54 protein-coding genes and 1 pseudogene (2 of these 55 running past the window's edge) are annotated in these 57,671 nt (G+C 51.9%); 47 read left to right on the forward strand and 8 right to left on the reverse strand.

Going from position 1 to position 57,671, the window contains the following annotated elements:
• From mutL to ACL02P_RS05915, 13 genes and pseudogenes are all read left to right on the forward strand, one after another.
• A protein-coding gene (mutL, locus tag ACL02P_RS05855; RefSeq protein WP_412836943.1) for a DNA mismatch repair endonuclease MutL crosses the window boundary here: on the forward strand, positions 1-1,242 show its 3' portion. Its footprint begins 861 nt before the window's first position; only the last 1,242 of its 2,103 coding nucleotides appear in the window; its start codon lies beyond the left edge, outside the window; its stop codon occupies positions 1,240-1,242.
• 24 nt (positions 1,243-1,266) lie between these two features.
• A complete protein-coding gene (locus tag ACL02P_RS05860; protein WP_260071897.1) occupies positions 1,267-2,052 on the forward strand; it encodes a class I SAM-dependent methyltransferase in 786 nt (261 codons plus the stop codon).
• On the forward strand, positions 2,036-3,010 hold the full coding sequence (gene miaA / locus ACL02P_RS05865; protein ID WP_412836944.1) for a tRNA (adenosine(37)-N6)-dimethylallyltransferase MiaA: 975 nt from the start codon (positions 2,036-2,038) through the stop codon (positions 3,008-3,010). Before ACL02P_RS05860 ends, miaA begins: the two co-directional genes overlap by 17 nt.
• A 24-nt stretch (positions 3,011-3,034) precedes the next feature.
• Entirely contained in the window at positions 3,035-3,274 is a 240-nt protein-coding gene (gene hfq / locus ACL02P_RS05870) for an RNA chaperone Hfq (protein WP_260071896.1), read from the forward strand.
• Between the two features lie 359 nt (positions 3,275-3,633).
• Positions 3,634-6,243: a PBP1A family penicillin-binding protein gene (locus ACL02P_RS05875; RefSeq protein WP_412836945.1), complete on the forward strand. Its 2,610-nt coding sequence runs from the start codon at positions 3,634-3,636 to the stop codon at positions 6,241-6,243.
• A 265-nt stretch (positions 6,244-6,508) separates the two neighbouring features.
• Entirely contained in the window at positions 6,509-7,069 is a 561-nt protein-coding gene (locus ACL02P_RS05880) for a DUF402 domain-containing protein (protein ID WP_260071894.1), read from the forward strand.
• Between the two features lie 3 nt (positions 7,070-7,072).
• Positions 7,073-7,759, forward strand: coding sequence for a YdcF family protein (locus tag ACL02P_RS05885; protein ID WP_412836946.1), 687 nt, complete (start codon positions 7,073-7,075; stop codon positions 7,757-7,759).
• Between the two features lie 108 nt (positions 7,760-7,867).
• Positions 7,868-8,851 (forward strand): AAA family ATPase, encoded by a 984-nt coding sequence (locus ACL02P_RS05890; RefSeq protein WP_412836947.1) that lies wholly within the window; start codon positions 7,868-7,870, stop codon positions 8,849-8,851.
• A gap of 40 nt (positions 8,852-8,891) precedes the next feature.
• Positions 8,892-9,285, forward strand: a pseudogene (locus ACL02P_RS05895) (GTPase HflX); the annotation flags it as partial.
• Between the two features lie 64 nt (positions 9,286-9,349).
• Positions 9,350-10,603 (forward strand): aminotransferase class I/II-fold pyridoxal phosphate-dependent enzyme, encoded by a 1,254-nt coding sequence (locus ACL02P_RS05900; RefSeq protein ID WP_412836948.1) that lies wholly within the window; start codon positions 9,350-9,352, stop codon positions 10,601-10,603.
• Positions 10,604-10,685: 82 nt separating this feature from the next.
• Complete coding sequence (locus tag ACL02P_RS05905) at positions 10,686-11,096, forward strand: MerR family transcriptional regulator (protein ID WP_009226599.1); 411 nt, start codon at positions 10,686-10,688, stop codon at positions 11,094-11,096.
• Positions 11,097-11,119: 23 nt separating this feature from the next.
• Entirely contained in the window at positions 11,120-12,457 is a 1,338-nt protein-coding gene (gene glnA / locus ACL02P_RS05910; protein WP_009226600.1) for a type I glutamate--ammonia ligase, read from the forward strand.
• Positions 12,458-12,623: 166 nt separating this feature from the next.
• A complete protein-coding gene (locus tag ACL02P_RS05915; protein WP_009226601.1) occupies positions 12,624-12,779 on the forward strand; it encodes a hypothetical protein in 156 nt (51 codons plus the stop codon).
• A gap of 119 nt (positions 12,780-12,898) precedes the next feature.
• Here ACL02P_RS05915 and lexA read toward each other — a convergent pair whose 3' ends face one another.
• Positions 12,899-13,525 carry a transcriptional repressor LexA gene (gene lexA, locus ACL02P_RS05920; protein WP_009226602.1) on the reverse strand — a complete coding sequence of 209 codons (627 nt, stop codon included), beginning with the start codon at positions 13,523-13,525 and terminating at the stop codon, positions 12,899-12,901.
• Between the two features lie 316 nt (positions 13,526-13,841).
• Between lexA and ACL02P_RS05925 the strand changes: the two genes are divergently transcribed.
• From ACL02P_RS05925 to ACL02P_RS06035, 23 genes are all read left to right on the forward strand, one after another.
• Positions 13,842-14,102 (forward strand): LysM peptidoglycan-binding domain-containing protein, encoded by a 261-nt coding sequence (locus ACL02P_RS05925; protein ID WP_232282361.1) that lies wholly within the window; start codon positions 13,842-13,844, stop codon positions 14,100-14,102.
• Positions 14,103-14,280: 178 nt separating this feature from the next.
• The gene (locus ACL02P_RS05930; protein WP_083791524.1) at positions 14,281-14,454 is read left to right on the forward strand and encodes a DUF896 domain-containing protein; all 174 of its coding nucleotides are present in this window, start codon (positions 14,281-14,283) and stop codon (positions 14,452-14,454) included.
• A 12-nt stretch (positions 14,455-14,466) separates the two neighbouring features.
• The gene (locus ACL02P_RS05935; RefSeq protein WP_009226211.1) at positions 14,467-14,997 is read left to right on the forward strand and encodes a hypothetical protein; all 531 of its coding nucleotides are present in this window, start codon (positions 14,467-14,469) and stop codon (positions 14,995-14,997) included.
• Between the two features lie 46 nt (positions 14,998-15,043).
• A complete protein-coding gene (locus ACL02P_RS05940) occupies positions 15,044-15,841 on the forward strand; it encodes an HAD family hydrolase (RefSeq protein WP_009226210.1) in 798 nt (265 codons plus the stop codon).
• A gap of 65 nt (positions 15,842-15,906) precedes the next feature.
• Entirely contained in the window at positions 15,907-16,323 is a 417-nt protein-coding gene (locus ACL02P_RS05945) for a FixH family protein (RefSeq protein WP_009226209.1), read from the forward strand.
• A 275-nt stretch (positions 16,324-16,598) separates the two neighbouring features.
• Positions 16,599-20,042 (forward strand): methionine synthase, encoded by a 3,444-nt coding sequence (metH, locus tag ACL02P_RS05950; protein ID WP_412836949.1) that lies wholly within the window; start codon positions 16,599-16,601, stop codon positions 20,040-20,042.
• Between the two features lie 99 nt (positions 20,043-20,141).
• Entirely contained in the window at positions 20,142-21,080 is a 939-nt protein-coding gene (gene rnz, locus ACL02P_RS05955; RefSeq protein WP_009226207.1) for a ribonuclease Z, read from the forward strand.
• 209 nt (positions 21,081-21,289) lie between these two features.
• Positions 21,290-22,099 carry a TIGR01457 family HAD-type hydrolase gene (locus ACL02P_RS05960; RefSeq protein ID WP_412836950.1) on the forward strand — a complete coding sequence of 270 codons (810 nt, stop codon included), beginning with the start codon at positions 21,290-21,292 and terminating at the stop codon, positions 22,097-22,099.
• A gap of 64 nt (positions 22,100-22,163) precedes the next feature.
• Positions 22,164-22,982 carry an Fpg/Nei family DNA glycosylase gene (locus tag ACL02P_RS05965; protein WP_260070322.1) on the forward strand — a complete coding sequence of 273 codons (819 nt, stop codon included), beginning with the start codon at positions 22,164-22,166 and terminating at the stop codon, positions 22,980-22,982.
• Positions 22,972-23,826: a deoxyribonuclease IV gene (locus tag ACL02P_RS05970; RefSeq protein WP_412836951.1), complete on the forward strand. Its 855-nt coding sequence runs from the start codon at positions 22,972-22,974 to the stop codon at positions 23,824-23,826. Before ACL02P_RS05965 ends, ACL02P_RS05970 begins: the two co-directional genes overlap by 11 nt.
• Before the next feature lie 52 nt (positions 23,827-23,878).
• Entirely contained in the window at positions 23,879-25,258 is a 1,380-nt protein-coding gene (locus ACL02P_RS05975; protein WP_009226203.1) for a cyclic-phosphate processing receiver domain-containing protein, read from the forward strand.
• A gap of 182 nt (positions 25,259-25,440) precedes the next feature.
• The gene (locus tag ACL02P_RS05980) at positions 25,441-26,964 is read left to right on the forward strand and encodes a serine/threonine-protein kinase (RefSeq protein ID WP_009226202.1); all 1,524 of its coding nucleotides are present in this window, start codon (positions 25,441-25,443) and stop codon (positions 26,962-26,964) included.
• Between the two features lie 20 nt (positions 26,965-26,984).
• Positions 26,985-27,941, forward strand: coding sequence for an SAF domain-containing protein (locus tag ACL02P_RS05985; protein WP_009226201.1), 957 nt, complete (start codon positions 26,985-26,987; stop codon positions 27,939-27,941).
• Between the two features lie 19 nt (positions 27,942-27,960).
• A complete protein-coding gene (locus ACL02P_RS05990; RefSeq protein WP_009226200.1) occupies positions 27,961-28,674 on the forward strand; it encodes a hypothetical protein in 714 nt (237 codons plus the stop codon).
• Positions 28,671-29,516, forward strand: coding sequence for a hypothetical protein (locus tag ACL02P_RS05995; RefSeq protein WP_009226199.1), 846 nt, complete (start codon positions 28,671-28,673; stop codon positions 29,514-29,516). The genes ACL02P_RS05990 and ACL02P_RS05995 overlap by 4 nt, the downstream gene beginning before the upstream one ends.
• Positions 29,517-29,529: 13 nt before the next feature.
• Positions 29,530-31,407, forward strand: coding sequence for an ATPase, T2SS/T4P/T4SS family (locus tag ACL02P_RS06000; protein WP_036646067.1), 1,878 nt, complete (start codon positions 29,530-29,532; stop codon positions 31,405-31,407).
• On the forward strand, positions 31,397-33,487 hold the full coding sequence (locus ACL02P_RS06005; RefSeq protein WP_323076585.1) for a hypothetical protein: 2,091 nt from the start codon (positions 31,397-31,399) through the stop codon (positions 33,485-33,487). Before ACL02P_RS06000 ends, ACL02P_RS06005 begins: the two co-directional genes overlap by 11 nt.
• Positions 33,488-33,511: 24 nt before the next feature.
• Positions 33,512-34,003, forward strand: coding sequence for a hypothetical protein (locus ACL02P_RS06010; protein WP_009226196.1), 492 nt, complete (start codon positions 33,512-33,514; stop codon positions 34,001-34,003).
• A 27-nt stretch (positions 34,004-34,030) separates the two neighbouring features.
• Positions 34,031-34,495: a hypothetical protein gene (locus ACL02P_RS06015; protein WP_009226195.1), complete on the forward strand. Its 465-nt coding sequence runs from the start codon at positions 34,031-34,033 to the stop codon at positions 34,493-34,495.
• 10 nt (positions 34,496-34,505) lie between these two features.
• Entirely contained in the window at positions 34,506-35,048 is a 543-nt protein-coding gene (locus ACL02P_RS06020) for a hypothetical protein (protein ID WP_009226194.1), read from the forward strand.
• Positions 35,035-36,033, forward strand: coding sequence for a hypothetical protein (locus ACL02P_RS06025; protein ID WP_009226193.1), 999 nt, complete (start codon positions 35,035-35,037; stop codon positions 36,031-36,033). The genes ACL02P_RS06020 and ACL02P_RS06025 overlap by 14 nt, the downstream gene beginning before the upstream one ends.
• Before the next feature lie 114 nt (positions 36,034-36,147).
• A complete protein-coding gene (locus tag ACL02P_RS06030) occupies positions 36,148-37,215 on the forward strand; it encodes a thiazole biosynthesis adenylyltransferase ThiF (protein ID WP_009226192.1) in 1,068 nt (355 codons plus the stop codon).
• A gap of 95 nt (positions 37,216-37,310) precedes the next feature.
• Positions 37,311-37,988 (forward strand): response regulator transcription factor, encoded by a 678-nt coding sequence (locus ACL02P_RS06035; protein WP_009226191.1) that lies wholly within the window; start codon positions 37,311-37,313, stop codon positions 37,986-37,988.
• A gap of 97 nt (positions 37,989-38,085) precedes the next feature.
• Here the strand turns inward: ACL02P_RS06035 and ACL02P_RS06040 are convergent, their stop codons facing one another.
• Both ACL02P_RS06040 and ACL02P_RS06045 read right to left on the reverse strand, forming a co-directional pair.
• A complete protein-coding gene (locus ACL02P_RS06040) occupies positions 38,086-38,595 on the reverse strand; it encodes a C40 family peptidase (RefSeq protein ID WP_009226190.1) in 510 nt (169 codons plus the stop codon).
• A gap of 303 nt (positions 38,596-38,898) precedes the next feature.
• Complete coding sequence (locus ACL02P_RS06045; protein ID WP_412836952.1) at positions 38,899-39,540, reverse strand: thiamine diphosphokinase; 642 nt, start codon at positions 39,538-39,540, stop codon at positions 38,899-38,901.
• A gap of 146 nt (positions 39,541-39,686) precedes the next feature.
• Between ACL02P_RS06045 and ACL02P_RS06050 the strand changes: the two genes are divergently transcribed.
• The gene (locus tag ACL02P_RS06050; RefSeq protein ID WP_009226188.1) at positions 39,687-40,373 is read left to right on the forward strand and encodes a trimeric intracellular cation channel family protein; all 687 of its coding nucleotides are present in this window, start codon (positions 39,687-39,689) and stop codon (positions 40,371-40,373) included.
• Positions 40,374-40,474: 101 nt separating this feature from the next.
• Here ACL02P_RS06050 and ACL02P_RS06055 read toward each other — a convergent pair whose 3' ends face one another.
• On the reverse strand, positions 40,475-41,203 hold the full coding sequence (locus ACL02P_RS06055; protein ID WP_009226187.1) for an alpha/beta hydrolase: 729 nt from the start codon (positions 41,201-41,203) through the stop codon (positions 40,475-40,477).
• A 254-nt stretch (positions 41,204-41,457) separates the two neighbouring features.
• On the opposite strand from ACL02P_RS06055, the gene pdhA reads away from it, so the two are divergent.
• The 4 genes from pdhA to lpdA are packed head-to-tail and all read left to right on the forward strand — an operon-like array spanning position 41,458 to position 46,624.
• On the forward strand, positions 41,458-42,525 hold the full coding sequence (gene pdhA, locus ACL02P_RS06060) for a pyruvate dehydrogenase (acetyl-transferring) E1 component subunit alpha (RefSeq protein ID WP_016312064.1): 1,068 nt from the start codon (positions 41,458-41,460) through the stop codon (positions 42,523-42,525).
• 48 nt (positions 42,526-42,573) lie between these two features.
• Positions 42,574-43,554 (forward strand): alpha-ketoacid dehydrogenase subunit beta, encoded by a 981-nt coding sequence (locus ACL02P_RS06065; RefSeq protein WP_009226185.1) that lies wholly within the window; start codon positions 42,574-42,576, stop codon positions 43,552-43,554.
• A gap of 28 nt (positions 43,555-43,582) precedes the next feature.
• Positions 43,583-45,202, forward strand: a complete 1,620-nt coding sequence (locus ACL02P_RS06070) for a 2-oxo acid dehydrogenase subunit E2 (RefSeq protein ID WP_009226184.1) — start codon at positions 43,583-43,585, stop codon at positions 45,200-45,202.
• Positions 45,203-45,208: 6 nt separating this feature from the next.
• Positions 45,209-46,624, forward strand: coding sequence for a dihydrolipoyl dehydrogenase (lpdA, locus tag ACL02P_RS06075; protein WP_260070308.1), 1,416 nt, complete (start codon positions 45,209-45,211; stop codon positions 46,622-46,624).
• A 106-nt stretch (positions 46,625-46,730) separates the two neighbouring features.
• On the opposite strand, the gene ACL02P_RS06080 is transcribed toward lpdA, so the two are convergent.
• From ACL02P_RS06080 to ACL02P_RS06090, 3 genes are all read right to left on the reverse strand, one after another.
• Positions 46,731-47,549 carry a class I SAM-dependent methyltransferase gene (locus tag ACL02P_RS06080; RefSeq protein WP_412836953.1) on the reverse strand — a complete coding sequence of 273 codons (819 nt, stop codon included), beginning with the start codon at positions 47,547-47,549 and terminating at the stop codon, positions 46,731-46,733.
• 94 nt (positions 47,550-47,643) lie between these two features.
• Positions 47,644-50,166 (reverse strand): FAD-dependent oxidoreductase, encoded by a 2,523-nt coding sequence (locus tag ACL02P_RS06085; protein ID WP_009226181.1) that lies wholly within the window; start codon positions 50,164-50,166, stop codon positions 47,644-47,646.
• A 4-nt stretch (positions 50,167-50,170) separates the two neighbouring features.
• Entirely contained in the window at positions 50,171-50,458 is a 288-nt protein-coding gene (locus ACL02P_RS06090) for an ArsR/SmtB family transcription factor (protein WP_009226180.1), read from the reverse strand.
• 252 nt (positions 50,459-50,710) lie between these two features.
• Here ACL02P_RS06090 and ACL02P_RS06095 point away from each other — a divergent pair, with 252 nt between their 5' ends.
• Positions 50,711-51,526: a hypothetical protein gene (locus tag ACL02P_RS06095; protein WP_232282342.1), complete on the forward strand. Its 816-nt coding sequence runs from the start codon at positions 50,711-50,713 to the stop codon at positions 51,524-51,526.
• Positions 51,527-51,646: 120 nt separating this feature from the next.
• The gene (locus tag ACL02P_RS06100) at positions 51,647-52,111 is read left to right on the forward strand and encodes a hypothetical protein (RefSeq protein ID WP_036646035.1); all 465 of its coding nucleotides are present in this window, start codon (positions 51,647-51,649) and stop codon (positions 52,109-52,111) included.
• 7 nt (positions 52,112-52,118) lie between these two features.
• Here the strand turns inward: ACL02P_RS06100 and ACL02P_RS06105 are convergent, their stop codons facing one another.
• Positions 52,119-52,892 (reverse strand): hypothetical protein, encoded by a 774-nt coding sequence (locus tag ACL02P_RS06105; protein ID WP_260070304.1) that lies wholly within the window; start codon positions 52,890-52,892, stop codon positions 52,119-52,121.
• Positions 52,893-53,337: 445 nt separating this feature from the next.
• On the opposite strand from ACL02P_RS06105, the gene ACL02P_RS06110 reads away from it, so the two are divergent.
• The 4 genes from ACL02P_RS06110 to ACL02P_RS06125 all read left to right on the forward strand — a co-directional run.
• Complete coding sequence (locus tag ACL02P_RS06110; RefSeq protein WP_412836954.1) at positions 53,338-54,792, forward strand: alkaline phosphatase family protein; 1,455 nt, start codon at positions 53,338-53,340, stop codon at positions 54,790-54,792.
• A gap of 103 nt (positions 54,793-54,895) precedes the next feature.
• A complete protein-coding gene (thyA, locus tag ACL02P_RS06115) occupies positions 54,896-55,690 on the forward strand; it encodes a thymidylate synthase (RefSeq protein ID WP_009226175.1) in 795 nt (264 codons plus the stop codon).
• A 30-nt stretch (positions 55,691-55,720) separates the two neighbouring features.
• Positions 55,721-56,206: a dihydrofolate reductase gene (locus tag ACL02P_RS06120; RefSeq protein WP_009226174.1), complete on the forward strand. Its 486-nt coding sequence runs from the start codon at positions 55,721-55,723 to the stop codon at positions 56,204-56,206.
• A gap of 171 nt (positions 56,207-56,377) precedes the next feature.
• Positions 56,378-57,671 carry the 5' portion of a glutamate synthase subunit beta gene (locus ACL02P_RS06125; RefSeq protein WP_412836955.1) on the forward strand. 194 nt of this gene lie beyond the right edge of the window, so the window shows 1,294 of its 1,488 coding nt (coding positions 1-1,294); the start codon lies at positions 56,378-56,380; the stop codon falls past the right edge of the window.

Genomic DNA, 57,671 nt, shown 5'->3' on the forward strand with positions numbered 1-57,671 from the left:
CTGGAGATGCACCCATCCTTGGTTGACGTGAACGTGCATCCGTCCAAGCTGGAGGTGCGCTTCAGCAAGGAGCCGGAGCTGAACAGTTTTGTGGAGAACAGCGTGCGCGCTGTGCTGTCCGGGCAGGTGCTGATCCCGCAAGTCGTGCGTCAGACGATCGGGAAAGGCCCGAACCGCTCCGTGATCCAGGAGCAGTTCCACTTCCTCGCGCCGCCTCTAGGCACGGAGGAGGGCGCTTCCGCCGCCGGCCAGACGGCTGCGGCGGCGGAAAGCACGCTCCGGCCGCCGGGCAGCGGCGGCGTGGAGCGTGGCGCAGCCCCGCGGTCCGCGGGCGCGGACCGCGGCTGGACCGGGGCGCCTGCGCTCGGCGCCCCGATGGGCGGCGCACCGGCTGCGCCCGGTGCGGGCGGCGCGCTGCCGCGCAGCGCCGCCTATGACGCTCCCGCAGCGGCCGAAGGCCTGACGCTGCGGGAGCGGGGCGCAGCCGGCGCCGGCACGTACGGCGCCGCGCCAAGCCAGGCCAAGCCGCAAGGCGGGCTTGGCCAACCAAGCGCCGCCGCCTACGGGGGCGGCGGCGAGCGGCAGCCGCTGCCACCCGAGCGGCTGCAGGAGATGCCGGAAGCGTTGTACGGCTCGCCTGCGGCGGCGCCGGAGCTTCCGGCGTTTCCCGAGCTGTCCTTGATCGGACAGCATCACGGGACCTACCTGATCGCCCAAAACGATCAGGGGCTCTATATCATTGACCAGCATGCCGCCCATGAACGCGTAAATTACGAGTACTATTACGAGAAGTTTGGGCGGCCGGCCGATGCTTCACAAGAGCTGCTTATTCCGATTACGTTGGAATTTACCCCATCGGACAGCGCGAAGCTGCAGGAGCGGCTGCACTGGTTCGAACAGGTGGGGGTTGTACTTGAGCATTTCGGAGGCGGTACCTTCCGCGTGGTGGCGCATCCGTACTGGTTCCCGCAAGGAGAAGAAGCAAGCATTATTGAAGAAATGGCCGAATGGGTGCTGAACGAACGGGCCATCGACCTGGCCAAGCTGCGAGAGGCTTCATCCACGATGGTCTCGTGTAAGGCGTCGATCAAGGCGAACCAAAAGCTGACGCCGGAAGAGGCGAACACGCTGATTCGCCGGCTGGCTGCCTGCAAACAGCCGTACACCTGCCCGCACGGGCGGCCGATCATCGTTTCGTTCTCCACGTATGATTTGGAGAAGCTGTTTAAGCGGGTCATGTAACCAACGCAAACGGAGGAATTCATCATGTTAATTACCACGGGAGACCATGAATCGCCCGCCGTCGTGCTCAGGGCGCGGGAACTAGCCCAGTTGGCCCGCGTTCCGTATGTCCCGCGCGGCCGGACATCGCTCGCCCGGTTGGCCGAACGTCATGGCGACAGCGACATTCTGGTGGTCCTGGAGCAAGGAGCCCGTCTGCATCGGACCGGCCGGGAAACGATGACGTTTCACCCCAGCATGGCGTTTGTCCGGGCGAAACGGCTGTTTAAAGGGGAAAGCGACGCGATGCTGGACGCTGCCGGAGTGGTTCCCGGCGACGTCATCATCGATGGTACGGCAGGACTCGGGGCCGATGCGATGATCTTTTCGATTGCCGCAGGGGCTGAGGGGAAGGTATTGGCCTTGGAGGATTCCTTGCCGCTTTGGGCCTTGCTGTACGAAGGGCTGAAGCACTACGAGTCCGGTCTGCCGGCTTTTGACGAAGCGCTGCGGCGGATCGAACCAGTACATACGAACCACTTGGACGCGCTCCGGGCGATGCCCGACAAGAGCGCAGATATCGTTTACTTCGACCCGATGTTCCGCGATCCCATCACGGAATCGTCGTCCATTTCACCGCTGCGGGCGTTTGCTAATCCGAACCAACTCGATCCGGAGGCGGTGAAGGAGGCTTGCCGGGTTGCTCGGAAAGCGGTTGTCCTGAAAGAGAAGCGCGGGAGCAGTGAATTTGATCGACTTGGGTTTCAGGCGATCAACCGCTCCCATACTAAAATTGCTTATGGAGTGATTTCGCTTGACCCGAAACGATAAACCGAAACTGCTTGTGCTGCTCGGCCCAACAGCGGTCGGCAAAACGAAGCTCAGCATCGAGCTGGCGCGGGACCTGTCTTGCGAAATCATTTCCGGCGATTCCATGCAGGTCTACCGGGGGATGGACATCGGCACCGCCAAAATCACCAAGGAAGAAATGGGCGGCATTCCGCATCATCTCATCGATGTGCTGGATCCTGACGAACCGTTTTCCGTCGCGTTATTTCAGGAGTGGTGCCGTAAGCTGATCCCGGAGATTACCGAGCGCGGGCATCTGCCTTTTATCGTTGGCGGGACGGGGTTGTACATCGAATCGGTCTGTTATGAGTTTCAGTTTACGGAAGCGGGGGCGGACGAAGAATTCCGCGCCCGGCAGCAAGCGTTCGCTGAAACCTATGGCGTCCAAGCGCTGCATGCCAAATTGGCGGAGGTCGATCCCAAATCGGCCGAACGTCTGCATCCAAACGATGTGCGTCGGGTGATACGGGCGTTGGAGATTTTTCATATAACAGGAGAGACGTTATCGTCCCAGCTTGAGAAACAGCAGAAGCAATCCCCTTATGAGCTTTGCCTCATCGGTTTGACAATGGACCGTCAAATGCTTTATAAACGTATTGAGCGGCGAATTGACGAGATGCTGCGGCTAGGCCTTGTGGATGAAGTTCGCGGACTCCTGCGGAAAGGATATAGCCGCGATGCCGTTTCGATGCAAGGTCTGGGGTATAAGGAAATCGTCGAACACCTGGTGGACGGCGTTCCGTTGGAAGCTGCGGTGGAGAAGCTGAAACGGGATACACGCCGATTTGCCAAGAGACAGCTTTCCTGGTTCCGCCACATGAAGGATATCAACTGGATTGACGTCGGCGACGGCGAAAATTTTTCCGGGATTTTGGAGGCGGCCCATGCTATAATAGCAGGAAAGTTTCCCGCTGATCTTGAATATAATTCTAAACACTAATTGATTCCTATTGGGGGTACGGCTATGAATAAGACCATTAACATCCAGGATACATTTTTGAACCAATTACGGAAAGAGAGCATCCCGGTCACCGTATTTTTGACGAACGGCTTCCAGATCAGAGGGACGATTAAAGCGTTTGACAACTTCACGATCGTCATTGACAGCGATGGCCGCCAGCAAATGGTGTACAAGCACGCGATCTCGACGTTCCAGCCGCTGCGGAATGTATCGCTCATGCAGGAATCGCAAAACGAGGATTAAATCAGGCTGAAACTTTTTGAACTTCAATACGTTAAGAGTATAGGATGAAGATGGAGCAACCTGAACCAAGGTTGTTCTTTTCTTTCCAGGCACTTTTAAGCCAGGAGCTTAGGACCTGCCGAAGTCGTTCGGTCAGGTGATGTTCAAAAATCACTCTGCTGTCATCGATTCCATCATCGAACGAACGCTTGTGCGGTGATATGATAGGTTCAAAGCGGAAGGCCCTGCGCCTTACGCCGCTGAACTCTGGGCGTGGTTGGTAACTTCCATTCACGCACATGATAGAGAGAACAACCGCATGTGGCCGATTTTTGAACATCGACTTAAGCGAAATGGCAGGAAGGGAGTCAGAACAAACCATGTCTAGCCAAAGGCCATCAAGACTGCAACGAAGCGGGAAGCCGGACAAGAAGAACAAAGCGCCGAAAGCTCATAAAAAGAAAAGGCTGACGGCCAAACGCGTGTTGTGGACTTCATTTTTTACGATTGCTTTTGCGGTCTTCTGCGCAATTGCAGGCTATATGTACATTACGGTCAGCGGCGAGAAGATCCTGATGCAAAATGAGGACAAGCTGATGGTTTACGAAACGACGAAGGTCTATGACCGCAACGGGGTACTGATGGGCGAATTGTCCATCGACAAAAGCGAACCCGTGGAATCAGACCAGATTCCGGAGCTGCTGAAGCAAGCGTTCGTGGCAACGGAAGACCGTCGTTTCTTCGATCATAAGGGTGTGGATTTATGGTCGATCGGCCGGGCGGCTGTGAAAGATATCGTGGCCCGCTCCCTGGTTGAAGGCGGCAGTACGATCACCCAGCAGCTGGCCAAGAACATTTTCTTGAGCGCGGACAAAACGTTCTTCCGGAAGGCGACGGAAATGTCGATTGCCTTGGCCTTGGAACGCCACAGAACGAAGGATGAAATCCTGACCTTATATTTGAACCGGATCAATTTCGGTGGTACGGTATATGGAATCAAGGCAGCATCGATTCGTTATTTCGGCAAAAGCGATTTGAATAAACTCGACTTGTGGGAAATGGCTACGTTAGCGGCGATGCCGAAGGGACCGTCCCGATACAATCCGCTCAAAAACCCTGAACTGTCCAAGGAACGTCGCGCAGTGGTACTCGAGCTGATGTATCAGGAAGGATATATTACGGCAGAGCAACGGGACGAAGCTAAGGCGGTGGATTACAACTACGAGCCGCCGGCCACCAATCAAAGCTATCTCGCCTTTAAAGACTATGTCGTGGAAGAAGCCGAGGAGAAATTTGGGTTAACCGAAGACGAATTGAACCGCGGCGGCTACAAGATCTACACGACGATGGATGCGAAAGCGCAGAAAGCGTTGGAGAAAGCCTTCGCCAATGACGATTATTTTGAGAAGAGCAAGGATGACCAACAAGTCCAAGCTTCTATGGTTATCATGAACCACCAAAATGGCAGTCTCGTCGCATTGCTGGGCGGCCGGGATTACCAGCGTAAAGGGTTCAGCCGGCTGGACAGCCGCCGTCAACCGGGCTCGGCGTTTAAGCCGATCGTATCGTATGCGCCGGCTCTGGAATCCGGCAAATTTACGCCAAACTCGCAGATCAGCAACGAGAAGCAGTGCTTTGGCGACTATTGCCCAACGAACCTGCATGGATATTCCAAGACGATCAACATGACTGACGCTTTGACGAAGTCCGAGAATATCCCAGCCGTCTGGTTGCTGAACGAAATTGGCGTAAGCACCGGGGTCAAATATGCCGAGGCGATGGGGATTAAAATGGACAAAAATGACCGCAACTTGGCCATCGCACTGGGCGGTTTAACCTACGGTACGAACACGCTCGAAATGGCCGGTGCCTACAGCGTATTCGCCAATGGCGGTCTGTACAATCAGCCATACTCGATCAAATCGATTGTTGACCACAACGGCGTGGAGAAATATAAATACAATGCGCCTAAGCCAAAACGGGTCATCAGTGAACAAACGGCTTATTACATGACCACGATGTTGCAAAACGTCGTTAACGACGGTACCGGGAAACGAGCTAAATTGGATCGCCCGGTTGCCGGTAAGACAGGGACAACGCAACACGGGATCCCGGGGCTGAAGAGCAGCAAAAACCGTGATGTCTGGTTTGTCGGTTATACACCGGAGTGGACCGGGGCTGTCTGGATGGGGTACGATAAGCCGGACAAAGATCATTTGCTGAACGGAAGCAGCGGCCAGACCGCGGCCTTGTTTGCCGCCGTCATGAAGGAAGCGCTGAAGGGTGAGCCTGTGAAGCCGTTCCCGGTTCCGAAGAACCTGCAGCCGGAAGAGCCGGAGGAGCCAGAAATCGCAGCGCCAACAGGTTTAAATGCCTCCTATAATCTGGATACGGGAGCGGTATCCCTCAGCTGGACCGGCGTTGAAACCGCGGATGCGGTATATCGTATTTACCGCCGGGAAGCATCCGAATCCAGCTTCACTCATATTATGGATTCCGTGACGACCGAGGCTGAAGATATCAGCGTCACGCCGGGTACCGGCTATGTGTATTACGTCACGGCGTATGATCCGGTAAATGCGGTGGAGAGCGAACCTTCGAACAATGCTCAAGTGCTGATCGACAGCGTGGAGCCGCCAACCGACGAAACGCCTGTTGGACCGGATCCAGGTACTCCTCTTGATCCTAATCTGCCCGACGGCGGAGGCGGAGATCAAGGCTTCCCGCCAGGAAATGGCCAAGGGAATGGGAATGGCCAGAACAATGGAGGAAATGGCAATGGGAATGGAAACGGTAATGACGGTTCGAATGGGAACAACGGTAACGGACAAGGCAACGGGGGAGGCAACACCGGGAACCCAACGGATGATCTCCCCATGGATGATGATGACGGAGGTGTGATCGTTCCGCCGGCCGATGGCGGGGACGGAACCGGCAACACGGATATTCCAGCAGGAACTACGGACGGAGCCGTAGGAACCGGAGGATAACGGCTGTTCATCTGCTGTCTTTGTTCAAGCGAATCAACCCTCAGTCCTCGCGTAGGCGTGACTGGGGGTTGTTTTTTAAGATATCAGAAAGTATAAACTTCGGGGCAATGGCATCCTGATATCGCAAGAAAAACTTCCGCTAAACGCGGTCTGTCTACTTTGAATGTACGTCGACAGACGTTTTTCTTAGTGGGAAAATGGTTTTTGTGACTCTCTTTCAAATATGGTAAGCTGTTATTACATTGTGTTGAAAGGGATCTTATTTATGAAGCGAAAATTCGGAGACCGCGCGAATTGGCGCCGTGTGACCCATCGTCAATTCAAATCCAAGTATGTGGAGAGCGATGAGTTTACGGGATATGTCACGCTGTACAGTATTTTCGCCTTGCGTGATCCGTTATGGAAAACCTACGGGGGACATACTTTTCGGATCGCTGACAAGGGTTATACCTGGCTGCAGTATTATCCCAAAGGTGCCCATTTCGTAGTGACGGCGATGTTTGATGATCAAGGCGAGATCGTGGAGTGGTACATCGATATTTGTAAGACGCAAGGCGTTACGGATCAGGGCGTTCCCTGGTTTGATGATTTGTATCTGGATATCGTCGTACTCAAAAATCGTGAAGTGTTCCTCTTGGATGAAGACGAACTGGACGAAGCTTTATCGAAAGGCCTTATATCGGTAAAAGACTATGATCTGGCAACGGAAACGGCCCAGCGATTACTTCATGACATTAAGGAACGGCGTTTCCCCTATTTCCGCCTGTCTCTAGATCATTACCAGAGCGGATTTATGACTTCGGAACCGAATCAATCGGGGGGATAAACCATGCGTAATGCCAAACCAAACGAAATCATACGGATGCCGATGCGGCCAAACCAGCGTAAAGGGCGCGTGAGGAAACGGATCTATCGCTGGGGGCTTGTGGTGATTTTGCTTGGGATCGGATGGATGTTGTATGTATTAGCCCAGATCGGCAGCATTGAGCGGAATCCGGCGGCGAACTCCGATTTATCCGAACCGGCTGAGGTGGGCATCGTTCTGGGAGCAGCCCTCTGGGGGGACGAGCCGAGCCCGGGGCTTCGGGAGCGTTTGGATCAAAGCCTGAAGGATTACAAGGCGGGCAAATTTCAATGGTTTCTTCTGACCGGAGGGTTGGATACGGCAACCTCCCAATATACCGAAGCGGAAGGTATGGCGAACTACTTGGAACAGCATGGAGTTCCGCGGGAGAAGATGCTGCTTGAGAACAAGGCAACTAGTACCTATGAGAATCTTAAATTTAGCCAAGAGATCTTAAAGGAGCGGGGGTTTACCTCTGTATTGATCGTGACCCACACGTTTCACGGAAACCGTGCTTATGAAATCGCTCAAGCGTTAAATTACGAGCAACCCCGCTTGTCGTTAACTTCCTCTAAGGTGCTGAAGCCGCTTCCCAATACGTTCCGGGAGATTTTGGCGTATACGAAATGGAAGCTCGATCAATTAGGATTAGCCATCGGCCTGATCTCATGACAAAACTTCTAATAACGGACAGGGAGAGAGAATACATTTAGATGTGTGTTCCGTAGATTGGGATATATACTTCCTCTCAGCCCTACCCTTATAAAGAGGTGATTACCTATGTCTGGGCGTGTCATGGCCAGAAACGGCTCTTCCGATGAGAGACCGTCGCGTCAGATCAATGTGATTCTCCGCAATACCGAGCCGCCTGTCGTCTCGCAGTCCATTGCCGAGAGCGAACCTCAGGTGTCGGCCAAAGGTTTGCCGCAGCAAGGGATTTTTGCCGAAATCCAAAAGGAACTGGATCACCTGGTCGGCTTGGATCATATTAAAGAGTTAATGTACGAGATATATGCGCTTTTGCAAATCGCCTCGATGCGTTCGGAAGCGGGGTTGCTATCCAGCGCCCAAGTGTACCATATGGTGTTTAAAGGCAATCCGGGTACTGGAAAAACCACGGTGGCACGAATCGTCGCTAAAATGTTTCAACGGATGGGTGTGCTCAGTAAAGGGCATCTCATTGAAGTTGAGCGTGCTGATCTGGTTGGCGAATATATCGGCCATACGGCGCAGAAAACGCGCGACTTGGTCAAAAAAGCGCTTGGCGGCATTTTGTTCATCGATGAGGCGTACAGTTTGGCGCGCGGCGGAGAGAAGGACTTTGGCAAAGAAGCAATCGATACGTTGGTCAAAGCGATGGAGGATCACAAAAACCAATTTATCCTGATTCTTGCCGGATACTCGGATGAAATGGACTTCTTCCTGTCCACCAACCCGGGGCTGCCGTCCCGGTTCCCGATTCAGATGGATTTTCCGGATTATACGATCGACCAGCTGATTCAAATTGCCGAGGGGATGGCGAAAGAGCGGGATTATATCTTGATGCCGCAGGCGATACTCAAACTAAAGCAGCATTTATTGCGTGAAAAATGCGAAAGCGATCAGGTGTTCAGCAATGCCCGATATGTCCGCAACGTGATTGAACGGTCTGTTCGGCAGCAGGCGGTTCGGCTGCTGAATCAATATGGCGGCGGTTCCCCGGGCAAGCTGGAGCTGATGACCATTCGAACCGAAGACCTGAAGCTGGATGTGAAGAAAACGTAATGGAATTATCGCATTGGATCCCCTCGAAGGAGCAGTGATCATGTCGAAGGTGCATTTGCATGAAACGACGACCCACCAAACGGATGTGGCCGTATTAGTCAGCTTGGTTACGTCGGAGACGAAGCAAAGTGGAATAAATTCTGACTACTCCCTGGCCGAACTGGTGCAGCTGGCCGAAACGGGCGGGGTAGAGGTTGCAGTTACGGTAGTCCAATATCGTGAGAAGCCCGATCCCCGCTGGTTGATCGGGAAAGGGAAAGTGCTGGAGCTTCGGGATCGGCACACGGGGGCCGGGGGAAAGCCAGCTGGAAACGGATCGCCGCCATATCCGCCGGCGGATCGGCGAGTTGAAACGTCAGCTGGAGGGGGTCACGAGGCACCGGCAACTGCATCGTGCGCGTCGGAAGGTCAACGGGGGAGTGCAAATCGCCCTGACAAGAAGCCCCTGCGGATATCACGACAAACGATGGAATAGATTAAGGGAGAGATAACGTAACAATGGCAGTATTTTCGGAAGAAATCGTACATTGGCTGGAAGCCGCTGAACGTCAGGTGGAAAGCCGGTTCCGGGAGGTCGACCGGATCGTCGATCACAACCAGTGGAAGGTTATTGAAGCATTTCAACGTCATCAAGTCAGCGATTTTCATTTTGCCGCTTCCACCGGTTATGCTTATAATGATCGGGGCCGTGAAGTGTTGGATTTAGTGTATGCGGACGTATTTGGCGCGGAGGCCGCACTGGTACGGCCGCATTTCGCTTCCGGCACGCATACGATTGCCACAGCGTTGTTCGGGGTCTTGCGTCCCGGGGACGAACTGCTCTATATTACGGGGCGTCCATATGATACACTACATAAAGTGATCGGAACGCCGGGTGACGGCAGCGGCTCGCTGCAGGATTTTGGCATCCGGTATCACGAAGCTGCATTGCTGGCTGACGGCACAGTCGACTGGGACACCGTGAAGACCAAGATCACCGATAAGACCAAAGTCATTGGGATTCAGCGCTCGCGCGGCTACGACTGGAGGGATTCTTTTTCCGTTGAACAGATCGGTGAGATGGTTCACCGAGTGAAAGAGATCAAGCCGGATCTGATTGTCTTCGTGGATAACTGCTATGGTGAATTTACCGAGGAACAAGAACCAACGGAGGTTGGAGCCGATTTGATTGCTGGCTCGCTGATTAAAAATCCGGGTGGCGGCTTGGCGGAAACCGGAGGATATATTTGCGGAAAGCAGGACCTGGTCAACCTCGCATCCAACCGATTGACTGCACCGGGCATTGGCGGTGAGGTAGGGGCGATGCTGGGAACGACGCGAGGCATTTATCAAGGCTTATTTTTGGCTCCAACCATCGTAGGACAAGCCATTAAAGGCTCCATCCTGGCTGCGGCATTGTTTGAGCGGGCAGGATTCCGAAGCCGGCCGGCTTGGCAGGATCGGCGTACCGATCTGATCCAGGCGATTGCCTTTGACGCCCCGGAACAATTAATTGCGTTTGTCCAGGGGATTCAGCGGGCAGCCGCAGTGGACGGCCATGTCGTGCCCGAGCCTTGGGATATGCCAGGCTATGATCACCCGGTGATTATGGCAGCCGGGACGTTTATTCAGGGCGGGAGCCTGGAATTGTCTGCCGATGCTCCGATTCGTGCGCCATATATTGCGTATATGCAAGGCGGTTTGACGTATTCTCATGTTAAATTTGGCCTACTCGCCGCACTTCAGACGATGAAAGACCGCAACTTGTTGTAAGTTATCCTAACATATCTATTGACATGTTAGGATAACTAACATATGATAAGGTCATGATATTCTAACTGGAAGGTTGATAGCGATGAGCGAGGAAATTCGCAGAAATATGGCCTTGTTTCCTATTGGTATCGTCATGAAACTTACGGATTTAACGGCAAGACAAATAAGATATTACGAGCAGCATGAATTGATTGTACCCGCACGTACCTCGGGAAATCAGCGGATGTTTTCCTTGAATGACGTCGAGCGGTTACTGGAAATCAAGAGTCTCATCGATAAAGGTGTCAATATCGCGGGGATCAAGCAGGTCATGAATCCGATGTCTCGGGAGTCCCAGGATGCGACAGTCATCACGAAGGACACGGAGGAGAAGAGAAAGGAAATGACGGATTCCCAAATCTACCGGATGTTGAAGCAACAGCTGGTGTCAGGGAGCAAACCGGGACAAGTCTCTTTGCTCCAAGGCGAGTTGTCTCGGTTTTTCAAAAAATAATCTAAACGTTGGGAGAGGTTAGGGTGAGTAACACGCAATACACCAAAGAGGATATTTTACGTATCGCTAAGGAAGAAAACGTACGTTTTATCCGTTTGCAGTTCACGGATTTGCTGGGAACGATCAAGAATGTGGAAATCCCGGTCAGCCAATTGGAAAAAGCGCTGGATAACAAAATGATGTTTGACGGTTCTTCCATTGAAGGGTATGTCCGTATCGAGGAATCGGATATGTATCTTTACCCGGATCTGGATACTTGGGTAATCTTCCCTTGGGTGACCGAGGATCGCGTTGCACGTTTGATTTGCGATGTATATATGCCTGACGGAACTCCGTTTGCCGGCGACCCACGCGCGATTCTGAAACGTGCGCTCAAGGAAGCTGAGGAAATGGGTTACACCGCAATGAACGTTGGTCCGGAACCGGAATTCTTCCTGTTCAAAACCGATGATAAAGGCAACCCTACAACCGAGTTGAACGACCAAGGCGGATACTTCGACTTGGCTCCTACGGATTTGGGCGAGAACTGCCGCCGCGAAATCGTATTGACCCTGGAGGAAATGGGCTTTGAAATCGAAGCTTCTCACCACGAAGTGGCACCAGGTCAGCATGAAATCGACTTCAAATATGCTGATGCGATCAAAGCTGCAGACCAAATCCAAACCTTTAAGCTGGTCGTTAAGACGATTGCCCGCCAGCATGGACTGCATGCAACGTTTATGCCGAAGCCGCTGTATGGCGTGAATGGCTCCGGGATGCACTGTCACCAATCGCTGTTCAAAGGCAATGTCAATGCATTTTATGACGAAAACGATGAGTTGGGCTTGAGCAAAGAAGCACGTCATTATATGGCGGGCATTCTGAAGCACGCCCGCGCATTCGCAGCGATCACGAACCCGACCGTGAACTCTTATAAACGTCTCGTGCCTGGGTATGAAGCCCCTTGTTATGTGGCTTGGTCCTCGAGTAACCGCAGTCCGATGATTCGGATTCCGGCTTCCCGCGGTCTCAGCACCCGGATCGAAGTGCGTAACCCGGACCCGGCTGCTAACCCATACTTGGCTCTGGCCGTTATGTTGAAAGCCGGACTGGATGGAATTAAGAAAGAGCTGCCGCTGGTTGATCCGGTTGACCGCAACATCTATGTGATGTCTGAAGAAGAGCGGGTGGAAGAAGGCATCCCAAGTCTGCCAGCCGACTTGAAAGAAGCGCTCGGCGAATTGCTCCGCAGCGAAATTATCAGCGAAGCGCTCGGAGATCATGCGCTGACTCACTTCTATGAACTGAAAGAGATCGAATGGGATATCTTCCGGACCCAAGTTCATCAATGGGAACGCGATCAATATATAACGTTGTATTAATCGGTGTTAACAAGCCAAGCCAGCACCCGGCAATTCAAGCGGGGTGCTGGCTTTTTTTTATTGAAACGGATGATGAATGAATAACAGTTTTTGGATTTCGAAACCATGCCATGATTTATCCTGAATTGGGACAACTTATAGGTATGAAATAAGGAGGTTAATGTAGATGACAGTAACCGAATTAAAAAGATACCAACGTCGGCGCTATCGGTTAAAGCAATGGTGGATCACGGAGCGTTCGGGGCTAGGCTGGGGCACACGCGGTCGCCGAGACAAAAACGGCTACCATCCCGTGAGCTTCCTGAATCTCGAATGGGAATAGGAGGGGGAAGTCATCAAGTTCTCTAAAAGTAAATGAGGACGAAGCCGATGTCACCCCATCGCTTCGTCCTGCTCGGATTTCGTATCTTCGTTTCGCCTTCTATTAACGAAGAGTTCGGATTAGTGCAGGTCGCGGAACAAGCCGATGACCTTGCCCAAGATGGTTACATGTTTCAAACGAAGCGGTTCCATCGTCGAATTCTCCGGCTGCAGGCGAATATGGTCACTTTCTTTATAGAACGTCTTGACCGTTGCCTCGTCATCCTCCGTCATGGCCACAACGATATCACCGTTGTTCGCCGTCTGCTGTTGGCGGACAATCACATAATCCCCGTTATGTATTCCAGCTTCGATCATGCTGTCGCCAACCACGGAAAGCATAAAGATGTCACCATCAGCTGCATAGTGCTCTGGCAGCGGAAAATAATCTTCAATATTCTCTGTCGCTGTGATCGGCACGCCTGCGGTGACCTTCCCAACAATAGGAACGCGGGTCACGCTGTGCGCAAACAAATTGTAATTCTCCGATTCCTCTTGACCCAGCAATTCAATGGCGCGCGGTTTCGTCGGGTCGCGGCGGATGAAGCCTTTCTTCTCCAGACGGTCCAAATGGCCGTGAACGGTGGAACTGGAAGCCAATCCGACGGCTTCACCAATCTCTCGGACCGAAGGAGGATATCCCTTAGCGCGTACTTCGTTGCGAATAAACTCAAGAATGGCCTGTTGCCGGCTCGATACCTTAGACATTTACGGATCAACCCCATTTAGTAACGTTTGGAAAAATTATAACATAGAACTGCCGTTCGTACAAACATTAGTTCTAAATAGTTTGGGAGACGAGAACTATTTCCGAAAAAAAACAGGAACAACTGTTCGAAAAAACTATTGAATCAAACAAGTGTTCGTGTTATATTGATTACATTAACACAGAACACTTGTTTGGAGTGATGGTGAAATGTTGAAATATAGTTCTTATCAAAGCATCTATGAACAACCTTCTTTTCGTCGCCCTGTGAAGAGAAGTTTACATATGAACGTCTTCCTTAAGAGTAGATTGTCCAAAATGGCCCTGCTTTTAATCATCTTCAGCATCACATGTACTGGAATGGTACAAGCCTTTGCTGCTTCTTCGGATAGCTCTGAGGGAGCAAATCGGCCGGAATATGTCGTGGTTATGCCAGGGGATACGTTATGGGAAATTGCCGTGGCACATAAGCCGCAGGGCCTGGACACAAGGGTCTATGTTCAGAAGCTGATCCGGACGAACGGGCTGAGCAGCAGCGAGATTCAAGCCGGGGATACGTTGATGTTGCCGAGCAGATAATTGATGCTTACAAAGATCATGATCAGAGGTTTACCGATTCATTCGAACAGAGCTTGTTCCAAGGTATTCCGGCAGGGGTTGCCGCGCCTTGACAAGCTCTTTTTCTCATGTCAAAGTAAGAATTAATGCCCTGTGAGACATCATGGGAAGCATAGTATATAAAGAAGCAGGTGGAATTATGGATATTGATGCTTTGGTTAAGCGGATTAACGAGCTGGCTCGCAAAGCGAAACAAGAAGGATTATCGCAAGATGAGATCTTGGAAAGAGCCCAGCTTCGGGAAACGTATCTGCAAAACGTTCGCAGAAATTTTCGGCAACAGCTCGAGTCAATCGAGATTGTAGATAAATAGGGAGGAACAGGTATGGGGTCGTTTGACCGAAAAGTAGAACGCAATCAACGAAGAATGTATAAGAAAGGCAAAGGTCCCAATGTCGGACAAGGGACGCGGAACCCTCGTACTTCGCTTGGAGCAAATGGGGAAGGCGACGTATTTAAAGGGCGGAATTTCATTTTGCCTACCGCCTTGGTTCTGTTAGCTCTGCTGTATGCCATCGTCGGGTTGATCGGTAATACAGAGGAAGTGAACTCGGTATTGTTCTGGGCGACGATCTTTTTGTATTTCGTACTGGCCCTGGTGATCTTCCTGCGTAAGCCATATTTACGCGTGAACAAGAGCTGGCTGTACACTTCGAAGTTTAACCGCGACCGGATGTTGGATGCCGGTAACATCAGTAAGATCAAGGTGAGCCGGAACAAAATCGTCATTGAACCGAAGACGCGGGAACCGAAGTGGGTGTTCTACCGCACCCGCAACCGTTTTGATACGGAAGCGATGGCTGCGCGCCTGCAGTTGTATGCTGACACCCATCATGTGAAGCTGGAGAAGGAATAATCCTTTTACAATACACTTGCGATATGAATGGAGAGGGTTGGGACGAATGACGATCAAGGCGGTATGTTTTGACCTGGATGACACGCTGCTCTGGGATGAACGGAGCGTAAAAGAAGCCTTTGCTGCAACGTGTGAAAGCGCTGCGTCTAAGATTAATGGATTAAACCCCGAGCAATTGGAAGAAGCCGTACGCCGGGAAGCGCGGGGGCTGTATGAATCCTACGAAACGTATCCTTTCACGACGATGATTGGAATCAATCCGTTTGAGGGGTTATGGGCGACGTTCTCTGCCGGAGAACAACCGGAATTCCGTCAGCTGGAGCAGTTAGCTCCAACCTATCGCAAGGAATCCTGGCGGCGCGGTCTGCTTGCGCTTGGCGTTGATGACGAGGAGCTGGCCGGCGAATTGGCGGAACAGTTTGGACGCGAACGGCGTGCCCGGCCTCATGTGTATGAGGAGACCTTTCAAGTGCTGAAGGAATTGCAAGGCAAGGTGAAGCTGCTATTGCTCACGAACGGCTGTCCGGCATTGCAGCAGGAGAAGCTGGACGGAGTGCCTGAGCTGGCGCCTTATTTTGATGAGATTGTGATCTCCGGAAATTTCGGCAAGGGGAAACCGGATCCGTCCATTTTCCGGCATGCTCTGGAACGGTTAGGGATTCAATCGAATGAAGCGATCATGGTCGGCGATAAGCTGACGACGGATATCAAAGGTTCGCTTAGCGTGGGGATGACGGCCGTTTGGATTAATCGGGACGGCAAAGCGCTTACCGGCGATATCGTACCGGATTATGAGATCAAACATTTGTCCGAACTCCATGGCCTCTTAGAGAAATTGGCATAACGCGAGTTTGGATTGAAGCAAACAAGCAGTGAGGCATTCTTAGGCGGTGGAAGGAGGGAATCTGAATGCGAATCAAGGGAAAAACCGGGCTGCTTGTAGCCATCGTGCTTGCGTTCATTGTTGTCGCGGGATGCGGCCGCAGTGAATCGCCGTCTGCTTCAGCGGTGGATACGTCACTGGAGCCGATTCAAGTCGAGCTTGACGTAACGCCATCCGCAGCCAAAGCTGGTGAACCGGTAACGTTTACGGCCAAAGTGACCCACCACGGCGAGAACGTGGACGATGCGAAGGAAGTCATGTTCGAATTTTGGAATACGGCGGACGATAACGCGAAGCACAATCAGGTCAAAGTGAAGAGTGCCGGTAACGGAACCTATGTGCTGGAGCATACATTCAAGGAGCCCGGGACTTATGAAGTGATTTCCCATGTGACGGCTCGCGATCAGCACTCCATGCCTTCGAAGCAATTCACGGTGGAATAAGCTGACAACTGAATCGGTGGTCATCGGTAAGGAAGCTGCTGTTCTCCTTTTGGAGAAGGCGGCTTTTTCATTATTATGTCCTCCTAATGAGGCGAATTTCCGAACTTTTAAAGATAAGGATTTCTAGGTTGTTCGGATTTTAATTCGGGGATGACCGATGGGAGAACAATATCTTAAATTGGGTACAGAGCTTGGGAGTTTTCGCGGAACTCTCTTTTCTTCAACGCTTTATTCTGTTAAACTATATTCTAACGTTTTACGGGAGGGACATGAACATGAGTAAACCAAGCCTGCTCGAAAGAATGAAAGAACGAATATTGATCCTCGATGGCGCCATGGGCACCATGATTCAGCAGGAGAACCTGACTCCAGCCGACTTCGGCGGTGAAGAGCTGGACGGCTGTAACGAAATGCTCGTGCTCACCCGTCCGGATGTGATCCGTGGCATCCACGAGAAGTATCTCGCAGCAGGTGCTGATTTGATCGAAACGAATACGTTCGGCGCGACATCCGTCGTGCTGGCTGAATACGATATTCCGCATAAGGCACGTGAAATCAATATGGCTGCGGCCAAGCTGGCGATTGAAGCCGCGGAAAAATACAGTACCCCGGATCATCCGCGCTACGTGGTGGGCATCTTGGGACCAACGACCAAGACATTGTCCGTTACCGGCGGCGTGACGTTCGACGAGTTGACGGCCAGCTATGCAGAGCAAGCAGCGGCATTAATCGAAGCCGGCGTTGATGCGCTGATGCTGGAAACTTCACAGGATACGCTGAACGTGAAAGCAGGGAGTATCGGAATCAAACAGGCTTTTGCTGAAACCGGAATAACGTTGCCGCTGATGATCTCCGGCACCATTGAGCCGATGGGGACGACGCTGGCGGGGCAAAATATCGAAGCCTTCTACATTTCGTTGGAGCATTTGAATCCCATCTCCATTGGACTCAACTGCGCAACGGGTCCGGAGTTCATGCGCGACCATATCCGCACTTTATCCGGACTAGCCAAAGCGGCGGTCAGCTGTCACCCTAATGCCGGTTTGCCAGACGAAAATGGCATCTACCATGAGTCCCCGGATTCGCTCGCGCAGAAGATGTCCGCTTTTGCCGAGCAGGGCTGGTTGAATATTGCCGGAGGTTGCTGTGGAACGACGCCTGCCCATATCGCAGCGTTAGCGAACACGCTGAAGGATTACCGACCACGCGAGCTGACAGGCAGCCATTTGCCGGCACTTTCCGGCATTGAGCCGGTCTATATCGAATCGGCCAATCGGCCTTATCTGGTTGGAGAACGAACAAACGTTCTGGGTTCGCGCAAATTTAAACGGCTGATCGTGGAGGGCAAATACGAAGAAGCTTCGGAAATCGCCCGGGCGCAAGTGAAGAACGGGGCACAGGTAGTTGATGTGTGCGTACAGGACCCGGATCGGGATGAAGCGGAGGATATCAAGAAGTTCCTGGAATTGGTCGTCAAAAAAGTGAAAGTCCCGCTCATGATCGACACCACTGATCCGAAGGTGCTGGATATTGCTCTCCAATACTGCCAGGGCAAATCAATTATTAACTCGATTAACTTAGAGGATGGCGAAGAGAAGTTCGAGCGCGTCACGCCGTTAATTCATAAATACGGGGCGGCGGTGGTCGTTGGTACGATTGATGAACGCGGGCAAGCGATCACACGGGAGGATAAGCTTGAGGTTGCCAAACGCTCCTATGATCTGCTCGTGCACAAATATGGTCTTCAACCGGAAGATATCATCTTCGATCCGCTCGTGTTCCCCGTGGGTACAGGGGATGAGCAGTACATTGGATCGGCCAAGGAAACGATCGAAGGGATCCGCCTGATCAAAGAAGCGTTGCCGAAGGTTCATACCGTGCTGGGCATCAGTAACGTATCGTTTGGTTTGCCGGAAGCCGGCCGCGAGGTTTTGAACTCCGTTTTCCTGTATGAATGCACCAAAGCAGGACTGGATTACGCGATCGTCAATACGGAGAAGCTGGAGCGCTACGCCAAAATTCCGGAAGAGGAGCGCCGTCTGGCGGAAGAATTGATCTATAATACTAATGATGAAACGCTGGCTGCCTTTGTAGCTGCTTTCCGGAACAAGAAGGTGGAGAAGGCCGAGACAACCACTCAGCTCACGTTGGAGGAACGTTTGGCTTCCTATGTTGTGGAAGGTACCAAGGAAGGATTAATTCCTGACCTTGACGAGGCGCTCAAAAAATATACTGCGCTCGAAATTATTAATGGTCCGCTAATGGCAGGAATGGAAGAAGTAGGCCGGTTATTTAATAACAATGAGCTGATCGTTGCCGAGGTGTTGCAAAGTGCCGAAGTGATGAAGGCATCGGTTGCGTACCTGGAACCGTTTATGGAGAAGAACGAAACCAGCGTGAAGGGGAAAATTTTGCTGGCGACGGTAAAGGGCGACGTCCATGATATCGGCAAAAACCTAGTTGAGATCATTCTGTCTAATAACGGTTACCAAATTGTGAATTTGGGTATAAAAGTACCACCGGAACGCATTATCGAGGCGTATCGGGAAGAGAAAGCAGATGCGATTGGACTCTCCGGCCTGCTGGTGAAATCGGCTCAGCAAATGGTTACGACGGCGCAGGATTTGCGGAATGCAGGCATCGACGTCCCGATCCTTGTGGGCGGCGCGGCACTCACCCGCAAGTTTACCAAGACGCGGATCCGGCCGGAGTACGACGGCTTGGTCCTGTACGCCAAAGATGCGATGGACGGCCTCGATTTGGCCAATAAGCTGATGGATCCGGTCGCACGGGAGCAGATGCGCCTTGAAGTGGATGCGGAGAAAGAAGCGGATCGCGCTGTAGCCGTTGCAGAGCCGCTGCCGGAGCTTACGCGCGTGGAGCGTTCCAAGATTTCTACCGATGCGCCGGTATTTATTCCGCCAGATCTGGAACGTCACGTACTGCGCGATTATCCGATTGGTCACATTACGCCTTATATCAACATGCAGATGCTGTTAGGTCATCACCTTGGACTCCGCGGTTCGGTGGAGCAGCAGCTGGCGGCAGGTGAGGCAAAGGCAGTTCAACTGAAGGAGACGGTGGATCAAATCCTGCTCGAAGCGGTCACGGACGGCATCATTCGCACGCAGGCGATGTATCGCTTCTTCCCGGCGCAATCGTCCGGTAACGATATTCTGATCTACGATCCGGCTGAACCTGGCAAGGTGATCAAGCGGTTTAGCTTCCCTCGACAGAAGGTCGAGCCTTACCTGTGCTTGGCGGATTTCCTGAAGTCCGTGGACAGCGGGCAAATGGATTACGTTGGTTTCCTGGTTGTAACGGCGGGACAAGGCGTTCGTGAATTGTCTGAGAAGTGGAAGAATGAAGGCGAGTACCTGCGCTCCCACGTGCTGCAGGCGGTAGCGTTGGAGCTGGCTGAAGCGCTGGCGGAGCGGGTTCACCATATTATGCGGGATACGTGGGGCTTCCCAGATCCGGCGAATATGACGATGAAACAGCGGCATGGAGCGCGTTATCAAGGGATTCGCGTCTCGTTTGGTTATCCGGCCTGCCCGGACCTCGAAGACCAGCAGCTGCTGTTTGACTTAATGCATCCGGAAGACATTGGCGTCACGTTGACGGAGGGCTTCATGATGGAACCGGAGGCATCCGTCTCGGCGATGGTCTTTGCACACCCTGAAGCGCAATATTTCAATGTGGACAAAGCCGGGATTTAAGCCCGTAAACAACCCTTTGCAAAACCCTCCGAACTTCGGAGGGTTTTGGCAATCTGTATATGAATCGATGAACCATTCTAGCGTAAAGGACGAAATGGCATGGAACTTTACTTTTTAGGGACAAATGCAGGGGTACCGTCCTTGGAGCGGAACGTGACTTCAGTGGCGTTGCGTCTGCTGGAGGAGCGCCGTTCGCTCTGGCTGTTCGATTGCGGTGAAGGCACCCAGCATCAGATCCTGCGTTCGCCGCTGAAATTAAGCAAGTTGGAATATATTTTTATCACCCATCTGCATGGTGATCATTTGTTTGGCCTGCCCGGGCTCATTTCGAGCCGTGCTTATCAGGGCGGGGATACCCCCTTGGTCATTTACGGTCCCAAAGGACTGAAAAAATTCGTAGAAACGGCGCTGTCGCTCAGCGAATCGCGGATTAACTATAAGCTCGAGCTTGTGGAGCACCAGGGCGGAGTCCTCTTCGAGGACGATTCGTTTCGGGTTGAAGCGGCGCTGCTGGAGCACCGGATTGACAGTTACGGGTATCGGGTGATCGAAAAAGATCTGCCGGGGAAGCTAGACTCCGCTGTGCTGGAGCGCTGCGGCATTCGTCCAGGCCCGCTGTACGGCAAGCTCAAACGCGGTGAAAGCGTGGTTGCACCAAATGGCGAGACGGTTCATGCGAAGGATGTGCTGGGAATGCCCAAAGCCGGCCGGATTGTCACCATACTCGGCGATACGCGTCCGTGTGAGTCCGTGTTAACCTTGGCTCAAAACGCCGATATGCTGGTGCATGAGGCGACTTTTTTGCATGAACTGGCGAAGACGGCTCATGACTATCACCACAGCACGGCAAAGCAAGCGGCAGCAGCCGCCAAGGAAGCCGGTGTGCAGCAGCTTCTGCTGACCCATTTTAGCTCGCGTTATAAATCAGACGATCAGCTGCAGCGATTAGAAGAAGAGGCATGTTCCGTCTTCCCTGACTCGCACCTAGCCCGGGAGCATGTCCTATATCCGGTGGCACGGCGCTGCGGGCGGAAATAATTATTTTCCGGGAAAGCGCAGGAACTGACAGGGCATTTCAAAGTTTGCCAAGGGGAACAAGTCCGGTTTTTGTCACTGTTCGCGATCGTTCGACGCCAAACGGCGGGGTCAAACTCTGAATTGACATTTCCCCCAGTTCTAGAACGGGAAAATTTGCCTGCCCCGGGGTTCCTAGGTACAATAAATAGAGACACGGTCGTATCGAAAGGATGAGGATTTTGCCAAAGGGTTGGAAGGCCTATCTCATTGATTTAGACGGCACGTTATATCATGGGCCCCAAATGATTCCCGGTGCGGACGAGCTGATCTCCGCCTTACGCGCGCAGCGAATCCCTTTTCTGTTCGTGACGAACAATTCTTCGCGGACACCGGAGGAGGTCGCCGCGCATTTGGAAGCGATGGGCATATCGGCCCAGGCGGAAGAGGTCTGTACATCGGCCGTGGCTGCAGCCAAGTATATTGCCGAAGAACAGCCTGGCTGTAAAGTCGCAGCCATCGGTGAGGCGGGTCTTACAAAGGCGTTGGAGGAAGCCGGATTGCAGTTAGTTCTGGAACATCCGGACGTGGTGGTGCAAGGCATCGACCGCCAATTTACATACGAAACGTTAACCCGGGCTGCCCGCTGGATTCGGGGCGGGGCACGTTATATCCTAACCAATCCGGACTTGCTGCTGCCCTCTCAAGAGGGCTTAATGCCCGGAGCGGGAACGATTTCTGCAGCGATTCAAGCTGCATCGGGCGTAAAGCCGACGGTGATTGGCAAACCGGCTGCACCGCTCATGGATTTTGCCATCGCGCGGCTAGGCTTGGAGGCTTCGGAAGTAGCGGTGATCGGGGACAACCTCAATACCGACATCGCTGCAGGGAAGCATGCCGGCTGCGGTACCATTCTGACCTTAACCGGCGTCACCACGGCTGATAACCTGCCAGATTACGTGAAGTCCTCCGGTGTAGAGGCGGATGTGGTGTGCCGCGATCTTGCGGAAGTCCGTGAACGAATTTGCGGAAATAGCGGATGACCAAGTTTTATTTTATGAGATGAACTAATGAACGAACTTATACGGATGAAGGGAAAGATGTACCATGCCGGAATTGCCGGAGATGGAAAATTATCGAATACAGCTGTCTCAGCATATTTTGGACCTCCCAATTACGGGAGTGAACGTCGGCCGGGAGAAATCCGTGAATTTGCCGGCTGCAGACTTTGCACGAGAACTGATGGGAAGACAGGTCATCTTCATTGAGCGTCGAGGCAAGAACCTGTTGTTCCATCTGGATAATGGACGAAGATTGTTGCTCCACTTAATGCTTGGCGGATTGCTGTACCTTGGCTCCAAGGAGGACCGTCCGGAGCGGAGCACTCAGGTGGAAATCACCTTTGGTGAGAAGCTTGTCCTGTACTTCATCGGGCTGCGTCTTGGTCATTTACACTTGCACAGCGCCAAGGAGGCAGAGGAGCTGCTTTCGCACCTGGGGCCGGAGCTGCTGGACCGGCGGATGAACGAAGAACGGTTTACCGCCCTGCTGCGCAAGCGGCGGGGGAGTCTTAAGACGACCCTTGTCAATCAGGACGTCATTGCCGGCATTGGCAACTGTTACGCGGATGAAATTGCGTTCGCAGCCGAGCTGTTGCCGATGGCCAAGCTGCAAAATTTCAGCGATGAAGATTTTTCACGATTGTATCAAGCGGTTCGGGATGTGCTTATCGAGGCAACGGAGGCTGGCGGTTATATGGAGATGCCGTTAACCCGGGACGATCAGCTGACCGGGGGGGCGAACGAAATCTGCAGGGTGTACGACCGGGAGGGAGAGACCTGTCCACGCTGCGGAGATACCATCGTCAAAGCGGAAATGAACGGACGCAAAGTGTTTTACAGCCCGGGCTGTCAGCATGACCGATAAGGTGAAGGTTGGGGGACACATTAGCATACGAAGCGGTTACCTTGGGGCTGCCAAAGCCGCGCTGCAGATGGGGGCCGGCGCTTTTCAGTATTTTCCCAAAAATCCGCGGAGCCTTGCGGTCAAAAGCTTTGATCCGCGGGACGCGGAACAATGCCGAACACTATGCCAAAAACACGGCCTGGTGTCCATCGCGCATACCCCTTATCCCTGCAATCTCGCGATCAGCAAGGACGCCGACGGCGAGGCGTACAGTCGAGTCGTACAGTCGTTGCGAAATGATCTGGAAATCGCTGAAGCGTGCGGGTCGATTGGGATTGTGGTACATTTTGGCACATTTAAGGCAGGAAACCCCTTACAAGGATACCAAAATATTATACAATGTATTAATGATGTGCTATCCGGCTGGCAGGGTTCGGCGAAGCTGTTAATTGAGAACCAGGCCGGTGATCACGGCGACATGGGGATGACGATCGAGGAATTGGTCCAAATCCGCAAATTGTGCCGGGATTCGGAGCGCATCGGCTTTTGCCTCGACACCTGCCATGCTTTTGGGGCGGGGATGTGGCGGGGTGAAGGGGATGAGAGCTTTGCGGCCAAAGCCAAGGAGCTAAAGTTCTGGGACGGTCTCTGCGCCGTTCACCTCAACGATTCAAAATACCCGGTATTATCGCGAAAGGACCGTCACGCCCGTGTGGGCCAGGGCCATATCGGCGAAGCCGGCTTTCGCTGGCTGCTGCAGATCGACGCGATTCGGAGAACCCCGCTTATCTTTGAGAGCGAAACCGGGGAAGACGGGACCTACAGAGAGGATATGGAGCGAGTGAGACGGTGGGCGGAGGCCTAGAGATAACCGGACTCCGCTTGGAGTGAAATACCGCGGGAAAGGAAGAACACTATTGATTCATGTATATATGGACGATTTTCGCCGATGTCCGCAGGGATTTACATTAGCGCGCACCGTCGAGGAGTGTCTGGAGCTGCTTCGCTTGACGGAGGTAGACATCTTATCGCTGGATTACGATATGGGGCCGGATGAACCTAACGGTACGGAATTAGCGGCTGCTATGGTGCGGGAAGGGCTTTTTCCCCGTGAAATTTATCTTCATACCTCCAGCATGTCCGGAAAAAAGAGCATGTACGAAATCCTCTATCAAGGCTTGCCGGAGCATGTGAAGCTGCATAATGGGCCAATTCCGTTCGAACGGTTGGAGGAAATCGCCCGAAATTGCAAGGTGCCGCCGCAATCGAAATGGATATGCACGGCGAATCACGGCTTTGCTCCGTATGCCCAGGAGGAGCTGCGCCGCATATTTGGCAGCGTAAAGAGCACGATGCTGGTTCCCGGCGAAGTTTTTGCCGCTTCGCTGCAGGCGATGCCGGAGGACGTGCAGCAGCGGCTACGTCAGGATCCGCCGATTTTTTTGCGGCATGTATTTCTAGTTGATTGGGAATGGTGTCCGGGGGAATCGGAAGAGGTGAATCCAGAGCAATGGCTGGAACCGCTGCGCAAGTATTTGATGGCGGATTTCCGGCTTCCGGGTGCGAAAATTGCCGTGCAAGCACGCAAATCGGACGGCGGGCTATGGCCGGGAACCGCGCCGGAGCTGAAGGACCGTCTGCAGGAATTACTGCAAGACGTGTCTGTTGGGGAATTCGTGGTGCGGGATGCCGATTGGATCATCTCGGTGTTTGCGGGGCAGGATCGGATTTTTGCCGGTGTCGCGCATCCGCAGGATAACCTCTCCGACTGGAACGGCGGTGCGATCCGCTTCCGGAAGGAGGAGGGACAGATCTCGCGGGCGAAGTTCAAGTTGCTGGAAGCTGAAGCTACGTTTGGAATCCCGTTTGAATCGTTCCACGAAGCGCTGGATATCGGCGCGGCACCCGGGGGCTGGACTTCGTTCCTGCTGGAACGTGGTTTGAACGTCACGGCGGTGGATACGGCGAAGCTGCATCCGTCATTGTTATCTTCGCCTAAGCTGACATTTTTGCAGCGCAATGCGAACCGGGTGAAATTTAAGGAAAATCAATTTGATCTGTTGGTTTGCGACATGAGCTGGAGTCCGAAATTGACGGCCAAGCTCGTGACCGAGCTGCTATACGCGTTAGTTCCGGGGGGAACTGCCATCGTGACGGTGAAGCTGCTGACGAAGAAACCGATGGCATTGATTCAGGAGGTTATCACTCAGTTTGAGGAGGCCCGGCTGCAAGTGCAAAGAGCAAAGCAGTTGTTTCATAACCGGGATGAAATCACGCTGTATATGATTAAATATTAATGGAATAAATTAATGGTTTTAAAAAAAGCTTTACATTTGTCGCCAGCCGTTCTATACTAATTCCAAAATTATACATTGAACGCGATTAGGGAAAGCATCCCCAGTCATTTTTTATCGGCCGCATGGCCGGGAAATGACGGAGAGGAGGCTTTCCTTTTTTTGCGTTCAGGAAAGGAGGAGTTATGGCGAGGTTCGTTTCCAAACTCGTTCCTGGCGACTTACTGGCCGGACGTTACCGGATCGAACAACTGATTGGTCAGGGGGGCATGAGCCGGGTGTATCTCGCAGAGGACATCAAGCTACCGGGAAAGACTTGGGCGGTCAAAGAATGCTTGAACGTACCAGGAGCACCGGTGTCCGTCGCTAAGGAGGTCAAGCTGCTGATAACGCTAAATCATCATCGGCTGCCGCGCATTGTTGACTTTATCGACCCCGACCGGGACGGACATTCCTATATCGTGATGGACTATATCCAGGGCGTACCTTTAGATCAATTTATTCGCGCAAGAGAAGGGCGGCTGCCGCTGGAGTTGATTATCCGATTTGGTCTGCAGATCGCGGAAGGGCTGCGTTATCTACATCGGCATGAGCCTCCAGTGATCCACCGCGACGTCAAGCCGGCCAATCTGCTGGTTGACGACAAAGGCGAGCTGCGGTTTGTAGATTTTGGCATCGCTAGAACCTATTCGGCTAGGAAAACGGAAGATACGGTGCAGCTTGGAACGGTTGGCTTCGCGGCGCCGGAGCAATATGGTGATCGCCAAAGCGACGCGCGTACCGATCTGTATTCTTTGGGGGCAGTTCTACTTTATATGGGAACGGGGGGCAGACATACGGTGTGGACATCCGATGCGGCGGCGGCATTACGGGAACATGGCCGCGAACGGCTGCGTCCTATCGTGTCCAAACTGTTGCAGGTTCGCCCGGAGGACCGGTTTGCCTCGGCTGAGGCGGTAAGTGAGGCCTTGGCCTTATTGTTGCGGGGGTTATCAGATGCGACTTCGGCGAATTCAGGTTCGAATGCCCGAATGGCTGAAGTCGTAGCGTACAACGGTCGCCCGGCATTGGTCAGTGTCATCGCTGCCTCAGCCGGGGCCGGTGCAACCCATACCGCCATTGCACTCGCCCACACGCTGGCGCGCAGCATGAAGAGGGTTGCGGTCGTGGAGATGGATCCTAAATCATCAGCCTTTGTTCGGTTAGCTCAACTTCTGGAAGGGGATGAATACGCAGTTGATCTGAACAAGCGAGGGCGGTTTCACATTGGTCAAGTGGTTTATGCCAAGCTGACCTCCCGTGCCGACTATCTCTCCATGCTGTCGGAAGGTTTCGGATGCATCATCTGTGACCTGGGGACGGCCCGCAGCAAGGAGCTACTGGAGGAATTCCGCCGCGCAGACTTGTCCATCGTCGTTGGTGCTGGCGCGGAATGGAGGTACGGGGAGCTCGAACGCTTCGTCGAAGCCTTCAACGTCAAAGGTCAGATCCCTGTATCTTGGAGGATCTGTGTGCCGTTCGCTTCGGCCGCCAGCTTGCGGCGGATTCGCAGGGAACTTCACTTTAAGAGCGTGTATGCCCTTCCTGCGGATCCTAATCCGTTTGATCCCGGGCCGTCGATTTCGGCTGCTCTGCAGGAGGTTTGCGAGCATCTGCTCATGAAGAGCAAACGGCCAGGACTCAGACTGCGAATGAAAGCTAAACCATAGAAAGGGAGTGCTTTAGACTAATGCCCAGATTAAGGCAAAAAACGAAGCAAATGCTGTTATCCGGATTGGTTGGTGTTGTTGCGGCAGGCGCGCTGTTTACGGGGTATACCTTCGTGCGGGAAAGACATGTTCATGCTGAGAGGAAAGCCCTTATTCAGGATTATGAAGCCCAGTTGGCCAGCTTACGTGATCAGGCACAGCAGCGGACAGTTCAGGGATGGGTACCTACACGGGATATTCCTGCCGGCAACCGCATTGCGGCAAGCGACTTAAAACGGGTGGAGCTTCCTGCAAATAGCGTGCCAGCGGACCTCTTTAAATCGCAGGAAGCCATTGCAGGGAAGTACGCCAAGATAGCGCTGCGTTCGATGACACCACTGACGGAGGCACTCGTCTATGAAGAGGCCCCGGTCCCGGACGATTTACGCTGGCGGGAAATGGCGTTTGTTCAGCTTCCGCAAGTTTTGAAGGTGAACGATGTCATTGATATTCGCATTCAATTCCCGACGGGCCACGATTATATTTTGCTGTCCAAGAAGAAAGTAGCGGACCTCAGTTCCGATACGATCACGGTGACGCTGGATGAAGCGGAAATTCTCTCGTTATCCAGCGCGATTGTAGACGCTTATTTACATAAGGCCTCGATATACGCACTCGCTTATGTCGAGCCAAATTTGCAGAGCAAGCCGGTCCCGACATATCCAGTGAACGAAGGCGTTATGGAGCTGATTCGCAAAGATCCGAATATCGTGCAGAAAGCGGAACAGACGCTGAATCTCAGCAATATGGCCCGAAGCGGCTTGGAACGGGATCTATCCGTCATGTCACCACAGCGTGCCAGCGAATTTGCACATAGTCAGACAACCGTTTCGCGTTCGCAAACAGAGGTTCGGGGCGCTGATCAACCCGCTGGCAACATCGTTTCGGATGGAACATCTGGGGACAGTGACCGGTTTGAGCTCGATCCAGCGAAATGAGAGGAGGAAATGAATTGGCATGAAAAGATGGTTGTTCGTAGGGAAGAGCGATAAACGTGACCTGTTACTTTATTTAAGCAGCGTTTTGGCTGCGTCCGGCTCTAAAGTATTGCTAACGGACGGCACGGAGAACAGTAAGTACCGATATTCGATCGGGGATGGAGATTCATATCTTCCGTTAACGGAGTTTTACGGCTTTGATGTCGCTACTGGAACGTCGGGCTTTATGAGCACGATCTCCATGAAGACGAGCAGCGAAGACTCATCTGCAGCATACGATTACGAATTGCTGGACATCGACACGCTAAATGGCCTCACTCCTGAACGGTTGATGTCCGCAAATGAAATTGTATGGGTCACCACTTTCGACCGTTACGAGGTCGAGGTAAGTGCGCAGTGGTTCCGCAGCTTGTTTCAACTTTGGCCGGAGCTGCGGGGGCTGACCGTTCGACCGGTCTTTATCCGCACGGTCGACAGCGGGGTGAACAGCCATTATATTCTGGGCCTGTTAGAAGACCTCCCGCTGGAATGGCGCTCCGAAGCACTCTGTATCCCGTGGGACGAGTCAAATTGGGCTGCTCACTTGGAAAACGAACATTTGCAGCAGTTGCGCCTCCGGAGCTTCTCCCGTTCCTACAAAAGGGCACTTCGCCAACTGCTTCGTGAGCTGGCAGGCTGGGATCACACCGTCGCTAAACGTGCTGTGCGCAAAGCGGAAAGGAGACAAGCATGAGCCGCTTTGTGTTTTGGGATGGCGGTCTTGGCGGCGCCGCCGAAGCTGCTGTGTCTACCGCCGTTACGTTAGGGCTGCGAATTCCGCAGCGACTGCTCCTGCTGAATGAAGGGCCAACTGGACGCGGCTTGGAGGAAGGGATCGGACAAACCGTACGTTTGCACAGCGATACCTTCGGAGAGGGGGCTGTCCCAGAGCATGGTCTTGATGCGCTGCTGCGTTTGCAGTCAAGCGGACGATTAACGGCGAGCAACTTGAGCGATTATACCGTTCCGCTGCTGCGCGGACGCCTTGATCTAGTGTGCGGGACGCGGTTAGCGGACTCGGCTAGGAAGGAACTAGATAACGAGGGCATCGCTGAAATATTGGCGATTGCCGAACAATCGTACGGATGCCTGATCCTTCAGGCACAAAACCGGCGATTAAGCGAGGTGCTGCAGGAGCAGCGCGAAGGAGATGTTCTAGTCGCTGTGTTGCCGCATCGACTGGGAATCATGGATGAATGGTTTGCGGATGTTGCTTCTTATCTTGGCGAACCGAACAGAAAATTGCTTTTCGTCATTTCGCCCTTTGATCCCCGGTCCCGCTGGGGACTAAACAATCTGAAGCGGCGCTATTCCGGCGTGCAAAGGCTGATCGGGATTCCGTATCATACCGGGTTCTCGGATGCCTGGAATGCCCGGAACATCTTAGCGTATTTTCGTCAAACTCCGATCTGGTCGAAACGGAGGGGAGAGCGTGAGCTTCTACTGAAAGGATACTACGAGCTCGGAGACATGCTGATGGAAATGGCGGCAGGAACTACTAGTGCATCCATTTCACCGAAGGAAAGGGGGGCGTAAAGTGAATGGGCTGATGAACGGGTTAATCATCACGCTTCTTGTCCTGGCGGTACTGATCTTTTTGTGGCGCAAGGCCAACATGACGGGACCTGGGAGAGTGGAGCGTCCAACTGGGCAGGATCGCTTCGAATGGTCAGCTATTGTAACCTACATCAAAGAACGGTTGCATGAACTTAGCCGTACGAGCGGATTGGATTGGGGATTAAGCGAGGAAGCATGGAACCGTAAAGCGAAAGCGCGTGCGGAGCTTCGTCAAGCGCTTCGTGGCTGCGCGTATGGGGATCCGAAGGACAAGCAATATATTAAGTCGTTTATCCGCGACATGTTGGCAGGAGATTACGGAATCAACGAACACAATATCGACCGGATCTTGCCTTTTCATCGCCAGGAGCTGTTAACAGCCCAAGACCGCTTCGATATCTTGTTGTACCTTTACAAGCAGCAGTATGGTGCCGACGGTCTAGCGCAAATGATCGAAGACTATGCGCTGGATGAAGCGAAACCGCCAAAAACGTCTGAGGGTTCCCCCGTATACGAAATTACCGGTGAGGACATTGACCGTATCTTTTTCTTAGAGTATCGCCCCCTGACGTTTCAGGAGAAGCTGGATCTCGTCGTCCAGCGGGTTTACCAAATGTATAAGGGCTTCTCGGTGGTGGACGAGCTGCGGGAGATGCGGATCGACGGACTGAGCGGCGGTGTAAGCGGGATTCCAAGCGGATATGGGGCGGTTGAGCCTTCCTCTGGCATTGGCCATAGGTACGAGGGGAACGACAGGTTTTTGTTTGCTGTGGATGAGGATGGGGAGCAACTGACCCGTTCTTGGGAGAGCGTCTGGATTTTCTATCGAGGTAAGAGTATCCGCCTGTCATTTCTCTCCTTTGGCAGCGAAGCGGAGTTAAAACGCGTTTGTCAGAACATCTATAAATTTAATCTGCCAGGCCAACTATCAGAGGTTAACGGATATAAGGTGAACGAGATGCAGGACGGTTCGCGGATTGTGGTCGTCCGGCCGCCATTTGCAGAGACGTGGGCTTTTTTCGTGCGGAAATTCGATATGATTGGCACCTCGTTGGAGCACTTGATCCAGGGGGAGAACGCCGAGCTGCCGATCGGGCTGCTGAAATATTTCATGAAGGGCAGCCGGATTACTTCCATTACGGGTTCGCAGGGATCAGGCAAAACAACGCTGTTGATGGCGATGGTCAAGTATATCTATGCCGCATATACGTTGCGTGTGCAGGAAATGTCCTTTGAGCTGCATTTGCGCCGCTTGTACAGCGGACGCAACATTTTAAGCTTTCGGGAGACCGATTACGTGAGCGGGCAAGCAGCATTGGATCTGCAGAAAAAGACAGACGGTACCGTCCACATCCTAGGGGAGGTCGCCACGGACGAGGTTGCCGCCTGGATGGTGCAGATGGCGCAGGTAGCCAGCTTGTTCACTATTTTTACGCACCATGCCAAGACGTTTCGCGATCTAATCGAGTCGCTGCGCAATTCGCTGCTGAAAACCGGTGTGTTTCGCGACGAACGAGTCGCTGAGCTGCAGGTTGCTACCGTTATTGACTTTGACGTGCACCTGCGCCGCGATATGACGGGACGGCGATATATCGAGCGGATCACTGAATGCTGCCGCCGGGAGCCAGAGAACAGGGCGGGGCAGGAAGGGCAGGGTTTCCAACCAGCGGCGGGAGGTCAATTGACTTCAGTTCATCATGCCAATTATGAGGAACGGGTGATCATGGAATACCGAAATGGCCGTTATGTTGCTGTGCAACCGATATCTCGCCAGACCCGAGAGGCTATGGCCCGGGAGATGCTGCCGGAAGACGCCGCGGAATTTGAACGGTTTGTTGGCTCGTATTGGGGGGAGAAGGTTGGAGCTTAAGTCGATCCTGCTGATCGTGTTGGGAGCATCAGTCCTTGGCGGCATCGGATTGTATGCTGTCGGTCAATGGCTCGGAAGAAAGGAAAATCCGTTATGGGTAGATGCTGGGAGTACGGTTGGTGCCTCTCCTAAGCAAACGCTGGGCGGGATTCGGCAATGGTTTACAGCGTTCCTGCTTAAGTCGTATGCCGCTTGGATGAAGGTGCCTCCGTTAAGGTATTATGCTGGAAAAATCCGTATGCGGCTCGCGCTTAGTTATCCCCAGGACGAGCTGAAGCTAAGGCGACAAACGATGAAGCTCGCTTATGGGATCACAGGGTCATTCGCTGGATCGATCGCCATCTTAACTGCGATGCATCCCGACGTGTTGTTTGTTCTGTCGCTTCTGATCACCGCTGTCGTCCTGCAAGACCTGCTGATCGATGGTTACGTCAATCGATTAGAAGTCAAGCTGCTGGAGCAGCTGCTTGATTTCTTCGCTGCCGTTCGGCATGCGTTTCACCGGCATGGCATGGTACCTGATGCGATTGAGGAAGCCGGCGAAGCGACGGGCCGTGAAATCGGGGTTCATGCCCATTGGATTAGCGAGGCGCTGGTTGATGCTGACCCGGACACCGCTTTGGAAAAATATTATGAGAAGGCTCCCAGCCGGTATTTGAAGGCCTTTGCCGGCATTTCCCGGCTGGTATCGGAGTACGGCGACCGGAAACGCGCGGAAGGTTCCATGTACCTGCGCGGCATCAGCCGCCTGACCGGAGAAGTTCAATTGGAGCTCATCCGCAGAAGACGGTTGGATTATTTGCTGAAAGGACTGCATGTCATCGCTTTAGTGCCGGTCTTTTTTACGAAGCCGGTTGAGATGTGGGCCAGGGGACATTTCCCGTTAATGGATGCGTTCTATTTAAGCAAAGCAGGGATGTTAATCAAAGCGGTCCTATTTCTGACCATTCTGCTCAGTTATGTTCTGCTGCAGAAGCTGAAGAATGAAGAAGAAACAGCTTATCGAGCCAAGCCTACAAACCTATCATGGGAAGCCAGGGTCTATGCGCACCGAATCCTTGGCCGTTTTTGCCGCCAGTTCGTTCCGTCGCCCGAATCCGTAGCCTATCATCGAATTTCTCAGCTGCTAAAGGAGACGAATCATCGGCTTCGGATCGAAGCGTTTCAGGTCAGACGAATCAGCATTTTGGGATTAAGCTTCGTCCTTGCACTCGGGGGATTCCTTGTGCTTCATCAGCTTACGAAGCAGCGGATTTTGACGGAGCCTCCAGCCGTATCCACCTTTTTTGGCGCTTTGCCGAAGGACACCGTTGATGCCGGACGACAGGAGGCTGCACGAGATGCTGCGGTCATGCGTCAATTGGGCATGTCAGCAAAGGCTAGCTACGATGAAGTCTTCCGCTCCGTCTCCAAAATGCTGGAGGATGCAGAAGAGGGGAAGGCCCATGAAGAGTTATCAGAAGCTACCCACAGAATCCTAGACAAATTGCAGCGCTGGAATCAGGAATATCTCAAATGGTGGGAGTTTGGTTTGGCCTTACTAGCCGGATTGGCCGGATACTACCTGCCGCTATGGATGCTTTACTTCCAGCGTTGGATGCGATTGATGGACATGCGGCATGAGGTGTATCAGTTTTTGGCGATGATTGCGATCCTGCGGGAACTGGAGCGGATCTCCGTGGAAGAAATCCTAGAATGGCTGGCCTCTTACGCGGTGATCTTTCGGGAGCCATTGCATAAATGCCTCTTGAACTACAGCTTTAGCCCTGAGGAAGCGCTGCTGGAGCTGAAGCGGGAGGTCGTTCTGGAGGAATTCCAACGGCTGGCGGACAAGCTGCTGCTGGCGTCGGAGAAGCTGTTGGTTGCCGATGCCTTTGACGATCTTGACAGCGATCTGTCCTATCAATTTGAGCGGAGACGGTTGGATTACGAGAAATCGCTGGATATCAAAGCGAATTGGGGGCGTATGATTGGCTTTACTCCCATGTATGCTCTGGTCTTCGCTTATTTGGTGATTCCTCTAATTTGGATGAGCTTTGAACAAATGAACTTATATTTTGAACAGCTTCAAAAATTTTAAAAAAATTTAAGGAGGCATTTATCCATGAACAACGCTTCATCCGCACTAAAGGTTGCAGCCGGGATCTTTTTGACAATAGCTTTGATTACGATTGTAGTTATCTTGTTTGTTTCTGCTCAGGAAGCGACCAAAACGGCGCAAAACAGCTTCTCCGATATCCAGACGGAGCTGTCCCAAGCCTCGTTTACCGTCTATGACGATACGACCGTCAGCGGTTCGCAGGTTACCAATGCATTACGGAAATTCAAGGATCGCGATCAATTTGGCATCTTGGTGAAAACCGGGAAGAACAGAGGCGGGGAATGGTATGGAGATATCCTGAACGTTAATGAATCTGAGTCTTCGGAATATTACGGTGCGGTGATCAATCATAGCAATGCGCCGATTAGTAATGCCTGGGACGAGCGGCTAAATGAATATGTCAATCCGAGCGGCAAGTTCAAGGCGAAGGTGGTCAAGGACAGCTCGAATGTGGTTCGAGGATTGATATTTACACAGACAACGCTACTTCCGTAATGGGAAAGGCTGGAGGCATCATTTAAGGTGATCAATCATGTAAAAAGTCTGGTATGGCTGCTTTTCTCCGTCAGCTCTTTTTTGGCCGTTGCCATCTATATGCTGGACATCGGAGCGAATCAGAACGCGTCCTATGACGCGCTCGCGGTGCAGCTACACGGCGTTGGACGCAGCGTCTACGCGCTTGAAGGAAGTGTGCTCACAAGCGAAACAGGGGAGAGATCCCGCGATGATGATCCTCTGGGGGACACAAGCGGCGGATTAAGCGGGAATGATCTCCTTCATCGGATTCCGGATTGGATTGAGCTCGGCGTAGAGATCGAGGTGAATGGGGAAGTTTTGAATACCGTCCCATTTGGTCTATTGGAGGATGTGTTGGAGCAAAGCCGTAAACGCGCTCTGGAAGTATTGGATTTACGGGCGAATTACAGCATTGAACATAGGTTTGATTCATCAGGGAAAGAAGTTCGGGTGATTATTCAAAGAAAGTAGGTTGCAGTGAATGGTAAACGCCTTGTCGAAAATAACGGCTGCGCTGCTTGCCGTGCTGCTCCTGTTTCTGTTTCCAGCGTTGCAGGCTGCGCAGCGCCAGGAGGATCTCCGATATTTGGCGGCGTACCATACGTTGGTACAGTTTGCGGATGCCGTGCGGAACAAAGGGTTCGTCACGCCGGACATGTACGAGGATTTTGTCCATGAACTGGAGTTATCCGGAGGATGGTATGAGGTTGAGCTGGAGCATCGTCATAAGATCTATCACCCGGAATACGGCGATCCGGCTGACCCGGGAACTTTCTTAGGTGATTTCAGCGTCGTATACAATGCTTACTATACCTCAGATATTTTAAAGGTCCTGTTTCCATCCGGAACAGGGCAAGAAGGTGTCCCGTACAAGCTAGAGGAAGGGGACTTCTTCACCGTTACAGCCTACGACCGCTCCCGGAGCCCGCTGGATATTCTTTCGGAGTTTCTATATAACAGTGCAGGGAAGAAGGGACCGTCTTTACTCACCTACGGAGGTATGGTGCTCAATGAAGATTACTGACTGGGCCGTGATCTTTGTCATCATTATTGCTCCAGTTGTTTGGCTGGGCGGGCTGCGAGCGGAAAATTTACGGGAGGTTAACCGGCTTGAGACCCGATATACGGCCGCCTTGCGCACGGCGGTTCAGGATGCAGCGGCTTTGTTAAACCGGAACGAGCTGCAGCAATTCGAGAGCGGGTACGGATCCTCGAAATGGATGCGGGCGGATAAAGAGCAAGCCCTTGCCGCACTGCTTCGGAGCTTGTCCTTGAATTTCGGCGTAGCTGACGATCCGGCGGGACAGCAGTCGCTTCTAGCTTATATCCCGGCGATCGTTGTCATGGACTATGACGGCTATTTTCTGTATGCAGCGGACATGGATCTGAGCAGTGATACGTGGACTTACCGGTGGCAGGACAAAAAGCCCTATACATATTTAGACGCAAGCGGGAACAGTATCGCGTTTACGTTGGATAGGAACGTGACGGCTTACGATGCAGCGGCGAACCACTGGGTCAGCGGGCTGCAAACCGAGATTAAGTCCGAGATCTCCATTCCGCTGCTGCAGAATGAGGAAACCTTTGATGCCGTTCGGCGTGCAACGATCGTCCGCCGGATTGAAGAGGATCTGGCCCGGGCGATTCGCGCTCATAATCGGATTGCGGCAAAGCTGGGAGTGGATTATACGTTTACGCTGCCGGTGATCCCGCAGGAGGAGTGGAATAATACGTTAGATGATGTCGGAATCCTGGTGTTTCTGCAAGGCATTCCGGTAGGTGATCGCTACTATAACAACTATGCATTCGGCGGGGGAAGATTAGACCTGGCACCGGCGATCGTTGGAGCAGTTGATCCGACCACGGGGTTAAAATATTACTATCGAATGACCTGTGCTCGTGCCTCGGAGTTAGGTTATCGCGAAGAGGAGATCTTCCCGAATGAACGTGCTGCGGCCGAAAACGGGTATTTTTCGCTGGATTGTAGAGCATTCGAACCTGAAGAGTGAGGGGAACTCCTTTGAATTCTTGCCCTATCTGTACTATGCTTGAAACAAACCATCGAAGCGGTTGTTTCACCGGATTCGATAAGAAGACAAGCATTGGCGAGGGGAGTGCGGAAATTGGAGAGAACGCATACTGAGCAACAACTGCAGCATGAACGCCAGCAACCGGATCGATATTCCCGGCAGCGATTGTTTGCACCGATAGGTCATGCGGGCCAAGACCAGCTTGAACAAGCGAAGGTGTTAGTCGTTGGAGCTGGGGCGCTTGGCACAGGGATCGCTGAAACGCTCGTTCGCGCAGGTGTCGGACATCTGGTGATCGCCGACCGGGATTACGTGGAATGGAGCAATCTGCAGCGACAGCAGCTATTTTCTGAAGCGGATGCGGCCGGACGAGTACCGAAAGCGATCGCGGCCAAGCAACGGTTAAATGCAATCAATAGTCAGGTGCGCATCGATGCCCATGTGATGGATGTTGATCCGGAGGAATTAGAAGACCTCATTCATGGCGTTGACCTCATCATGGATGCTACGGATAATTTCGATACGAGATTGATGATTAACGACATCTCGCAAAAATATCGCATTCCCTGGATCTACGGCGGATGCGTAGGCAGTTACGGAATAACTTACACGATTTTGCCCGGCGAAACGCCTTGCTTGAACTGCTTACTAGGGACTGTACCGCTCGGCGGAGATACTTGCGACACCGTAGGGGTGATCCCGCCGGCCGTACAAATGGTCGTAGCCCATCAAGCAACGGAAGCATTAAAGCTGCTCACCGGAAATACGGAGGCGTTACGGGGCACATTGCTGACCTTTGACCTGTGGCGAAACGAGCAAACCTCAATTAAAGTGGGCACAGCCAAACGGGACGATTGCCTTTCTTGCGGAAGCGAAGCCACCTACCCGTATCTGTCTGCGGCCGGCAACCGAAAGACGGAGGTGCTTTGTGGCAGGGACACGGTGCAGATTCGTCCGGCAACAAAACGGAAGCTTGAACTGCAGGAGATGGCAATGAGGCTGGAACGATTGCAAGAGGGGAAGGTGGAGGTAAATCCGTTCTTGCTCTCTTTTACAATCGATGAAAAGCGGTTGGTCTTGTTTGCGGACGGGAGAGCGTTAATTCACGGTACGCAAGATCCTTCAGAAGCCAAAACCATCTATGATCGCTATATAGGTTAAGGATCAACATGATCCTTTCCGGGTGACCGAATGATTTCCCGGTGGAATGACCATCTTATTAATGGATTGGCAGATGCAGGTAAGGTGGTCGCGCGATGAAAGGTTACATTATGCTTGTTTTAGAGGATCAGGCTCAAGGGGAGCGAATCAAGGCTGGATTAGAGGAAGCCGGCTATCAGGTCGATTGGAAGCAAAGCGGCTCCGGCGTGCTTCGTATAATAGAAGAAGAGCTTCCGGATTTGCTGCTGCTGGGTATGGATTTGCCGGATGATGCTTCCCAGGTCCTTCTGGAGGAAATTGGGCGGTTCGCTCCGTTTCCGCTGATCCTTCTGCTTAAGGAGTGGAACACCGATGACGTTGTCGCCGGCTTTGCCGGGGGAGCCAACGATGTCGTTCCGATCACGATCCCCATGGCTGAGTTGTATGCTCGGGTTGGTCATTTGATTTCACTGTTCAAACGGCTGGGGGATGGCTCCCTAACCGAGTTGACCTTTGAGGATTTACGAGTCGAGCTGCGCAGCCGCAAGGCTTGGAGAAACGGGGAGTCCATTCGATTGACGCCGAAGGAATTCGATCTGCTGCTCTTTTTGATGAAGCGGGCTGGGAAGGTGTGCGGACGGGACTTGATCCTGCAGCAGGTTTGGGGGTATGATTTTTCAACCGGAACCAACGTGGTGGATGTCTATATTCGGCATTTACGCAAAAAAATCGATAAAGGCCATTCGAGAAAGCTGCTCCATACGATTCGCGGCACCGGATATATGTTTGGTTAAACGTAAGCCAGCCGTTTATCCCATGGCAAAGGAAAAAGTCGTTGCGATCAACTGATCTATGCAACGACTTCTTATATCAAGAGAGGGGCTTGTCCGACTAAAGGACGCGACGAGCCTTCAGATATGTTTTTTTCCAGTTACCAGAGTTCAAATTCGAAATCGTTACCCCTGGCTTCCCATAAGTATGAATAATTTTCCCGTTGCCCATATAGATCGCTACATGAGTTACGTTCTTCCCGTTTGCCCGGCTGCCGCTGGAGAAGAAGACCAGATCGCCCGCTTTCAGATTGGATTTCGATACTGCTGAGCCAACTTTAGCTTGAGCAGCGGAAGTACGCGGCAGAGTAACGCCATATTTCTTCATAACATACTTCGTAAAGGAAGAGCAGTCGAATACCTTAGTCGTCGAAGTCGATGCTCCGAATTTATAAGGAGTGCCTATAAACTTCTTCGCGTAGTTTACAACCTGCGTGCCTTTGGATACAGCAGTGCTTGTTGCCGATTGGGCTTGTACTGGTTCAGCCCCGCCTGCAAGCAGCGTACCGAAACCAAGGGCGGACACCAGTCCGACCGTCAATACTTTTTGGAATAGATTGCGTTTCATCATGTTGTAATACCTCCAAGTTCTGATTTGACCGGTTCGTTAGTTGGAGTATAACAGATTTGTAATCTCCTATATTTTGGTATAATTCCCTAAAAACCTTGGGCCGCAACGGTTTGGAGGCGATTATTAAAATAACATTAAAGTTTACATTTTTTTAAGATATAGCGTTTTTTCATCCTCCTTTATCAATGAAAATCCATGAAAAAAACCCTTGAAAAATCAAGGGTTCTGCTTTTCTTTCATCTTTTCATTCCGGGGTCACATAAAGGTTACAAAAATGATACATATTAAAATCAAATCAAATACCTAGTCACGGCTTTGGATAATAAGCAACCAGCCTTCGTTCACATACACCGTTCCGACGGGAGCCGCTAACTGATTGCTCACCGCCAGAGATTGACCTATGCGGAGCGTTGCATCATCTAATGGGTACATGAATCCTTTTAATGTAATGCCGGTTACGACAGGGGTCAGCGGAAGAAGAGAAACATATGTATATCCGCGATCCTCAACTTGGCAGACCGATCCGCACAATGTAATGTAATTATGTTCATCCCATATAGAGCAGGTAATGCCTTGCTCCGCTGCGCGCAGTAACATATGTATATTGGCCAACGAATGATCCAAGCGAGTTCCGATTACTCCGGTTAATACGATTTCTGCAGGGTTACGCTGAACGGCTAGGTCAAAGGCCAGCTCCGTATCCGTCAGATCTTTATCAATCGGATCGCAAATGACCAGCTCTTTGCTGTGTCTGCGAATCCGATCCAGTTCTTCCTCGTTCACGGAATCGAAATCGCCCACCGCCAGATGAGGGGTTATCCCGTGCTCTACCAGAAATAAAGCCCCGCGGTCAGCGCCGATCACCCAATCATCCGAACGAACCTCACGAAGCATTCCCGGATTTAATCGTCCGCCTGCAAAAATGTGCACCCGGTTCACAGTCATTTCGATTTTCTTCCTTTCCCGAACAATATCTTCTACTTTCGTTAGTATAATTCAGATTTTAGGGTTGCACAATTTCCACTTGTGGGCCTACAATGAGGATTGATAAATAAAAAGCTGACAACGAAAGGCAGAGAAGGACGGAAGAGATGCACATCTTTGAGATTTTTAGCATCATCGGGACAGTCGCGTTTGCGATGTCCGGCGCGTTCGTAGCGATGGAAGAGGAGTACGATATCCTCGGTGTGCTGGTGTTGGGCCTAGTTACGGCGTTTGGCGGCGGGATCGTCCGCAATGTCTTGATCGGTGTCCCAGTAACGACGTTATGGGGACAAGGGGATTTGATTATGTTGGCCGTAATGTCCGTGTTGGTCGCCTTCGTGCTGCCGATGCCATGGGTTCGTCGTTGGAAACGGACAGAGGTTCTGTTCGACGCGATTGGTTTGTCGGCTTTTGCAATTCAAGGGGCGTTGTATGCCACGGACATGAAGCATCCGATGAGTGCGGTGCTTGTGGCGGCGGTGCTGACTGGCATCGGGGGCGGAATTATTCGCGATTTGCTGGCCGGGCGTAAACCGCTGGTACTGCGCGACGAGATCTATGCGGTTTGGGCGATGCTGGCTGGACTGGCAGTAGGTATGGGGTGGTTCGTTTCAACATGGGAATTGATTTTGTTGTTTGCGGCAGTTGTCTTTTTCCGGATGTTATCCGTCCATTATAAATGGAAACTGCCCAGACGGTCACTGACAACAGGGGATATCTATATTGGAACGGAAGCGAAGCCGAAGACGAAATCCAGTTCAGAGCGGGCTATCGTGCAGGATCAGACTCCTTAACGCGCGTAGGAGACTATGGTGGAAAGACATCAAGAGAGGCTGTCCGAAGTAGATGAAGGTTCTACCTTGGACAGCCTCCCATTTTACTGGATATGAAAGCGTTATTTTAAGAAGTGGACTAGCGCATCGGGGAGCTCTTGCTGCCAAAATCCCCACAAATGTTTCCCGTCCTTCTCCAAATAGGTGACTCTGGCTCCGCGCTCTTCGAGCAAGGCTTTGGCTTTGCGATTTAACTCAACAAAATTATAGGTGCCTGTATCCGTTGTATAATGATCTTCCTGTAATCCCACGATCATAAAGAGCGACAAATAGGAGAGATCGGTCTCCTGAGCGAGGAGGTTAAGGGACGGTTCATAGTAGGCGCCGGACAAGCTAATGATTTTGGAAAACAGTTTTGGATTTTTCATAGCCAGGTGGAGGGAGACCGTTGCTCCTAAAGAGTCACCAGCCAGCACCCTTTCCTCGGGTTCACGGCGAACCGGATAATTGCGCTCGATGAAGGGAATAATTTCTTCCGTGAAACAGCGGGTATAGGCCTCAAACCGGTTTCCGAATGGGGCATATTCCTCTGTGCGCACGGCGGTATTCACCTCAACGCCAACGATGATAAACGGTTCAATCCCTTCATCTAAAATCAGGCGATTGGCATGTGTCGCAATCCGTCCGAAATTGAAGAACTCCTCGCCGTCCTGACAGTAAACGACAGGATAACTGAGGATTTCGTTATACCCAGGAGGCAGATACACACGCAGATAACGTTTCTCACCTAAGAATTGGCTTTGGATTTCCTCTTTGACGACGGTTCGTTTTAAATATTTCGAATCTGTCATAGTTCTACACACTCCGTTGTATAGATTTTTGCTTTTGTAAGTTGAATCAAGTAACATTTACCATGAAGCAGGACAACGATAGGTTACCACAAAATGGATCTGTGTTATACTATTTTCTCTAAACTGTTACATACACAAAGATAAAAATATAACACAACAATCCTTAATTCCTTTGACTTCTAGAATGAAACAGGAGTATAATAATTCTATAACAGAGGAACAAGTTAATCAAATTTTCAGTCGAGGTGAAAAAAATGAGCAAGATTCCTTATGAAGTATACACGGAAGAAGTAGAAGCTTTGTCCGTGCTCTCGCCAGACGGTGAAATCGTTAACAAAGATAAAGTACCGGCTCTGTCCGACGATGAATTAAAAGAATTGATGTATCGAATGGTATTTACCCGTACTTGGGACGAACGTGCGATCAACTTGGGCCGCCAAGGCCGCCTCGGATTTTATGCTCCAGTTTCCGGGCAAGAAGCGACAATGGTAGGTAGTGAATTTGCGCTGGATAAACAGGACTTCATTTGCCCGGGTTACCGCGATATGCCGCAGCTCGTATGGCATGGACTTCCGCTTTATCAAGCTTTCTTGTATTCCCGCGGCCATCAACATGGCGGACAAATTCCAGAAGGCGTTAACGTACTTATGCCGCAAATCATCATCGGCGCACAAGTATTGCATGCAATGGGGATCGCCATGGGCTACAAGCTCAAAAAACAAAAACAAGTCGTTATCACTTACACCGGTGACGGCGGTTCTTCCGAAGGCGATTTCTACGAAGCATTGAACTACGCTGGCGTATTTAAACTGCCGGTTATTTTCTTCGTGCAAAACAACGGTTATGCCATCACGACACCGTTCTCCAAACAAACTGCAGCTTTGTCGATCGCGCACAAAGCAGTTGCTGCTGGGATCCGCGGCGTGAAAATCGACGGGATGGACGTATTTGCAGTTATCAGCGCCGTGCGTGAAGCTGCTGAACGTGCCCGCAACGGGGAAGGCGCTACTTTGATTGAAGCCGTAACTTATCGTTTCCGTCCACACTCCCTGTCTGACGACACTTCGAAATACCGGACGAAGGAAGAAGAAGGTCAATGGAGCGAGAAAGACCCGATCGCTCGTCTGGCTAAATATTTGGAGAAGAAGGGTCTTTGGACCGAAGAAGATACCGCTCGTGTGAAAGAAGAAGCGAAAGCGAAAGTAAACGAGCATATTAAGAAAGCAGAACAAACGGAAAAAATGACAATTCCTGGCCTGATCGACAGCATGTTTGAAGTAACGCCTAAACACCTGGAAGAGCAAAAGGCCGATTTTCAATAAACGTACGTGTAAATTAGTCTGATCGTTCTATAGAGGAGGATACAAGCAATGGCACAAATGAATATGAAAGAAGCGATTCGCGACGCCTTGCGCGTCGAACTGCAACGCGATCCAAATGTTCTGATTTTCGGCGAAGACGTAGGTAATGTCGGCGGGGTGTTCCGTGTAACAGAAGGTCTGCAAAAAGAATTCGGGGAAGAGCGCGTAATGGATACGCCGCTCGCAGAATCCGCTATTGGCGGTTTGGCGGTAGGCTTGGGGATTCAAGGCTTCCGTCCAATTGCGGAAATTCAGTTTGTTGGCTTTATTTTTGAAGCATTGGACCAAATTCTTGTACAAGCGGCCCGGATGCGTTACCGTTCCGGCGGACGTTATCATTCCCCGATCGTGTTCCGTACTCCGTTTGGCGGCGGCGTTAAAGCGGCTGAGTTGCATACCGACGCTTTGGAAGGCCTGATCGCCCAAACTCCGGGGATCAAGCTGGTCGTTCCTTCGAACCCTTATGACGCGAAAGGTCTGTTGATCTCTGCGATCCGCGATAACGATCCTGTATTCTTCATGGAACACTTGAACCTGTACCATGCGTTCCGCGAAGAAGTGCCGGAAGGTGAATATACCGTTGAACTGGGCAAAGCCAAAGTCGTTCGCGAAGGTTCCGATGTAACGATTCTTGCATACGGTCTTATGGTTCATACCGCAGTTAAAGCTGCTGAAGAATTGGAAAAAACCAAAGGCATTAAAGCTGAAGTGATCGACCTGCGCACCCTCGTGCCGCTCGACATCGAAACGATTATTGCCTCTGTGAAGAAAACGAATCGCGCTATCATCGTTCAAGAAGCGCAAAAATCGGCCGGTATCGCTGCGGAAGTCATCGCGCAAATTAACGAGAAAGCGATTCTGCACCTGGAAGCTCCTGTACTGCGTATCGCTCCACCGGATACCGTTTATCCGTTCGCGCAAATCGAAGATCAATGGCTGCCGTCTCCGGCTCGCGTGATCGATGGTGTTAACAAAGTGCTGGAATTCTAAATCGAAGAACAAATAGGAGGTCTTTCCTGTGGCGAAGTTTGAATATCGGTTCCCTGAACTAGGCGAAGGCTTGCATGAAGGTGAAATCATCAAAATGCATATCAAGCCAGGGGACAAAGTAACGGATGAAGATATCATCATGGAGGTACAAAACGACAAAGCGATTGTTGAAGTACCATGTCCTGTGAACGGTGTTGTACAAGAAGTGTTTGGTAAAGACGGTGCTGTGTTCCGTGTAGGCGAAGTTGTTGCCGTCATCGAAGCTGAAGGCGATATTCCTGAACAAGAAGGTGCTCCAGCTCCAGCGGCTGAAGCAAGCGCTTCAGCTGCTCCAGCAGCAGCTCCGGCTCCGCAAGCAGCTTCTTCGTCTAAATTCGAGTACCGCTTCCCTGAGCTTGGCGAAGGTTTGCATGAAGGCGAAATTATCAAAATGCATATTAAACCGGGCGACAAGGTAACGGACGAAGACATCATTATGGAAGTCCAAAACGACAAAGCGGTCGTTGAAGTACCATGTCCAGTTAACGGTACGGTTCTTGAAGTGTTCGGCAAAGACGGTGCGATCTTCCGCGTAGGCGAAGTCGTCGCCATCATCGATGCCGAAGGCGATCTGCCTGAACAAGCCGCAGCACCTGCACAAGGTCATGACGCTCCTGCTGCTGCAGCAAGCGCACCGGCCGCAGCCGCAGCTCCTGCAGCTCCAAACCGTGAGATCCTCGCTACGCCTGGCGTACGCAAATATGCTCGCGAGCAAGGCGTTGACTTGTCGCTGGTACCAGGGACAGGGAAAGCCGGTAAAATCACGAAGGAAGACGTTGACAACTTCAAGAAAGGCGGAGCTGCCGCCGCTGCTCCAGCTCAAGCTGCTGCACCTGCACAAGCCGCTGCTCCAGCCCAAACTGCAAAAGCGCCTGCTGCCGCTGCACCAACAGCGATCGCAACAGAGGGCGAAGAAGAACGCGTTCCGTTCAAGGGTATCCGCAAAGCGATTTCCAACGCGATGGTGAAATCGGCTTACACGGCTCCGCATGTTACCATTATGGATGAAGTGGATGTTACGGAACTGGTTGCTTTCCGTACTCGCATGAAACCAATCGCCGAGAAGAAAGGCATTAAAGTCACTTATCTTCCATTCATCGTTAAAGCGCTGGTGGCCGCTTCCCGTCAATTCCCGGCTCTGAACGCTTCGATCGATGAAGCGAACAATGAGATCGTTTATAAGAAATACTACAACATCGGGATCGCAACCGACACCGATAACGGCTTGATCGTTCCGGTCATTAAAGATGCGGATCGGAAGAGCATATGGATGATCGCCGAAGCGATCAAAGACCTGGCATCCCGCGGCCGCGAAGGCAAACTGGCACCTCACGAAATGAAGGGCAGCACGATTTCGATCACGAACATCGGTTCTGCTGGCGGTATGTTCTTTACGCCGATTATCAACTACCCTGAAGTAGCGATCCTTGGTACCGGCCGCATCACCGAAAAACCGGTGGTTAAGAACGGCGAAATCGTTGCTGCACCGGTTATGGCCTTGTCGCTTAGCTTCGACCACCGTCTGATCGATGGTGCAACAGCACAGAACTTTATGAACTATATCAAACAGCTGCTCGCTAACCCAGAGCTGCTCGTTATGGAGGTGTAATCGTCAATGGTAGTAGGAGATGCTTCTATTGATATTGATACATTAGTTGTTGGGGCAGGTCCCGGCGGATATGTGGCGGCCATTCGTGCCGCCCAACTCGGGCAAAAAGTGCTCATCGTCGACAAAGCCGAGCTTGGCGGTGTTTGCTTGAACCGTGGTTGTATCCCGTCCAAAGCGCTGATCGCGGCAGCTCACCAATACGAATCTGCTCAACATGCAGAGGTGTTTGGGGTAAAAGCGGAGAAGGTGACCGTAGACTTCAAGAAAACCCAGGAATTCAAAAGCAGTGTCGTTAAGAAGATGACCCAAGGCGTTACCGGCCTGCTGAAAGGCAACAAGATCGAAGTTTTCAACGGTGAAGTGATGTTTATCAATGAAAACGAAGCTCGCTGCTTCAACGATCATGAATCGCCGCGTTATCGCTTCAAGCATTGCATTTTGGCAACCGGCTCCCGTCCAATCGAGCTGAAAGCCTTCCCGTTTGGCGGACGCATCCTGTCCTCGACGGAAGCGCTGGAGCTGCAAGAAGTTCCAAGCAGCCTCATCGTTATCGGCGGTGGATATATCGGTGCCGAACTCGGCCAAATGTACTCCAAATTCGGCACGAAAGTGACGATCATTGAAGGTATGGATACGGTACTGCCTGGCTTTGATAAAGACATGACTCGTCTGGTTGCCAAGAACATGGCGAAAACCGGCATTGAAATCGTGACGAATGCTAAAGCCGAAAGTGCAGAACAAACCGATAAGAACGTTACGGTGAAATATTCCGTAAACGGCGAAAGCAAAGAAGTTACCGCCGATTACTTGCTGGTAACGGTTGGACGTCGTCCGAACACCGACGGCGATTTGGGTCTGGATCTGGCCGGCGTTGAGTTGACTGACCGCGGTTTGGTTAAAGTTGACCATCAAGGCCGCACCAGCAACCCGAAAATCTTTGCGATCGGCGATATCGTAGCTGGCCCTGCGCTTGCGCATAAAGCTTCCTATGAAGGGAAAGTTGCGGCAGAAGCCATCGCGGGACTTCCTTCCGTGGTGGATTACAAAGCGATCCCAGCGGTCGTATTTACCGATCCGGAATGCGCCAGCGTAGGTCTGACGGAGTCGGAAGCGAAAGAGAAGGGCTACAAAGTCAAAGCCGGCAAGTTCCCGTTTGCGGGCAATGGTCGCGCGACTTCTCTGAACCAGCCTGACGGCTTCATCAAGATCGTTGCTAACGCTGATAACCATGTCGTTCTCGGCGCGCAAATCGTCGGGATCGAAGCATCCAACCTGATTGCTGAGCTGGGCTTGGCGGTTGAGATGGGCGCAACGCTCGAAGATGTCTCGCTGACCATTCACGCTCACCCAACTTTGGGCGAAATCGTGATGGAAACTGCAGAACTGGTTGAAGGTCATCCGATCCACGTCATTTCACGCTAAAATTAGCGAACGTTTATCCCACTTCTTCTAAAAGTGGTTCATCTCCTAAATATGTTGGGCAAGACCGATGTTACGGTCTTGCCCCTTTTTTTTGCTGGTTTTGACTTCATTTCACTCCAAGCCGCATCCGATAGCCAAACAGGATACGTCGACTTTCTCCGCCAAATCCCTGTTTCACTCGTGCGCGAAATTGCTCGGCAGCGGCAGCAATTTCGTCCGCGCCTAATTTCAAGGCGGTTTGCAATCCGCCTTGACTGAGGGCCAAGTTCGCATACCGATCGGCATCACAGTCCTCCCAATGGTGAAAGACGATCTCACGGGAATATCGGAACAGGCCGCTCTTGCGGATTTGCTGTAAATGCTGATCTTTGGGCCATTTATAGGCTTCCTTCCCGGTTTCACTTAGTTCGCTGGCTCGTTTGTCACCCAGTTGAATGAGCTCTTCATAGGCTTGCTCAAGCTGGGGCGAGGCGACCGGCGGCCAATCGCAATCGTATGCGGCAAAAATGCCTCCAGGACGCAATACCCGGGCGAATTCCTGCAGTGTTGGTTGCGGGTCCATCCAGTGAAAGGATTGTGAGCACGTAACCAGATCAACGGAGGAGGCTTCCAAAGGCAGTTCATACGACAAGCCTTTCACAAATTCAAGCTGCTGTGGCTTGCCGACTTCCTTCCAACGGTTGATCGCTACGGCACGCATATCATCGTTGGGTTCAATCCCTACGATTTGATTCGCACGCTCCAACCAAATAAAAGAGGAGAGACCGGTACCGCAGCCAACATCTGCAACGACCTCGGGGCGGCGTTCTAAATACATCGTGAGGATGTCAATCAAATCAACTGGAGCTTTGGGACGGTTTTGGTCATACAGATCACTGAACCCGGTGAAACGTTCAATATTGTTTTGGCGGATTTGTTCGCTCATTGGGCAACTCTCCTTTTATTCGCAAGACGAAAGTTATTCCCAAATTATACCGCAAAAAAGGTTCTTGGTCGCGTAGACCAAGAACCCTTTACGTTTAAACAAATAAATTAATGCCCGATTGATCAGCCTTACCTAAATAATAGCCAACGCCGCCGATTTTGACCCCGTCGATCAACTCTTCTTGGCGGATGCCCATCAAATCCATGGACATCTGACAGGCTACGATTTCAACCCCTTGCTCCATGGCGGTAGTCATCAATTCCTCCAAGGACGAGACGTTATTCTGTTTCATCACGCCGCGAATCATCTTCGCCCCGAGTCCAAGCATATTCATTCGGGACAGGGACAATTTGCGGCTGCCGCGCGGCATCATCAAGCCAAACATGCGGCCAATGAAGGTTTTGGCGACGGGAACCTTTTCCGATTTGCGCAGAATGTTCAGGCCCCAGAAGGTAAAGAACAACGTAACCTTCTTGCCGCTGGCCGCTGCACCATTGGCGATAATAAACGAAGCAATCGCCTTATCTAAATCGCCGCTGAACACAATCATCGTCGTGCCTTCCGGAGAGGACGCCAACTGCGTGGTTACCGTAGTGTCAGACTGAGCTGGGCTATCCTTCCGCAAGTAGGCTTCGATGATCCCATCCGCACGCTTGGTGACCTGGAGCATCTGATGTTTGGACATGGCGGCCCATGCCTGCACATCCTCATAGAAACCCGGATCCGATGCGGTTACGTGCAGAATTTGTCCGGCTTCCAAACGGTCCATCGCTTGTTTGACCTGAATCAACGGACCCGGACAGCACAACCCGCAGGCGTCGAGCTCCGCATCGGCATGCTGCTTGGCTTGGGCTTCGCTTGGCGCGGCCGAATGCCGCTCAGTCTGTGGTTCGGCCGGGACTGTCTCCGCAGCGGCGACCTCCATTTTTGCCGTATGATCTGCGGGAAGCTCCTGTGAAATTGCCTGACCAGGCTGGTAATTGGCCATTTGATACAGCTTGTAACCGCCGGTTAGGTTGCGTACTTTATAACCTTTTTGCTGCAGAATCCGAGAAGCGGTATATCCGCGCAGCCCTACTTGGCAGTAGACCCAAATTTCCTTGTTCGGGTCCAGCTCATTCAAGCGATCACGTAACTCATCGACCGGGATCAGCAGGGAGCCGGGAATATGTCCGTTGGCATGCTCCAGCTCTGAACGAACATCAACCAACATAGTGGTTTGTTCATCCCGGGTCGCCAAATCCTGAGGCACAAACACGCGAACTCTTTCGTTCAAGATGTTCTCGGCGGTATACGCCGCCATGTTGACCGGATCCTTTGCCGAGGAGTAGGGAGGGGCATAAGCCAGCTCCAGCTCGGCCAAATCCGCTACCGTTCCGCGGAATCGTATCACCGTGGCGATGTCGTCAATCCGTTTATCTACTCCGTCATACCCAACGGCTTGCGCGCCCAGTACCGTTCCGTCAGGCTGAAACAACAGCTTGATCGAGAGCGGGGTAGCGCCGGGATAATAGGAGGCATGGGAGTTAGGATGAACCACGGTGACATGGTATGGGATGCCCATCCGTTGGAGTGTTTTCTCATTGTTCCCGGTAGCCGCTCCGGTAAGTCCAAATACTTTGATAATGGACGTTCCTTGCGAGCCTTTATAGGTGGTTCCTAGACCGCAGACGTTGTCCGCAGCGATCCGTCCTTGCTTGTTGGCAGGTCCGGCGAGCGGGATCGCTGTTTTCGAGCCATTGACGAAATCAACGACTTCAACAGCGTCCCCCACGGCATAAATGTCAGGAATGCTCGTTTCCAGCTTATCGTTTACGAGAATATGTCCTCTTGGTCCAAGTTCGATGCCGGTATCCTTCAGAAAAGCGGTATCCGGCTTTACGCCAATCGCCAATACAACGAAATCAGCAGTACTTTCGCGCCCGTCCGAAGTGTGCACCGTAATCCGGTTGCCTTGCTCCGTAAACGAGGTGACGGTCTGCGACAATCGCAGCTTCACGCCGTGATTCTCCAGCTCTTTGGCTAGGACTCCCGCCATTTCGGGATCAAACGGTGCCAGAATTTGCGGACCGCCTTCAATTAACGTCACTTCAAGCCCGATTTCTCTTAAATTCTCGGCCATTTCGACGCCGATAAAACCGCCGCCGATCACAATGGCCGAACCTGCGTGCTCATCCACAACCCTTTGTTTCAGGCGGTCGGTGTCCGGTATATTCCGCAGTGTATGAATACGGCTGCTATTGATGCCGGGAAGATTCGGACGGATGGGTTTCGCGCCGGGCGACAAAATCAAGGCATCGTAGCTTTCGCGGTATTCGCCGCGTTCTTTGCTGCGGACCAGCACGGTTTTGGTCGCCGGATCGATCCCGATCACTTCGCTTTCCGTGCGGACATCGATGTTAAAACGGCGCTGCATCGCTTCCGGTGTTTGCACCAACAGCTTCGAGCGTTCCTTGATCGAATCGCCGATGTAGTAGGGGAGCCCGCAGTTCGCGAACGAAATATAGGGGTCCCGTTCAAACATGATGATATGCGCTTCTTCATCCAGACGGCGAAGTCTTGCGGCCGCAGAGGCTCCGCCGGCAACGCCTCCGACAATAATTACCTTTTTACTCATCGGATTATTGTTCCTCCTCGAACAGATGGCGAACCAGTTTAATGACTCGCTCATTCGCCAAATGATAATTGACTTCCAATCCGTTGCGTTCAGCTTCAACGATACCTAAGCTGCGCAGCTTCTGCAGGTGCTGGGATACGGTCGATTGCGGCAGATCCAAGCACTCCTGCATGTACGTCACATTGCATTGCTTCTTATCCAACAAACCGCGGACGATACATAACCGAACCGGATGCGCCAAGGCCTTCAGCATTTCTGCTGTTTCCTGATAGGCTTTGAAATTGTAATCCATGTAGGTTCACCTCATTAATATCCTATCAATCACTATATCGTAATATTACAATATAACAATGCATTTTGCAACTTATAAGTACAACATGCGTTAGATACAGTAGTTAGAGAGTACGTCAAACCCGGAGGTGCCTTTTGCATGCAGAAAGCTGGTAGGTTCTTATTCATGCTATTGACTTTGATTGTGGCTGGTTGTGATCCAGAAGCACAGGACAATGGGGGTTATACAGGCACAGAGATGAAGAAACCGTCCATGACCAAACAAGATCACAATGGGGAAGGTCAATTATCGTCTACTCCGGTGCTTCCTGCTGAAGTAGATCCGGATCAATTGAAGGGGATCTTCGGATTTGCTGACGAAACTGGAAGCCGGATCATCGTGGCCGGGGAGGAAGAGGGGCAGCAGGAGCAGCTGGCTCAAATCACCCATGCAATTGGCGAGAACGGAGTTGTGCTACCCGTCACCTACGATACATGGCAAAGAGGAGACGGCGCAGGTTCAGGAAGAGACACTTCCTACAATTTCGCGCATTTGTCCGGGGATATCTTCACTGTGACCGAAGGTACGGCACAACCGAATGCGACGTATTATCTCTTCCAACCGCAGGACATCCCGCTGGATTCCTTATTGAACGTCGTTACCGATGGACGCTCGGTAATGGATGAACCTCTACGCGAGAAGCTTGAATCCGAGAAGGACAGAACAATTCGGCAACTCTGGAGTCTAGTGGAGGTTGGTTCGGATGCGAAACTGTATTTGGCGTTATTTCAGCCGGACGGGAAGAACCAGTTGTTTAGTTTCGTCCTCGTGCGGGACCATGGAGTTGTCGTCCTAGACTATCCCGCTGTTGCCGAGGATACGAATAGCGTCTGGCGGGTAGATGACCAGGGGGAAGTGACCCCGGAGATGTTTTCCTTTCTGTTTGCGGCCCAAACTACCGGTAAAGGGATATTAATAGGGTTGGAATGGTATGGGGCTGAAGGGATCAATGTGTTATTCCTGCATGGAGAGAAAGATCGGTTAATCGAACTTGAAACCCGATACGGTAGATATACGGCTCCTTTGTAAGCATCTATGAGATAATTCCAAACAAAGTTCCTCCGTCTTCTCCTGTCGGCAAGCTATTGGCTTTGTTAATCGTCAATAGAACCGACAGGAGAAATGAAGGAAAAGTTTGGAGGATTGCCCATGCTCGCTCGAAGCTCGTCTATCTTTTATCTGATCTACCTGCTGTTCAGCCTGTTGATGGGGAACCGGACGCTAGCCCCACACGAGGAAACAGCCCCAGTGTATCCCGAACGGTTGGCCGGACAAATCGAGGACGAGATCCTGAAAGTCACGGCCAACGCAACCCGATCGGAGGACGGGTCGGAATATCGTTTGGAAGTCACCTTAACGAACAAAACGGGAACGATGGTAAATATTATTGCCGACTGTGGAAGCTCCATCACCATTGTTCGTAAGGAGCCGCCTCCCGAGGACCGCATATGTGCCGCCGTATATTCCATGGGAATTTACAAACATTCATCTACGACGGAGCAATATGACGTTCCGGTTACCGATATAATCAATGAAACCTTAATGATCAAAATCCGATACGAAGACGAAGGAGTCCGCGGAACTTTGGAGCTTAGCTTAACTGCTGAATCGTGACCCGCCTCTATTTAGGCAGCTTCGCAGAAGCGTTGGTGATGGTCCGGGAGATTTGTTTTTCCCAATCGTACACTTTCGTTAAAGAGGTGTGAATGGTTTTCGTTTGATCATACACAATCTTGAGCTCCAATGCTGCAACAATGGCGTCGCCTCGCTTGACGCTGGCCTTATATCGTTTATCAGCCGCCGAAAGGTGTTTTCGCGCGGCGGCGACGGATTTGTTTTCGGCGGTGATCTGCTTTTTTAACGTTTGTACGGGGGCGAGCGCGTCTTTAACGACTTTGACTTTGGCGGCTTTCGCTTTCTTCGCAGCGGCCAGCGCATCCTTCTTCGCTTTGATTTCCGCTGAAGCAGCCGTTGCTGCGGGCTTCAGCTGATTGCGCTTCAATTCCAGCAGATCCGCCGATTTCTTATCTTTGCGTATCTTGGCTGCCGAAACCTGCTTGCCCAAAGATTTGTACTCTTCCAACAGTGAGGCATGCTTCCGCTGCAATGATTCGGATTCCTGAGTCAGGCGAGTGATTGTGGCTTGATCGATGGCTTTGAGCTTCGCATTGATTGCTGCCAAAGCGTCATTATTCTTCTTGCGCAGTGCTGAAATTTCAAGGCTTTCCTGTTTGACCAGCGTTTGTACAGCGGTTAACCCATCATACATCGCATCAATCCCGCTCAAGGCCGCTTCCCAAGAGCTTGCGGCATACATTGGTCGGGTTCCGCTCATCATCAGCGAAATCGTAATTACCGCCAGCAACAGCAGTCTGATCGAATTTCTCCACTTCATAAACCGTCAACTCCCACCTATACGAATTTGCCATCCTCATAGGAACGCAAAAAAGCACCTGGCAAGAAAGGCGATTTCGCCTGACTTACGAGGTGCTTCACTCGCTTGAATCTATATGATTTTGGCATATTTAACTATAAACTACCAGGCACCAAAAGTCAATCCTCTATACGAACTCACGTTCTAGATGAACGGGTTCGAGGTATTTACATAGGAAGAAATGACATACTATGTTTAAACTTTAAGGCTGGTGAGCAACATGCTATGCAATTTCTCGCGGTGCGGGCGATGCTATTTCTGGCTTCCGTTCGTTGTTTTAGGTCTGCTGTTGGGCGGATGCCGTCCAACCCCCATTCCTAAAGAACCGGATCTACTACATATCCAATCGATAAACGAACCCTCCACTGGCAAGAAAAAGGTCATTTTTGTTCTGGTCGACTCCCTCATGGACCAATCGATTCAACGCGGAATTGAGCACAATGAGCTTCCCACCTTTCAATATCTCATGCAGCATGGAAAATATTATCCCGATATGATTAGCTCCTTTCCGACTATGTCGATATCGATCGACAGTACGCTGCTTACCGGACGCTATCCGGATGCTCATCATGTGCCGGGCTTAACCTGGTATCCGCATCATGGCAAGAGAGTTATCGGTTATGGCTCTGGTCCCTTTGAAGTTTTGCGCCGCGGAACGAAATCGGTTTTGACTCATGCGTTAAAGGATTTGAATGGAAAGCACTTGAATCCCGATCTGCCGACCCTATATGAGGATTTGAAGCGGAGGGGCTTCACCTCCGGGTCGGTTAACGGATTGGTTTACCGAGGGATGACGGAACACCAAATCGACTTGCCGCAACCGTTACGCGGGCTTGTTCCGCTGGCATTGCCTTTTCAAGTGAAAGGGCCGGATTTTCTGGCTTTCGGGGCATTGTCGAACCCTCTTGACGGGGTGACGGATTTGCCTGACGGGCCTGCGGACCGGATGGGCTTTAATGATCGATATGCAATTGGAGTTGCAAAATACTTGATCCAAACCGGTCAACTGCCGGATTTTTTGCTGATTTATTTGCCTGACCTGGATGGAAAGTTGCACAAACACGGCCTTACAGATCGTGAAGGAATCAAGGAGACGGACCAGCGCCTAAGCGAGTTGCTGGAGGCTTACGAATCTCAAGCGCAAGCGCCCAACGATACGATTCTGATCGTTGCGGGAGATAGTGGAATGAGCCAAGTGTTGCCCAAAGACCAACAGCCGGTGATTTATTTGCCCAAGCTGTTACAGCGGTATCACGTGCTGCCGACTGGCGAAGCCATCGACCAGTCTACGGAAATTACCCTTGCTGTAAACGATACGATGGCCTATGTCTACATTTTGAAACCTGAGATGCCGCTGAAGGAAATCGCCGATGTGCTGAGGAGCGACCCGCGAATCGACATCATTACCTGGCAGGAAGATGGCTGGATTCACTGTGTGAAAGCAGGGGATCCGGCATCGATGAGATTCAAAGCAGGCGGGGATTTGCAGGATCCCTACAATCAATCCTGGACCGTGCAAGGGGTGGAACGGATTCTCGATTTGAAGCGGGAGAACGGCACCGGGCATGCCGGGCCACTCCGGATTACGTATGGAAAATATCCAGATCCACTGCGTCGCTTACAAGGCGCCCTGCAATCCCATGAAGGGAGATTTCTCATCGTCACCGCCAAACCGGGTTATGAGCTCGCGGAAGCCGGAGCGCCCACGCATGCTGGAGGCGGGGCTCATGGGGGCCTGGATGCGTCAGCTTCGCTGGTGCCTCTGATCATCTACGGAACGGAGAAGAGGCCGGATTTTTTGCGTATCGTCGATTTAAAGGCTTACTTGCTAGATTTGCTGCAGACGGAAAGCCGTAAATAAATCGGAGAGGGTGACACAAATTGGGCATCAACTCATTCAAAAGCCGAGGAAGTCTGCTATAATAGGATGGATTAGTAGACCAATGTGACGGGGTGTTTAACTCATGAGAAAATATTTAGATTTGCTGGAGGATGTTCTGAAGAACGGAACGCCCAAGGAGGATCGAACGGGTGTCGGGACACGCTCGGTCTTCGGCCGGCAGCTGCGGTTTGACTTAAGCGAAGGCTTCCCGCTGGTAACGACCAAACGGATTCATTTGAAATCGGTGATCCACGAGCTGCTGTGGTTTTTGCGCGGCGATACGAATATCGCTTATCTGAAGGAACATGGCGTTCGGATTTGGGACGAGTGGGCGGATGAGAACGGCGACCTCGGCCCGGTGTATGGGTCGCAATGGCGCTCTTGGGAAGCCCCGGACGGCCGGAAAATCGATCAAATCGCGAACGTGGTGGAAGCGATCAAGAAAAATCCGGATTCTCGCCGCCACCTGGTAAGCGCCTGGAACGTAGCTGAGGTAGATCAAATGAAGCTGCCGCCATGCCATTTCGTTTTTCAATTTTATGTTGCAAACGGCAAGCTGTCTTGTATGCTGACGATGCGTTCGGTGGACACTTTCCTTGGCCTGCCGTTTAATATCGCTAGTTACGCGCTGCTCACCCACATGATCGCCCAGCAATGCGACCTTGAGGTTGGCGAGTTCATCTGGTCCGGCGGAGACGTGCATATTTACAACAACCATATCGAGCAGGTAAAAACCCAATTGGAACGCGAGCCTTATCCATTGCCAAAGCTGGTGATTAAACGGAAACCTGACTCGATCTTCGACTATAAATACGAGGATTTCGAATTTATCGATTACCAGTATCACCCGACGATCAAAGCAACGGTTGCTGTATAAAATTTACGGAGGATGGAGGGATCGATCGGGATGATCACGCTAATTTGGGCGATGTCCAGAAATGGGGTCATTGGCCGGAACAATCAGCTGCCCTGGAGACTGCCGGCGGATCTAAAGTTTTTTAAAGCGAATACGACAGGAAAAACGATCGTGATGGGCCGCAAGACTTGGGAATCCATGGGCAGCAAGCCGCTTCCGAACCGGCACAGTGTCGTGATGACCGCGGATCCGTCCTACAAGGCGGAAGGCGCGGATGTCGTCCATTCCGTGGAGGAAGCGTTAACCTACGCGGAGCGGGGAGAACTGATGATTATCGGCGGTGCGGGCGTGTTCAAGCATTTCCTGCCGCTCGCGGATCGGCTGATCGTGACCCGAATCGAAGAGGATATCGAAGGGGACGTATTTTTCCCTGACTTCTCATGGGAAGATTTTGAATTAGTCCATGAGGAGCAGGGAGTACAGGACGAGAAGAATCCCTATGATTACCGCTTTCTCACTTATGAACGCCGCAAATGATGTGATAATAAGTACAAATTATCATATCATTAATCCATTAATAACATTTCCCCCGAATGCTAACATCAAGATACATTGATGACGGCGTATGAAAAGTTTTCGATCGCCCGTATGGGGTGACTCGCCGACTTTTTATATCATGTGACATGATAACGGATGGGGGAACTTGTGATGTCTACACCAACAGGATTTATGGAGTTCAAGCGCGAACTTCCCGGGGACCGGAGCCCGTCCGAACGGGTGAAGGATTGGGAAGAATTTCATAAACATATGTCTGAGGAGGATCTGCGCATCCAAGGCGCACGCTGCATGGACTGCGGCACGCCTTATTGCCACACGGGCATTGATATGGCCGGCGGGACAGCGGGATGCCCAGTACACAACTTGATTCCGGAGTGGAATAACCTGGTTTACCGTAATCTCTGGAAAGAAGCGCTGGACCGTTTGCACAAAACCAACAACTTCCCGGAATTTACGGGACGGGTTTGCCCTGCGCCTTGTGAAGGCTCCTGTACCGTAGGTCTGATCGGTGAGCCAGTCACGATCAAGACGATTGAACAGGCGATTATTGATAAAGGGTTCGAAGAAGGCTGGGTTGTTCCTGAACCTCCGGAGAAGCGGACAGGCCGTAGAGTAGCCATTGTCGGCTCCGGACCAGCCGGTCTTGCTTGTGCCGCCCAATTAAACAAAGCGGGCCATGAAGTGACGGTCTATGAGCGCGCAGACCGAATCGGCGGTCTCCTGGTGTACGGGATTCCGACGATGAAGCTGGATAAAGCGATTGTCCAGCGCCGCGTCGATTTGCTGGCTGCCGAGGGCGTGAAATTCGTTACGAACACGGAAATCGGCAAAGATATCAAAGCTAAGCAGCTTGTCGATGAATACGACGCGGTGGTGCTCTGCGGAGGGGCAACCAAACCACGTGAATTTAATATCGAAGGCAGCGATTTGAACGGGGTACAGTATGCGATGCCCTTCTTGAACGGCACGATTAAGAGCTACCTGGATTCCGGATTAACCGACGGGAACTATTTGTCCGCGGAAGGGAAGGATGTTATCGTCATCGGAGGCGGGGACACCGGCTCTGACTGCGTAGCGACGGCGCTGCGCCACGGTTGCCGCAGTGTCACACAATTCGGTACCCACGCGAAAGCTCCGCTGGAACGGGATCCGATCAACAACCCTTGGCCGCAATTCCCGAACGTGTACACGCTCGATTATGCCCAAGAAGAAGCGAAAGCATTGTTTGGTAAAGATCCTCGGGAATTCTCGATCATGACGACAAAATTTGTCGGCGACGAAAACGGCAACCTGAAGGAACTGCACACCGTGCAAATTCAGCGGATTGTCGACGAGACCGGACGCAAAATCTACAAGCCGATTCCGGGAACCGAGCGCGTCTTCCCAGCGCAACTGGCGCTGATTGCGATCGGGTTCGACGGTCCGGAATCGACGATCGCGGATG

The organism is Paenibacillus sp. MB22_1 (genome assembly GCF_047200555.1).
Classification (GTDB): Bacteria; Bacillota; Bacilli; order Paenibacillales; family Paenibacillaceae; genus Fontibacillus; species Fontibacillus phoenicis.

What these genes read in the sequence shown, in the direction of transcription:
- ACL02P_RS05860 (WP_260071897.1), top strand. Translation starts at nt 1,267, where the DNA reads ATGTTAATTACCACGGGAGACCATGAATCGCCCGCCGTCGTGCTCAGG.
- hfq (WP_260071896.1), top strand. Translation starts at nt 3,035, where the DNA reads ATGAATAAGACCATTAACATCCAGGATACATTTTTGAACCAATTACGG.
- ACL02P_RS05875 (WP_412836945.1), top strand. Translation starts at nt 3,634, where the DNA reads ATGTCTAGCCAAAGGCCATCAAGACTGCAACGAAGCGGGAAGCCGGAC.
- ACL02P_RS05880 (WP_260071894.1), top strand. Translation starts at nt 6,509, where the DNA reads ATGAAGCGAAAATTCGGAGACCGCGCGAATTGGCGCCGTGTGACCCAT.
- ACL02P_RS05885 (WP_412836946.1), top strand. Translation starts at nt 7,073, where the DNA reads ATGCGTAATGCCAAACCAAACGAAATCATACGGATGCCGATGCGGCCA.
- ACL02P_RS05890 (WP_412836947.1), top strand. Translation starts at nt 7,868, where the DNA reads ATGTCTGGGCGTGTCATGGCCAGAAACGGCTCTTCCGATGAGAGACCG.
- ACL02P_RS05900 (WP_412836948.1), top strand. Translation starts at nt 9,350, where the DNA reads ATGGCAGTATTTTCGGAAGAAATCGTACATTGGCTGGAAGCCGCTGAA.
- ACL02P_RS05905 (WP_009226599.1), top strand. Translation starts at nt 10,686, where the DNA reads ATGAGCGAGGAAATTCGCAGAAATATGGCCTTGTTTCCTATTGGTATC.
- ACL02P_RS05915 (WP_009226601.1), top strand. Translation starts at nt 12,624, where the DNA reads ATGACAGTAACCGAATTAAAAAGATACCAACGTCGGCGCTATCGGTTA.
- lexA (WP_009226602.1), bottom strand. Translation starts at nt 13,525, where the DNA reads ATGTCTAAGGTATCGAGCCGGCAACAGGCCATTCTTGAGTTTATTCGC.
- ACL02P_RS05925 (WP_232282361.1), top strand. Translation starts at nt 13,842, where the DNA reads ATGGCCCTGCTTTTAATCATCTTCAGCATCACATGTACTGGAATGGTA.
- ACL02P_RS05930 (WP_083791524.1), top strand. Translation starts at nt 14,281, where the DNA reads ATGGATATTGATGCTTTGGTTAAGCGGATTAACGAGCTGGCTCGCAAA.
- ACL02P_RS05935 (WP_009226211.1), top strand. Translation starts at nt 14,467, where the DNA reads ATGGGGTCGTTTGACCGAAAAGTAGAACGCAATCAACGAAGAATGTAT.
- ACL02P_RS05940 (WP_009226210.1), top strand. Translation starts at nt 15,044, where the DNA reads ATGACGATCAAGGCGGTATGTTTTGACCTGGATGACACGCTGCTCTGG.
- ACL02P_RS05945 (WP_009226209.1), top strand. Translation starts at nt 15,907, where the DNA reads ATGCGAATCAAGGGAAAAACCGGGCTGCTTGTAGCCATCGTGCTTGCG.
- metH (WP_412836949.1), top strand. Translation starts at nt 16,599, where the DNA reads ATGAGTAAACCAAGCCTGCTCGAAAGAATGAAAGAACGAATATTGATC.
- rnz (WP_009226207.1), top strand. Translation starts at nt 20,142, where the DNA reads ATGGAACTTTACTTTTTAGGGACAAATGCAGGGGTACCGTCCTTGGAG.
- ACL02P_RS05960 (WP_412836950.1), top strand. Translation starts at nt 21,290, where the DNA reads ATGAGGATTTTGCCAAAGGGTTGGAAGGCCTATCTCATTGATTTAGAC.
- ACL02P_RS05965 (WP_260070322.1), top strand. Translation starts at nt 22,164, where the DNA reads ATGCCGGAATTGCCGGAGATGGAAAATTATCGAATACAGCTGTCTCAG.
- ACL02P_RS05970 (WP_412836951.1), top strand. Translation starts at nt 22,972, where the DNA reads ATGACCGATAAGGTGAAGGTTGGGGGACACATTAGCATACGAAGCGGT.
- ACL02P_RS05980 (WP_009226202.1), top strand. Translation starts at nt 25,441, where the DNA reads ATGGCGAGGTTCGTTTCCAAACTCGTTCCTGGCGACTTACTGGCCGGA.
- ACL02P_RS05985 (WP_009226201.1), top strand. Translation starts at nt 26,985, where the DNA reads ATGCCCAGATTAAGGCAAAAAACGAAGCAAATGCTGTTATCCGGATTG.
- ACL02P_RS05990 (WP_009226200.1), top strand. Translation starts at nt 27,961, where the DNA reads ATGAAAAGATGGTTGTTCGTAGGGAAGAGCGATAAACGTGACCTGTTA.
- ACL02P_RS05995 (WP_009226199.1), top strand. Translation starts at nt 28,671, where the DNA reads ATGAGCCGCTTTGTGTTTTGGGATGGCGGTCTTGGCGGCGCCGCCGAA.
- ACL02P_RS06000 (WP_036646067.1), top strand. Translation starts at nt 29,530, where the DNA reads ATGAACGGGTTAATCATCACGCTTCTTGTCCTGGCGGTACTGATCTTT.
- ACL02P_RS06010 (WP_009226196.1), top strand. Translation starts at nt 33,512, where the DNA reads ATGAACAACGCTTCATCCGCACTAAAGGTTGCAGCCGGGATCTTTTTG.
- ACL02P_RS06020 (WP_009226194.1), top strand. Translation starts at nt 34,506, where the DNA reads ATGGTAAACGCCTTGTCGAAAATAACGGCTGCGCTGCTTGCCGTGCTG.
- ACL02P_RS06025 (WP_009226193.1), top strand. Translation starts at nt 35,035, where the DNA reads ATGAAGATTACTGACTGGGCCGTGATCTTTGTCATCATTATTGCTCCA.
- ACL02P_RS06035 (WP_009226191.1), top strand. Translation starts at nt 37,311, where the DNA reads ATGAAAGGTTACATTATGCTTGTTTTAGAGGATCAGGCTCAAGGGGAG.
- ACL02P_RS06040 (WP_009226190.1), bottom strand. Translation starts at nt 38,595, where the DNA reads ATGATGAAACGCAATCTATTCCAAAAAGTATTGACGGTCGGACTGGTG.
- ACL02P_RS06045 (WP_412836952.1), bottom strand. Translation starts at nt 39,540, where the DNA reads ATGACTGTGAACCGGGTGCACATTTTTGCAGGCGGACGATTAAATCCG.
- ACL02P_RS06050 (WP_009226188.1), top strand. Translation starts at nt 39,687, where the DNA reads ATGCACATCTTTGAGATTTTTAGCATCATCGGGACAGTCGCGTTTGCG.
- ACL02P_RS06055 (WP_009226187.1), bottom strand. Translation starts at nt 41,203, where the DNA reads ATGACAGATTCGAAATATTTAAAACGAACCGTCGTCAAAGAGGAAATC.
- pdhA (WP_016312064.1), top strand. Translation starts at nt 41,458, where the DNA reads ATGAGCAAGATTCCTTATGAAGTATACACGGAAGAAGTAGAAGCTTTG.
- ACL02P_RS06065 (WP_009226185.1), top strand. Translation starts at nt 42,574, where the DNA reads ATGGCACAAATGAATATGAAAGAAGCGATTCGCGACGCCTTGCGCGTC.
- lpdA (WP_260070308.1), top strand. Translation starts at nt 45,209, where the DNA reads ATGGTAGTAGGAGATGCTTCTATTGATATTGATACATTAGTTGTTGGG.
- ACL02P_RS06080 (WP_412836953.1), bottom strand. Translation starts at nt 47,549, where the DNA reads ATGAGCGAACAAATCCGCCAAAACAATATTGAACGTTTCACCGGGTTC.
- ACL02P_RS06085 (WP_009226181.1), bottom strand. Translation starts at nt 50,166, where the DNA reads ATGAGTAAAAAGGTAATTATTGTCGGAGGCGTTGCCGGCGGAGCCTCT.
- ACL02P_RS06090 (WP_009226180.1), bottom strand. Translation starts at nt 50,458, where the DNA reads ATGGATTACAATTTCAAAGCCTATCAGGAAACAGCAGAAATGCTGAAG.
- ACL02P_RS06095 (WP_232282342.1), top strand. Translation starts at nt 50,711, where the DNA reads ATGACCAAACAAGATCACAATGGGGAAGGTCAATTATCGTCTACTCCG.
- ACL02P_RS06100 (WP_036646035.1), top strand. Translation starts at nt 51,647, where the DNA reads ATGCTCGCTCGAAGCTCGTCTATCTTTTATCTGATCTACCTGCTGTTC.
- ACL02P_RS06105 (WP_260070304.1), bottom strand. Translation starts at nt 52,892, where the DNA reads ATGAAGTGGAGAAATTCGATCAGACTGCTGTTGCTGGCGGTAATTACG.
- ACL02P_RS06110 (WP_412836954.1), top strand. Translation starts at nt 53,338, where the DNA reads ATGGACCAATCGATTCAACGCGGAATTGAGCACAATGAGCTTCCCACC.
- thyA (WP_009226175.1), top strand. Translation starts at nt 54,896, where the DNA reads ATGAGAAAATATTTAGATTTGCTGGAGGATGTTCTGAAGAACGGAACG.
- ACL02P_RS06120 (WP_009226174.1), top strand. Translation starts at nt 55,721, where the DNA reads ATGATCACGCTAATTTGGGCGATGTCCAGAAATGGGGTCATTGGCCGG.